The sequence below is a fragment of the Shewanella mangrovi genome (assembly GCF_000753795.1).
GTDB classification, from domain to species: domain Bacteria; phylum Pseudomonadota; class Gammaproteobacteria; order Enterobacterales; family Shewanellaceae; genus Shewanella; species Shewanella mangrovi.
Map to the genome: position 1 here is coordinate 1 of NZ_JPEO01000017.1, position 57671 is coordinate 57671.

Below are 57671 nucleotides of genomic sequence, written 5' to 3' on the forward strand. Positions count from 1 at the left end.
AGAATTTGAAAAGGGGTCGCTTAGCTCAGCTGGGAGAGCACCTCCCTTACAAGGAGGGGGTCACTGGTTCGAACCCAGTAGCGACCACCATTTCAAACTAACTACAAAGAAACAGCTTTCCGAATTACTGTTTTTGCAAAGCAAATTGCGAGAACAACAAAGAATTTGTCTGGTGACAATAGCATTGTGGTCCCACCTGATCCCATCCCGAACTCAGAAGTGAAACACAATCGCGCCGATGGTAGTGTGGGGTTTCCCCATGTGAGAGTAGGTCATCGCCAGACGCCCAATTAGAGAAGGCCACCCAAGCGGGTGGCCTTTTTGCTTTTATATCCAGGGAATTCTGTATTCAGATAAACAATCTTTATCAAATAATGCAGAGTTTCAATGTGTTATTATGACGGCTAGTTATTCGTTTACTGTTAAGGCGATGTATTGTGCTGACCAAATTGTTAGTCACTATTTTAGTGGCAGTTATTGGATGGAAAGTTATAAGTAAACGTCAAGCAACATCAAGAGTAGAGTCAGTTAATGCATTACCTACGATTGGGCGCAAAACAACCGTTGCTGCGGCTATATTGTTATTAGTGGCCGTTGCGGTTATTGGCTGGCAATGGTGGGATGGTTTTCAACAAGTGCAAGTCACGATTGTGTCACCTCAAAATGGTAATGTGGAAACGTATTCGGTGCGTAAGCGCGATATTGGTGAAAACACAATTGTCACCGTAGAGGGTTTGAAAATTCGTTTGTCCAAGGATGAACGAATAGAAATTGCTCCGTAGTTTTGTTTATTGATAGATTAACTTTTCTTTCCGAATTAATCAGTTAAACTAACACCACTTTTCCTTCCTGCCCGTATTAGCTGCCTGAGGAGGTCTAATGATTACCGCTTATATTTATCAACATCAGCAGCTAAAAATCATAGAACTTTCGCCTGAAGATGCTATTCCTGAAGAAACACTATGGCTTGATTTATATCGTCCTGATGATCAGGAGCGTGACTGGCTCGCCAAGTATTCTGTAGAAGAAGTCCCCGATGAAGAAGACATTAACGAAATTGAGGCATCTGCGCGTTTTTACCAGAACAGCGACGGATTACACATCAATTCGTTATTTCCGCAACGCGTAGGGCAAGATGTTCGTGGTGTTAACGTTTCTTTTAACTTGCGGACTAACTTCTTACTGACAATCAGAGAAGAAGACGTTGGCTTGATTCGTTTGTTGCGAAACTACCTGCGGCTAGGACGTATCGACGTCAAAACACCACAAGGGCTTTTTCTCGAGTTATTTAATCTCAAAGTTGAGTATCTTTCAGACTTAATCGAAGACGTCTATACCGTGCTGGAAAACGTCAGCCAACAAGTGTTCGAGAGTGATGAGCTGGATGATATTTTTCGTATGATCACGCTGCAAGAAGACTCGAACGGAAAAATTCGTTTAAGTTTGCTGGATACACAGCGTTCTCTGCGTTACATGCAAAAGTATTATCGCCGTGAGTTGCTTGAAGAAGAGATGAAAGATATGCGTGAGATGCTATCAGACATTGAATCTTTGATGCCTCACAGTCAGTTTATCTTCGATAAGTTAAATTTCTTACTAGACGCAGCAATGGGCTTCAGTGGTCTACAACAGAATAAGATTATCAAGATATTTTCGGTTGCGGCAGTGGTTTTCCTGCCACCGACCTTGATTGCCAGCAGCTATGGTATGAACTTCAAACATATGCCTGAGCTGGATTGGTTTGTTGGCTATCCGTTAGCTATTGTGCTGATGTTAGCCAGCGCTGCCGGCACTTATCTGTTCTTTAGACGTAAAGGTTGGCTGTAATCAGTCAACCTGTTTTGCGTTGTAGAGGAATCACTTCAGCTCGATGACTGCGAAAGTGCTCCGGATCTCTGAGCACATGAGCTAGCGAGCCAAATTTAGCACGCATCATGCAAACAGTTGTAAGACAGCGTTGGTAGGGGTTTGTGCACAGCGCAAGACGGCGAATAAGGTGTTCATTTACCGCCCGCAGTTGACGTTGATTTCCACTTGCGCTGTTAATCAACTCTTCCGACATTGAGGATTGCAGTTGATTTAACGCATCGGGTTGATGTTTGGCCATCCACATCAGCGTATCGAAATCAGGTAAATCAGTCATATTTTCGCTCCTCACCATCCTTGGCAGTCTTAGCTGACAGTGGAGCTGGATTTGCCCCGCTTAGATTAAGCGTAGCGTAAATTTTCCTAAAAGCTTATAAATTAGCTTTTGCTATCATTTCCGAAATAGTAACTGATTCTTTCTCTAGGATTTAAATATTTATAGATATTCTCTGGTAAAGCCGTTGCCGCAATGCAGCGGGCTATCTGTAGTCCTTCAGATTCCAAGTCAATAATAGGGGCTTGGTCTTTAGGTACCATTGGATCGTAAACCAAAATCCGTGGCAATAGCAGTTTGGCCAAGTTGACCGACATTACCAGTCCAAATTGACCTGACGTGAGTTCCACTACAGAGCCAGGAGGATAGATGCCGAGCATCTTGATCATCTTGCCAATAAATTCTTGATTGAGTTTTCCTTTAGAATACTTATATAGATAGCCTAAGGCTGCATACGGCGTTTTGGCCTGTTGTCCATTTGCTGGGTGGCAAAGCATGTCGTATTTGTTTACCACCGCAGCAAGCTGTGCCGGTAATGAGATAGCATCAGCTTTTAAGCTTCTAGGACTGCCGCTGCCGTCAAGATATTCGTGGTGATTTAGGATTACATCTGTTGCCGCCGAAGGAAAGTCGTCCACCAGTTTAATGAGCTCGTTGCCGAGTAACGGATGTTGATTAAAAAGGTTTTGCTCCGGTCCAGTTAAGGCGGTTTGTTTACGTAACACTTGGCTCGGGAGCTTTAACTTACCTACGTCATGGAAGAGTGCACCAAGTCCTAATGATTCGATATCACTGCGGGGCCATTGCAGTTCTTTGGCGATCAGCATCGACAGAACAGCAACGTTGAGTGAGTGGTAATAGATACCGTCATCTTGTTTTTGATCCGCCATTAAATGCAGCACCAAGTTGTCTGACGACAGCAATTCTTCGGCAATATCGGCGATCAGCTCTTTGGCTTCTCCAATGGCATTCAACGGACGAGAACGCAATTTATTAATCAAATTACGCATTCTCGCTAATGAACGGTCAAAGTTTTCTTCTGTTTTACTAAGGTCTCGACGCATTTTCTTGAGAATTTCAATGCGTTCTGCCTTATAGCGTTCCATCTTTTGATGCAATTCGTCGACGTCTTCCGAGAATTCGACCGCATTATTGTCTGTTATCTGCTCCTGCTCTAACGGAGGCGTATCACTCTTGGCGACGTCGACATAAACAGAATCAATGCCCAGTTTTTTAATTAATTCAATTTGTGCTTGTTGTTTAATACGGAAGCTACTGAAAAGAAACGGGTGATCTTTCCAGGACAAAGGTAACCTGACATAGTTGCCAACTTGCAACTGTTGTATGGAAACGAAACGACTTTTACCCATAGGACACTATTTTTGTTTGTTGTATAAATGTTTAGTTGCAATCTGCTACTTTACAGTACGCTGATACAGATGCCAGCATATAGTGACGATGGAATAACAACTAAGCAACATGGATTTTATAGAAGTTTTTCCCAACGCAATCTCCGACGAACTATGTGAACGAATTATCGCCACGTTTAACACACATCCTGCAGTGGATGTCGGGAAAACCGGTCACGGCGTCGATAAAAGTAAAAAATTAAGTTTTGATATTACGATCGATCAGTATAGAGAACTGACTCCGCTACGTGATGAGTTGTTAACTAATATCTTCCCATACGTATGCCGCTACTTTGATAAATACGCTTTGGCCTTGATGGGGGCTGTATCGATGCAAGTAGCTAACGTTGAGAATCAAGTTGTCACCTTATCTCCTGAAAATTATGACACATTAGGGCGGAGTCGGGTTGAGGGATTGGTCAAGTATCTTTATCGAAGTGGTCAGATCAATATACAGAAATACCCTAAACAGCAGGGAGGCTATCCGCATTGGCACTCTGAACAGTATCCGCAACTAGGCCAATATGAAGCGTTGCATCGGGTAGCATTATTTATGGTGTATCTCAATGATGTTGCAGAGGGGGGCGAAACAGAGTTTTATTATCAACAAAGAAAGCTACAACCTCGCAAAGGTTCATTGGTAATTGCTCCCGCTGGTTTTACTCACAGCCATCGTGGCAATACACCTATTAGTGATGATAAGTACATTGCCACGTCGTGGATCATGTTCAATAGAGCGGAACAGCTGTATCGCCGTTAAGCCAAGGGGATCGTGATTCGAAAGCTGGCACCTTCGAGCGCTGACGTCTCGATAGAAAGGGTGCCACCATAGCTGTCGACGATTTCATTACAAACGGCCAAGCCTATCCCTTGACCAGAAGATTGGGTATCAGCACGTACACCACGTTGAATAATCTTTTGCTTTAGCGCATCTTCGACGCCTAAACCATCATCTTCCACCAAGATTTCTAGTTGGTATTTGTTAGCGCTAGCGCTTACTTTCACAGTAGAAATGCACAACCTGAAGGCGTTTTCCATTAGATTGCCGACTAATTCCATTAAGTCACCTTGCTCACCGGGGAACGTTAGGTTTTCGTTAATGGCGGCAGTAAAGTGGACGTTCTTATCGCGATATACTTTAAATAGCATTTGCGCTAACTGATCAACTAACGGAGCGATGTACGTCATCTCCTTTTTAAGTCCCTTACGACCAAGCATGGCGCGTTTTAACTGATACTTGACCAAATGATCCATCTGGCTCACTTGCTCCATCACTTTTTCACATAACTCTTTACGATCAAGTTGTTCATCGTCGGTAATTGCATGTACCGCGGCTAACCGGGTTTTCAGACTGTGTGCTAGGTCGTTCATGGCATTTTGATATCGCTGTTGCTGCTCTCTCGATTGGCGCATCAATTCGTTTAGTGCTTGGGTGATACCTTCCAGCTCTACTGGGTAACCTTTAGAAAGCGAACGACTTTTGCCCTGGATAATGGCTTTCAATTCGTTACGCATTCTTGCTAACGGTTGCATTCCCCAATACGCCGCACTGACTAACAGCAATAGTGCTAGCGCCAATACTAGGGCTAAGCGTAAATAGGTTCTTTTGGCGAACTTAGTCGATTCTTGCTCGATTTTTTCTGCGTCTTTGAGCACCAACAGATTGTAGTGGATGGTGGCGATATCCACTGACAACAGATAGGCAAAGTAGCCGCGATTGTCATTCATGTTGAGATAGTAGGGGGGAACTTCATCGCGGATCTGATTAAAGCGTTCACAGATATCAAATAAGCCGCGGTCTACCGCCAATGCAGAGGTCCAGATCTGTTTAAATGTGTCATCACACGACGCCATGACGTAAGGCTGTTTGGTGCTGTTTTCCTCCAGCCAGGCGCTGGTATCGGGGATAAGGTCGTGTTCACGCAGCTCAGCGGCTACTTGAGGAATTTCAGCAATAAGTTTGGCGGTTTCTTCGTTATAACTGTTTTGGGCGTGCAGAATATTCACCATCCACGCTAAGCCAAAGCCTACTAACGCGATGATCGACAATGATGTCAAAAACATGCGCGTTAACAGGCGCTTTTTCGGTTTTAGGTTTAGTTGCATGGAAGATTAAATTTATAGCCCTGACCACGGATGGTAATAATGGGATTCTCAATACCATCGCGCGTTAGTTTTTTACGCAGGCGACTCACCATTACTTCGATGGTATTGGGATCGCCTTCTTTATCACCATAAATCACATCAAGTAAGCGCTGCTTGGCAACCACTTCATGATTATGACGCATCAAGTATTCGAGGATTTGATATTCAAAGGCGGTGATATCCATCAATTCGCCACTCATGGTTACTTGTTTGGCTGCAAGATCTAATGAGAGCTCACCACTGTTGATGACCGGTTTTACAAAGCCAGCACTGCGGCGGACTAACGCATCCAATCTCGCAACCAGTTCCTCTTTCTGGAACGGCTTCACGAGGTAATCGTCGGCACCTGCATTCAAGCCTTCTACTTTATCTTGCCAGTTAACCCGAGCGGTAAGAATAAGCACAGGCGCTTTTAAGTCTGCCTCTCGCAACTGCTTAATCAATGAAATACCATCTTGATCCGGCAAGCCTAAATCGATAATGGCAATATCGATAGGGTAGTCGGTAGCTTGATAAAATCCCTCTTTGGCAGTTGCGGCAACCTGAACTTGATTACCTAGTTCACTCAACTGAACTTTCAGGTGGTGCGATAAAAGGGGATCGTCCTCAACAACCAGTATTCTCATAATATTTAAGTCCTTTATTGCTGCGGCATCAGTGTATTGTGAAATCAGCAAGATGCCAATGGTCAAAGTTTAAAGCCTATTAACTTAACTGGTGCTGACGTTTTACACAGAAGTTTAACGAAAGGACTATTTCTAAACAGAGCAATACCGGCGACTGTTCAGCATGCCGTTTTGTTGGTATCGTTTACGCAATAGCATTGATTCTAGCGTAAATGCGTCGAAGGTATTCAGGGTGGTGAGCATGATTGCTACCAGCCCGCTAATCAAAGAAGTTTAGATGGAGCCCGCCGTGAAAGGACAAATTTTAGAGCAAATGAAAGTGTTGCAGGCCATTGAGCCTGAGTTTGAAGTACAACGCCGTGTTGCATTTTTAAAGGCAAAGTTGCAGGAAGCTAAAGGACGAGCGTTTGTGTTGGGCATTAGTGGAGGCATCGATTCTGCGCTTGCTGGTCGTTTGTGTCAGTTGGCAGTTGATTCATTGAATGAGGAAACGGGCTCTGATAACTACACATTCGTTGCCATGCGATTGCCATACCTTGAGCAACGCGATGAAGATGAAGCGCAGTTGTCATTAGCGTTTATTAAACCGTCTCGATTGGTGACTGTGAATGTGCATGACGGTGTTGAAGGTGTGCATCATCAGGTACTTTCTGGATTAGAAACGGCTGATATTCTTGAGCCGGATGATGCAAAAGTTGATTTTGTAAAAGGTAACGTTAAAGCAAGAATGCGGATGATTGCGCAGTATGAAGTTGGCGCAATCGTCGGCGGTTTAGTTGTCGGAACTGATCATAGTGCCGAAAACGTGACAGGTTTTTATACCAAATGGGGCGACGGTGCGTGTGATTTGACCCCATTATTTGGGTTGAATAAACGTCAAGTGCGTCAGCTTGCAGCTTATCTTGGCGCGCCGGACGTTCTGGTCAACAAGACCCCAACAGCAGATTTGGAGTCAAATCGTCCAGGCCTTGAAGATGAAGTTGCTCTGGGGTTGACCTATGACCAGATTGATGACTTTTTAGAAGGTAAAGCAGTCCCGGCGGAAGTCGAGGAGCGCATTATCGCCATCTATAAAGCGACTCAACACAAACGCGAACCTATCCCGACAATTTACGATTAATATGTCGCTTGATATAACCGAAGCCGCTCGTTACGAGCGGCTTTTTGCTAAATCAGGCATTGACGGAAGTCAGCAATTAGCTGATTAGGAAACTGTCGATAGTCGAAGTAGGGGAGTTGCCAGCAGTGTTCGCCTAAACGCAAAATTTTGTCGTTCAACACCGATGGATTTGTGTCTGGCAACAATCTCTGTGCTATCTCTTTACCACTGAGCAATATGACGTCGGCAGTTGTATTAAGCTGTTGCTCATCAGTATAAAAGCACACCGAGTGCAGGAGATTTTGCCGTAGGTAACTACGCCATTCATCCGCGTCATCACAAAATATTTTAGCGCTAATGACAAAAATTTTACGCCAATGGTTGGAGTTTACCTCAAGTAAATGCTCCATTGCATTTTGCTGCTTGTATTGCCAGCCATCGGGGATATTTGGACTGTGCGGCAGATACACGCAGCGCTTCGCTGCTGGGTTTCCTATGATCATTTGAAAATCCGCGATAAGTTAGATACGTTTTATAGTAGAGGGGTGAATATTTGTCCTTTGTCACAGATTCTACATAAAATTAGACAACAATAGTGAATGTTGATACTGGCTACTACACTTGATGTTGGTGGGAGCATGAAGTGAATAGGCAGTCGTTGTGCCGATTTAAATGGAGGTTAAATTGGAAAAAAATATTCGTTACGGTCTCATCGCCAAAGGGCAACAGCACCCATTAGGGTTCTTTTTTAATGGTTTTTTCTATGACCAGGCCAAAAGTAGCAGTCGCGCTGAAGGATATGTTGATGAAAGTGGCTTTTTTTATCCATCAGTAAATAAGGCTGATCCTCGTAGTAAGATCCCAACCGCTAAAATTGATGGATTAACCTTCATTAGATTACGTGACATAGCAGAATTTCAATTGGTGCGCTTTGACGCATAGTGATAATGGTTTGATTTTCTTAATAGATCACATAGAAATAAGGCACCCTCGCTAGGTGCCTTATTTTTGTCTTTTTGCCAAATTGAATTATCGATCTGGCAACGTAATGTTCAGTTCCAACACCGACAGATTGTCATCATTTTGATCCATGGCAACAGAGACTTGCTCTTCTTCTACATGGACATATTTACGGATTACTTCAATGATTTCCTGCTTCATCATTGGCAAATAATCAGGATCGCCGCGTTGTGAGCGTTGATGAGCAACAATAATCTGCAAGCGCTCTTTGGCAGTTGCAGCTGTGTTGCTTTTCTTCGAACTTTTAAAATAGTCGAGTAAGGACATAATTTAGCTACCAAATATACGTTTCAGAATACCTTTTTTCTCTTCATTAACGAAGCGCAAGGGCACTTCGTCGCCGAGCAAGCGTGCAACCGCATCAGAATAGGCCTGACCGGCATCACTTTGTTGATCAACAATCACGGGCACGCCAGAGTTAGACGCCTTAAGAACAGACTGTGATTCAGGAATGACCCCAAGCAATGGAATCGCAAGAATTTCCTTCACGTCTTCAACGCTCAGCATTTCGCCAGTTTTAACACGATTAGGTGCATAACGTGTAAGAAGCAAAAACTCCTTCACCGGCTCTAAGCTTTGTTCAGCGCGGCGGCTGCGACTTTGCAACATTCCCAATATACGGTCTGAATCACGTACAGAGCTCACTTCAGGGTTAGTGGTCACGATTGCTGTGTCAGCAAAATACAGCGCCATCATCGCACCGGTTTCAATACCCGCTGGCGAATCACACAAAATATAGTCGAAGTCTTTACTGAGATCTTCGAGTACCTTGCCAACACCTTCTTTGGTTAACGCATCTTTATCGCGCGTTTGTGAAGCTGGCAATACAAAGAGCTTGTCGCAGCGTTTGTCTTTAATCAAAGCTTGGTTCAGATTAGCTTCACCATTGATGACGTTAACAAAGTCATATACAACGCGGCGTTCACAGCCCATGATCAGATCTAGATTACGTAATCCGATATCAAAATCGATAACAACCGTTTTATGTCCCTTGAGTGCGAGACCAGTAGCAATGGCTGCACTGGAAGTCGTTTTACCAACGCCGCCTTTACCTGAAGTGACCACAATAATTTGCGCCATAAATCTCTATCCTTCCTCTCTGCCTTATGTTGGCAGCGATTCGATTATTAATGATTCACCATCCAGACGAACGCACGCGCCTGAACCGTTAGAGTGAGCTTGAATACTATCTGATAACCAGTAATTGCCAGCAATAGATACCAATTCTGCAGACAGGGTATTGGCGATGATAATGGCATTATTATCGCCTTGAGCCCCCGCCATGGCTTTACCGCGCAATGTGCCGTGAATATGAATACTGCCGTCCGCAATAACTTCCGCCCCATTACTTACGGCACCAAATACCACTAAATCAGCGTCCTTTGCATACACTTGCTGCCCAGAACGCACGGTTTGCTTGACGATTTTAGTGGTGCGTGTCGGCGCTTTTGCTGCTGGCTTACTGAACTGTTCTTTACCCGATTTGATTACCGGTAATCCCAGTTCTTGTGCGGTAGCTGCTAGGATGCCTTGCACGCCTGTCACCCCAACCACAAATAATTTTCGTGCAATTAAGGCTTGCTTTAATTGGGCAAGATCTAACGTTTTTTCGTTAACTGCGGCGAGATTTAGCACCAATGGCGCATTTTGAAAAAACTGTGGTGCCTGAGCAAGTTTTTTATCTAATTCCTGTAATAGGACATCGATATTGTCTGCATTGAGGTGAAGTACGGATAGTGTGAAAGATGAACCTTTCAGCTCCAACACGGCTTTGTGCATCCTGGCGAAGTGCTCCGATAATTGAGTTGTGTACTCATTAGCATACTTTTACATAGGCCAAACATGTTATAATGCAGGCATTTCAGTAGCAAGTTTAAACCTTGGGAATTGGTGTAGTTATGATCTGTGCAGTGTATAAAAGTCGACGCAAAGCCGAAACATACCTGTTCATTAAGCAAAAAGGTAATTTTGACGATGTACCAGCAGAGTTAATGCAGGTATTTGGCCAGCCAGAATTAGTCATGTTGTTGCCAATTGAAAAAAGGCAGCAGTTGGGAATCGCAGATATTAATAAGGTGAAAGCTGCATTAAATGAGCAGGGATTTTATCTGCAATTACCGCCACCTCAAGTAAACTTACTCAAAGAGCATCTGCAATCTCAGCCATCCAACAAATCAGCCTAAGCGCTCGGTTATAGGACATCGCATGCTAACACAGCCTCGGCAATGGATATTGAACAGCTTATGTTTATGCGCGTTTCCATATTCTGTTATTGCCGTGGCGCAGGGCTTTGATGAGTTTGTGGCCTCATTAGCCAACCAAGCAAAGGCGCAAGGAGTTAATGCCAATGATGTCGATGCGATTGCGGCGCAGGTTAAGTTGTTTCGTAAAGCCTCTACAGCATCAACGCCTCGCGCAAATTCGTTAGAGATTTATATCCCTTCACAAGTTACTGAACAGAAAGCATCCGCCGCAGAACAGTTTTATCAGCAATATCGGGCACCGTTTAATAAATTATCGCAGCAATATGGGGTGCAGCCACGGTTTATCTTGGCGCAGTGGGCTATGCTTGGCTCGTTCACCGGTGATGATTTAGCGACATACCCGCTGGCATCGGTGACAGCGTCTTACGCTTATCAAGGTGAGAACCAGTTTACTGCCCAGTTTATTGCGGCACTCAGGTTGATAGCCAATGGCGGCTATCCCTTTGATGACTTGGTGTCCAATACCGATGGGACGATGGGACCGATGAGGTTCACCGCAACCATGTTATTGCATTGCGCTGTGGATGGTGACGGTGATGGCAAAATTGATGTTTGGCACAATCCGTTGGATATCTATGCGTCCACCGCTAGTTGTTGGCAACAAAATGGCTGGGATGAATCCCAAACGTGGGGACGTCAAGTTCGTGCCCCTAAAGCGCTTTATCCAACGCGTACGGGAATGACTCATCAGGCAAGTTTTGTGGATTGGCAAGCGGCTGGGGTACGGCGTTACGATGGACGAGATTTGCCAAATCGCCGCGATATGACAGCGTCGTTAATTATGCCGGACGGCGTAAAAGGACGACAGTACATAGTGTACAAAAACTACCGAATTTTATATCAACAACATCCGGATGATTATCTGGTATTGGCGATAGCGCATCTGTCTGAGCGCATAAAAAAACTCGGTGTTGATTAGTTATTTAGTTAGAAGTTAGAAGATCAATGAAACCTTTTTGGGAAACCAAATCTCTCGCAGAAATGACCACTGAAGAGTGGGAGTTATTATGCGATGGCTGCGGCAAGTGCTGCCTGAATAAGCTTATCGATGATGACACTGAGGAGCTGTATTACACCAATGTTGCATGCAAACTATTATCAGCAAAAGATTGTGGCTGCATGCACTATCAGAATCGTTTTCAATTCGTACCACAATGCACCGCGATCACTAAAGATAATATTGCGGAGCTGACGTGGTTGCCTGACAGCTGTGCTTATCGCCGTATTCATGCAGGACGCGGATTAGCGCAATGGCACCCGCTCATCAGCGGTGATAAAAAATTGATGCACCGTAAAGGAATTTCGGTAAAAGGAAAAATTGTCAGCGAAATCAAAGTTCGCGATGTCGAAGATCATATAGTGCTCTGGCCGATGCTAGACGTCGAATAGCGCGAGCGATAACAAAAAGCCTGAGTTTGACTCAGGCTTTTTGTTATTCACCTTAAATCCTCTCCTATCGCGGAGGTGATCGTTTAAGTTGTTGTCATTAGCGACGTGAAAAAATCGATGACAAAAATAGCAGCAGCACGATCACGTAGGCAACGAAAATCACAATCATCCACTGAGCCATGGTGACATTTAAGAATGTCCATGGAATATCGGTACACATACCCGTTGGCATAAACACTGATGGTAACCAATCATGCAATGGCATCCATTTAGGAAAGTCAGGCAAGAACGAACAGGTGGCGAATGGATTTGGATCGGACTGGATTTTATAGAGTTCGTAAGCAAGCTTAACACCCCAAACAGCACTGATCCCCCAAATCGTGGCGGCAATGACTCTTATCAACATCAGTGCTGGCGCAATGAGTCCAATAATGCCAGCTGCCGCAATGCCCAATACTGCAACGCGTTGGTACACACACATCACACATGGATCTAACTTCATGACGTATTGGAAGAAAAGGGCGGCTAATTCGAGAGCTACGCCGCTTAGCAATAAGATTCCCCAGCTAGTACGGGAGCGCACAAATGCAGAAAACATCAATATTATCTCCATAAAAAAGCGCCCTGATTCCGTGGGCGCTTTCGATTTGACCGTTGCTTATACGGTTAGTTCAGCACATAGCGATTAATGGATAACACCACCAGCTGCATTCAAGGCTTCTTTAGCTGAGTGATGCAAAATCACATGACTATCATAGAAATACTGCGTAGCAGATTCCAGCAAGCCAGACTGAATACACAAAATCCCAACAATGGTCAGCACGATGGTATATGGTAATGCCATGATCACCATGCGGCCGTATGACAAACGAATAAGCGGAGCCAGCGCGGAAGTCAACAAGAACAAGAATGCTGCCTGACCGTTTGGTGTCGCCACTGAAGGCAGGTTAGTACCTGTGTTAATCGCCACAGCCAACAGGTCAAATTGGTCGCGGGTAATTTGACCATCAATCAGCGCCGCTTTCACTTCGTTAATGTAAACGGTACCGACAAACACGTTATCGCTCACCATAGACAACAGACCATTGGCGATATAGAAAATCACTAACTGAGTGTTACCTTCGTGCGCCAATGCCCAATGAATGACAGGGGCGAACAGGTGTTGATCAATAATAACCGCTACAACAGAGAAGAAGACTGCTAACAACGCGGTGAATGGTAACGCCTCTTGGAATGCTTTACCCAGCGCATGCTCATCGGTAATACCGTTAACTGAAGTGGTCAGAATAATAACCGTCAGACCAATCAAACCGACAGAGGCTAAGTGCAATGCTAAGCCAACAATCAACCAGACACCCACTAATGCTTGAATAATTAGCTTGATATTATCTTTATTCGTCCGGGCTGCATCTTCGTGGTCTGCGAAATCGACCAAAATTTTGTGTACTGCATCGGGTAGTTTGGCGCCATAACCAAAGATATGGAATTTTTCTACCAATACGCAGGTTAAGATACCGCACAAGAATACCGGGATCGTTACTGGAGACATCCGCACCGCGAATTCAGCAAACTGCCAATTAGATTGCGCAGCAATGATAAGGTTTTGTGGTTCGCCCACCATGGTGCATACGCCACCCAGTGCGGTACCTACACCAGCATGCATTAGCAAGTTACGCAGAAAACCACGAAAATCTTCTAACTCTTCGGCATTGATGCTGTCGTGACCATCATCGTTATGGTCATGGTCATCGCTGAAATCTTTGCCGGATGCAACTTTGTGATAAATCGAGTAGAAACCGACTGCAACGGTAATAATCACCGCAATTACTGTTAGCGCGTCTAAAAAAGCTGACAGGAAAGCAGATGCCAGACAAAACATCAGCGAAACCGCTAATTTGGAGCGAACTTTAGTGATGATTTTGGTAAACACAAAAAGCAGCAACTGCTTCATAAAGTAGATGCCTGCCACCATAAAGATCAGCAGCAGCAATACTTCCAAGTTTGCTTCAATTTCATGTAATACCTGTGACGGACTGGTCATGCCAATCACTACAGCTTCAATCGCCAACAAACCACCAGGTTGCAGCGGATAACATTTTAGTGCCATCGCCAGCGTGAAAATAAATTCAGCGACGAGCAGCCAACCGGCAACAAATGGGTCAATGTTGAAAACGATGGGATTAATGATCAGAAAGCTTAAAATTGCGAGTTTGTACCACTTGGGAGAGTTCCCAAGAAAGTTACTGATAAAAGCCTGACCGAGTGACATCGGCATGTTTCCTCTCCAAATTTGTTTTATATCGTATTTAGTGCTTATTTTTTTAAAATCGGCTCAGTCTAGCGCAATTGACTTCGTACTGTCATCGTCAACCCACGTTAATAGATTAAAAATCGGAATCTCGACTCAAAAATGAGATAAACAGGATTGAATCATCTCCAAATATGTGTAAGGCCATTTTCTCTACTCCCGATAACAGCGTGATTTCAAGTGGTTCCTATTTTTTTTTCCTCTGGTATGATCAGTGCCCAAACTCAATGACTTTGTTGGAAAATCAGGCTGATGATCATTAATGCCAAAGGGCCTGCAAGTTTCGCAGAAAAATATATCGTTCGCTCAATTTGGGAAAATAAGTTCCCACCAGGCTCAATTTTGCCTGCCGAACGAGAACTGTCTGAACTTATTGGTGTAACACGTACCACGTTACGTGAGGTTTTACAGCGTTTGGCGCGTGATGGCTGGTTGACGATTCAGCACGGCAAACCTACGCGAGTAAACAATTTCTGGGAGACCTCAGGCCTCAATATTCTGGAAACCATAGCGGATCTTAATCCTAAGGGTTTTCCTCAGTTAGTGGACCAACTGTTGTCGGCACGCACTAACATCAGCGCAATCTATTTTCGAGGTGCTTTGCGTAATAGCCCCCAAGTCGCCGTTGAAGTATTGGCAGGAATTCATCAATTAGAAGATGATGCTGAAGCCTTTGCAGAATTTGATTATAAATTGCACCACACTCTTGCATTTTCGTCCGGAAATCCTTTGTATGTGTTAATCCTCAATGGCTTTAAAGGATTGTACGCAAAAGTAGGGCGCTACTATTTTGGCAGTGAAGAAGCGCGTCATCTGGCGTTGAGCTTTTATCGTGAGTTAGAGATTTTGGCTAAGCGTGGCGACTACAGTGAAGTGCCTGCGTTAATGCGCACATATGGCAAAGATAGTGGCATCATGTGGCAGAAATTACGTGATGATATGCCGCTCGAAATGGCGCAAGATAATCAATAATTGCACGCCAGCTCATAAATAAAAAAAGACCGCTCCGGCGGTCTTTTTTTGCGCTGAGATTAGGTTGTGGGTGACGGTTCTGGGCACTGTGCAATCACATTGGTTGTACCATCGTCGGTTTGTTGTTCGAGCGTCACTTTAAAGCCCCATAAACGATAGAGATGTTTAATCACTTCGTTCCGACTTGAGGCTAACGGCACACCTCGGCTGGGCACATACCGTAATGTCAGAGACCGATCACCATTTACGTCGACATTGTAAATCTGAATATTGGGTTCGTTGATTGACAGATTGTATTGTGACGAGAGAATTTGCCGAATCTCACGATACCCTTGTTCGTCGTGAATGGCCGAAATGCTCAGATGCTCTTTGCTTTCGTCATCCAAAACGCCAAATAACTTAAATTTCCGAATCATCGCAGGAGATAGGTACTGGCTGATAAAACTCTCGTCCTTAAAATTTTGCATTGCAAAATGTAGTGTATCTAACCAATTACTGCCGGCGATTTCCGGGAACCAATAACGATCTTCATCGGTGGGCTCTTCGCAGATCCTGCGAATATCACAAAACATATTAAACCCAAGTGCATACGGATTAATGCCACTGTAATAGGGGCTATTGTATGCTGGCTGCATCACCACATTGGTATGACTTTGCAAAAACTCCATCATAAAGCGGTCGGTTAACAAGCCCTCGTCATACAGGTGATTAAGAATGGTATAGTGCCAGAAGGTCGCCCAGCCTTCGTTCATTACCTGTGTTTGTCGTTGCGGATAGAAATACTGGCCAAGTTTACGCACGATCCTGACCACTTCTCGTTGCCAAGGCTCCAATAATGGTGCGTTCTTTTCGATGAAATAAAGAATATTCTCCTGAGGCTCTGATGGAAAACGCTTACGTTGCTTTTCCGCTTCAGGAGTGGGTTTACTCGGAATAGTGCGCCATAAATCATTAACTTGCGACTGCAAATACGCCTCGCGTTCCTTTTGTCGAATCTGTTCTTCTTTGAAGGAAATTTCAGTTGGGCGTTTATAACGGTCGACGCCGTAATTCATCAAGGCGTGACAAGAGTCGAGTATTGCTTCAACTTCATTGGTGCCATATTTCTGTTCACATTGGCTAATGTAGTTTTTGGCGAACACTAGATAGTCGATAATCGAGCTGGCATCTGTCCAGGTTTTAAACAGATAGTTACTCTTAAAAAAACTATTGTGGCCATAACATGCATGCGCCATTACCAAGGCTTGCATAGTAATGGTATTTTCTTCCATTAAATACGCGATGCAGGGATCTGAGTTAATCACAATCTCGTACGCTAACCCCATTTGGCCGCGCTTATAGCCCTGTTCGGTTTCAATAAAGCGCTTACCGAAAGACCAGTGCGTGTATCCAATCGGCATTCCCACACTGGCATAGGCATCCATCATCTGCTCGGCAGTAATAATTTCAATTTGGTTCGGGTAATAATCAAGCCGATAGTGATCAGCGACGCGCTCGATCTCTTTTTCGTACTCCTCAAGTAACTCGAAGGTCCATTCTGGTCCGTCACTTAACGGCTGACGCTTTTTGGATTTCGCCATAGTACTTCCCCTTAAACGGCCTGCTTTTTGAAAAGTTCGCGGAAAACCGGATAGATATCTTCAACCTGACGAATATTGCGAACCGCCATGTTGTCGAACTTTTCAGTTAACTGCTCATATTCACGCCACAAGGTCTGATGAGGTCGGTTGGTGATCTCGATATATGAGTAGTAGCGTACTGTTGGCAGAATTTGTTTTTCAAGGATCTGATGACATAACGGTGAGTCATCAGCCCAGTTGTCGCCGTCAGATGCTTGCGCGGCATAAATATTCCATTCATCAGCAGGATAGCGTGCTTGCTGAACTTCATGCATAAGTTTCAGAGCACTGGAAACTATGGTGCCGCCAGTTTCCTGAGAGTAGAAAAACTCATGTTCATCGACTTCTTTTGCTTGTGTATGGTGACGAATATAAACCACTTCTAGGTTTTTGTAGGTTCGGGTCAGAAACAGGTACAGCAAAATATAAAAACGTTTTGCCATGTCTTTTGTTGCCTGATCCATGGAACCTGAGACATCCATTAAGCAAAACATGACCGCTTGGCTGGTGGGGATTTCTCGTTTGGCAAAGTTGTTAAAACGTAAGTCGAAAGTATCGATAAAGGGCACTTTAGCGATTCTTTGTTTAAGGACGTCAATTTCCTCTTGCAGAGCGATGATACGATCAGCACTTGCACCTGCGGTGTTCTGCAGCTCAGCTAACTCCTGTTCCAATTCTCGCAACTGGCGTTTCTTATCCGCCGTCATTGCAGTCCTGCGCGCGAGCGAAGAGCGCAATGAACGCACGATATTGATGTTGGCGGGGACGCCATCATTGGTGAATCCAGCGCGATAAGTTTCGTACTCGACCAATTTATTGAGTCGGTTGCGCTGCAGGTTCGGCAGTTCTAAATCCTCAAACAGCAGCTCTAAATATTCATCCTTAGATATTTGAAAAACAAAATCATCTTGTCCTTCACCACTGTTTGAGGCGTCTCCCTGACCACTGCCACCAGAGCCACCTGCTGGTGGTCTCTCTATTTGATCGCCACGAGTAAATTGGTCATTCCCAGGATGAACGCGCTCACGGATACCACCTTGCCCCTGATGAAATACAGGTTCGCTGATATCGCGAGTCGGAATGCTGATTTTTTCACCCTTGTCGATATCGGTGACGCTACGACGGGTGACCGCATCACTCACGGCCTTTTTGATTTGTTGTTTATAACGGTTGATAAACCGCTGGCGGTTGACCGTACTCTTTCCTTTGGCATTCAACCGTCTGTCGATAAAGTTCGCCATACGCACCTCCCAAAGCAAACAGCGGGTTCGGCGGTAGCCGAACCCTTAGCGGACTACGAGGATTTCCTGACTCGCAGATACCATTCAGAAAGTAGGCGGACCTGTTTCTTGGTGTAGCCTTTTTCCATCATCCGATTGACGAAGTCATCGTGTTTACGTTGATCCTCCGTGGACGTCTTGGTGTTAAACGAAATCACTGGTAGCAGATCTTCAGTGTTGGAGAACATTTTTTTCTCAATCACTGTGCGTAGTTTCTCGTAACTGGTCCAAGTCGGATTATTGCCGTCATTGTTGGCTCGTGCCCGCAAAACAAAGTTCACGATTTCGTTGCGGAAATCCTTTGGATTACTAATGCCGGCGGGCTTTTCAATTTTTTCCAGTTCGGCATTTAGCGCCGCACGGTCAAACAGTTGCCCCGTTTCTGGATCTCGGTACTCCTGATCTTGGATCCAGAAATCGGCATAGGTGACATAACGGTCAAAGATGTTTTGCCCGTATTCTGAGTAACTTTCGAGATAGGCGGTCTGAATTTCCTTACCGATAAACTCGATATATTTAGGGATCAGATAACCTTTCAGATGTTCGAGATAGCGATCGGCAATATCGGTTGGGAACTGCTCTTGTTCAATCTGTTTTTCGAGCACGTAGAACAGATGCACTGGGTTGGCCGCAATTTCCGTCCGGTCAAAGTTAAATACTCGTGACAGGATTTTAAATGCAAACCGCGTTGACAGCCCCTGCATCCCTTCATCAACGCCGGCATAGTCTTTGTATTCTTGGAAAGACTTAGCTTTCGGGTCGGTATCTTTCAGGCTTTCGCCGTCATATACCCGCATTTTGGAGTAGATAGACGAATTGTCAGGATTTTTGATGCGAGACAGCACACTAAACTGTGCCAGAGTTTCGATGGTGCCGGGGGCACAAGGTGCTTCTGCCAGTTCAGAATGGGTGATGAGCTTTTCATAAATCTTCACCTCTTCGGAAACACGTAAACAATAAGGCACTTTAACGATGTAAACCCGGTCAAGAAACGCCTCGTTATTTTTGTTATTGCGGAAGGTACTCCATTCTGACTCGTTGGAGTGGGCCAAAATGATGCCAGAGTAGGGCAGTGCTGACAGACCTTCAGTACCGTTATAATTTCCTTCTTGGGTAGCAGTGAGCAGTGGATGTAGCACTTTGATAGGTGCCTTAAACATTTCCACAAATTCCATCAAGCCTTGGTTGGCCAAACATAATGCACCGGAATAGGAATACGCATCGGCATCGTTCTGGGCAAAGTGCTCAAGTTTGCGAATGTCGACTTTACCTACCAAAGAGGAAATATCCTGATTGTTTTCATCTCCTGGCTCTGTTTTCGCAACGGCGACCTGATCGAGCACTGAAGGATAGATTTTGACAACTTTGAATTTGGAAATATCGCCACCAAACTCATGTAAGCGTTTAATTGCCCATGGAGACATGATGGTTTTCAAATAACGCAGTGGAATTTGATACTCTTGCTGCAGCAGTTTGCCGTCTTCCTCAGGATCAAACAGGCAAAAAGGATGGTCATTCACTGGACTACGTTCACCATTCGCGCTTAGCACATAAATGGGTACGTGCTGCATCAATGCTTTGAGTTTCTCGGCCAGAGAAGATTTACCGCCACCCACTGGCCCCAACAGGTACAGAATCTGCTTCGATTCTTCCAATCCCTGCGCAGAATGCTTCAAGTAAGACACGATTTGCTCTATGGCTTCTTCCATACCATAGAAATCTTTAAAGGCGGGATAACGTGCAATCATCCGGTTTGAAAAAATACGGCTCAGCACCGGGCTCTTGGAGGTGTCAATGATTTCTGGCTCTCCAATTGCGATAAGCAGTCTTTCTGCTGCGGATGCGTAAGCGGTTCGGTCTTTTTTGCATATGTCGAGAAACTCTTGAAGTGAATATTGCTCTTCAAGTTTCTTTTCATAGCGTTGCTGGTAATGCTCAAATATACCCATCTTAAACCCCCTAAAACGCCTAGCTTATCTTTGGAAGGAAACTCATTTTTGTAGTGACCTACACTTAATCTTAGACACTATTTTGTGGTCTTTGTCAAAAAAATGTAGGAAAAACAATAAGAAACCGTTGCAAAGGCAACTGTTGCATTTGAGAGAGTTGCAATTGTTTGATGGGAAATAAGGTTATTAAGGGCAATAAAAAAGGAGCCTAAGTGGCTCCTTTTTCTTCACATATTAGCTTATGCGAAATTTTGGTTCACGAAGTCCCAGTTTACCAGTTCCCAGAAATGGCTCAGGTAGTTAGGACGAGCGTTACGGTAGTCGATGTAGTAGGCGTGTTCCCATACGTCAACAGTCAGCAGCGGCGTTACGTCGTCAGTTAACGGGCAACCTGCGTTAGAGGTGTTGTGGATAGCGACAGTGCCATCAGCCTTTTTTACCAACCAGGTCCAACCAGAACCGAAGTTACCGATTGCGCTCTTAGTGAATTCTTCTTTAAACGCTTCAAATGAACCAAACGCTGCATTGATTGCGTCTGCAATCGCGCCAGTTGCTGCTGCGCCGCCGTTAGGGCTCAGGCAGTTCCAGTAGAAAGTGTGGTTCCAAACTTGAGCTGCATTGTTGAATACGCCACCAGATGAAGCTTTGATGATCTCTTCCAGAGATTTACCTGCGAACTCTGTACCTTCAACCAGCTTGTTCAGGTTTACCACATAAGTGTTGTGGTGCTTACCGTAGTGGTACTCGATGGTTTCTTTAGAAATGTGTGGTTCCAGAGCGTCTTGTGCATAGGGTAATGCGGGTAATTCGAAAGCCATTGTAATCTCTCCATTGACTTGGTTAATCATGCTTGATGTTGCTCACTGCCAACTATTGTACTGATAAAATTTGTGATGTGCATCATTGTTTGTATATAAATTATTGTTGTGTTTAAGTAAAAATATCGATTAATCCGATTAGTGAAGTCGATTAAAACCCTTACAAAAGGTGTGTTTTTGTTGTGAGTGTGACTGACGTACAATATAGTCAAGTCATGATGTCGACTATGATAATTCAGGAAATCAAATGGAAACTGTAGACAAAATTAAACAGCAGATCGCTGAAAACCCAATCATCGTATACATGAAGGGTTCTCCAAAGTTACCAAGCTGTGGTTTCTCTTCACAGGTTGCGCAGATTATGATCAACATGGGTGAGCAATTTGCCTTTGTTGATATTTTGCAGCATCCGGATATTCGTGCTGAACTGCCTAAATATGCAAATTGGCCGACATTCCCGCAATTGTGGGTAGAAGGTGAACTGATTGGCGGTTGTGACATTATCACTGAAATGTATCAGAAAGGTGAGTTACAACCATTAATCAAAGAAACTGCCGCTAAATATAAGAAAGACGCTGAATAACTTTTTGTTATGTGGATAAAAAAGAGCCGATAGAGGCTCTTTTTTTATATGTGTTCTTTTATTGTAGTGGCGACATCTTTCGATAACAAAAGTTCGGGAATAGATACTGTCGAGAAAGTATGCAAAATGAAAAAAATGTAATGGAATTGCGCTAAAAAGGTTGGTTCTTGAGTGTTTTTCCCAAGCAGAAATATAAATATCACTATATTTCAGTGTCTTATTTGTTTGCCTCTTGTGGGTGAGACGCTGCATTATTCAGCAGGGATAGAAAACTTTAGATTAATTTACATATTTTTACAATTGAAGTTTTGCTATGTAAAGGTTAAATACGCAACAAAGCTTAACGCTTAATTTATGAACTTTCCTTGTAACAAAGGCGGATAAATTAAACTAAAAGATAAATTAATAATCCATTTGTTTCCTTTGTTAAACCAATATAAAACATTTGCTCAACAATAGGTAAACGCCATTGGGTTAATGTAAACAATTGTGGCTAATTGACGCAGGCTAAGAGTAACGACAGTATCTTTCCCGAACCGATTTTTGGTTTTGAATAAATATTAGAATTTCATGCGCTCAAGCGTGAAAACTACAAATGAAGTTGGGAGTTTTGGATGCTTAAAGTAAATAAGCTGTCGTCAGCAGTTAAGTGGTCATTGTTTGCCGCTGTTGCTACTGGCAGTGTATCTACAATGTCTGCATACGCTGCAGATGGCGATAAAGTTGAACGTATCGAAGTTACCGGTAGCCGTATTCAACGTCAGGATATGGAAACTGCTTCTCCAGTAACCTCTATCAGCGCTGAAGCAATTACTGCGCAAGGTTACACCTCTGTAGACCAACTGCTGCAAGACCAAACCTCAATGGCTGGTGCGGCTCTGGGCGCTACTTCTAACAATGGTTCAGGCGGTACTGCACAGGTTGACCTGCGTGGTATGGGCGCTCAGCGTACGCTAGTACTGTTGAATGGTCGCCGTATGGTGAGTTCAGGTACTGGTGCTGACAGCGCAGTGGATTTGACCACTATCCCTGTTGCTATGATCCAACGTGTTGAAATCCTGAAAGACGGCGCTTCAGCTGTTTACGGTTCTGACGCGATTGCTGGTGTTGTGAACATCATCACCAAGAAAGACTTTGAAGGCTTCCAACTGGATGCTAAGTCTTCTACTACCGACAAAGGCGACGGCCAGACTTATGAGCTGAGCGGCCTGTACGGTTTCAACACTGATAACGGTGGCAACTACACCATCGGTGCTGCATTCTCTAAGCGTAACGGCGTAATCCAAGGCGATCGTAACTGGGTGACTCCAGGCGCAAGTTCATTCATCCCTGAAGGTACTTTGGGTGGCATGCGTGCCGCTGCTGATGGTACTTGGTATGATCGTGACTACGGTTATGACTATACCCAAGACAGCTACTTCCAAACACCATCTAAGCGTTATAGCTTGTTTGCTAACATGACCCAAGAACTGGGTAATGACATGGTGTTGTCTGGTGAACTGCTGTACACCAAGCGTAAATCAAACCAACAGATGGCAGCTCAACCGGCTAACATCGATTTGGCTGTTTGTACTGACACCCTGACCAGCAACTGCATCACACTTGATTCAGCAATGACTGCCGCTGGTATCACAGCTGATGATGGTGTTGTGAACTATCGTCGTCGTACTAACGAAGTTGGTCCACGTATCTATTCTCAAGATACTGATACCTACCGCGCTTCTGTTGACCTGCAAGGTTATGCAAACGTTGGTAACGGTATGAACTGGGACGTGTCTTACACCTATGGTAAGAACGAAGCAACCAGCGGTACTGCGAACTCTATCAATGCAACTTGGATGGCGAACGCTATCTACGCAAACCAAGATGCATGGTTCTACGGCGGTGCAATCCCTGCTGAAGACGTTGATGCTATCAGCTACATGGAAACCAACAAAGGTGGCAACGAACAACACGACGTTCAAGCTAACCTGAGTGGCGATTTGTTCCAAGTTAGCGGTGGCGCAGTAAGCTTCGCAATCGGTGCTGAGTACCGTTACGAAGAAGGTTACTTCAACCCAGATCCAATCATCGTGGCTGGTGAAAGTACTGCAGCGCAACAAGACCCAACTAAAGGTCACTACGACGTACTGTCTTTCTACCAAGAAGTTAGCGTACCGTTCACTGAAAAGCTGACTGGTGATTTCGCCTTCCGTTACGACGAATACGATACATTCGGTAAAGCAACTACTTGGAAAGTGGGTCTGACTTACCGTGTAACTGATGACCTGATGTTGCGTGGTGTGACTGCAACTGGTTTCCGTGCACCTAACGTAAGCGAACTGTTTGGTGGTAACTCAGGTTCTTACGATTACCTGACAGATCCATGGGGTAACGAGCAAGACGCACAGATCCTGACTAACTACTCTTCAGATCCAGATTTGAAACCAGAAGAGTCAGAATCATTCACGGCTGGTTTGGTTTACTCTCCAAGCTTCTTGGATGGTTTCTCAGCAACTGTCGATTACTGGAAATTCAACATCACTGACGCGATCACGCGCGTTGATGTTCAAGATAACCTGAACGCATGTTTCGGCGGTGATTCAGCAGCTTGTTCAGTGATCAACGTTACTGCTGACGGTGATTTGACTAACCTGACTGCAGCACTGACCAACGTTGGTACTGTGAAAACTAGTGGTGTTGACATCAACGTTAACTACAAGTTTGAAGCCTTGGGTCTGGATTGGGCCATCAACAACGATGCAACTTACCTGATCGGTTATGAGCAAGACGGTGTTGACTACGAAGGTACTGTGGACGGTAACTTTGGTGGTTATGCTAAATGGCGTAACAACCTAAGCATCACTGTTTCACAAGATGACTGGAGCGTTATGTACTACAACCGTTATATCGACTCTATGGACGACGAATATAACGAAGACGGTGTTGATTACGTAGATACTGCAGATAGCGTGTTCTATCACAACATCGTGGGTACTTACCACTTCACTGATAACCTGAGCCTGTCTGCCGGTGTTAAAAACTTCACCGACGAGAAGCCATCATGGGTATCTAACGGTAGCGACGGCGGTACTTCTCCAGAAGTTTACGACGTAGTTGGTCGCCAAATTTACGGTAACGTAACTTACAAGTTCTAATTTGATTTATTAAATTAGTAACACATAAAAATCCCCGGCTTGCCGGGGATTTTTTTATACTCAATAAGCACGTCAGCGATTAACCTAAACCTTGCTCCGCTGAACGCATCTGGATCAGCTCGATTTTATAACCGTCAGGATCTTCCACAAAAGCAATCTCTGTGGTGCCGCCAGCAACAGGGCCGGGCGCTCGGACAACTTTACCGCCAGCCGCCGCAATTGCTTCACAACGGGCGTAGATATCGGCTTCACCAATGGCAATATGACCGAAGGCATTGCCCATATCGTACTGTTCGGTACCCCAGTTATAGGTAAGTTCGATAACGGCCGCACCTGAACTTTCTTCACCATAGCCGACAAATGCCAAACTGTATTTGTACTGTGGATTTTCTGATTGACGTAGTAACTTCATCCCCATCACTTGGGTATAAAATTCGATACTCTTCTCTAAGTTACCTACGCGGATCATGGTGTGTAGTACTTGTGACATTACGAGATTAACTCCTTAAGTTTACCTAACCGCCATTGAAAGAAGAGGGCGGTGCGCTAAGACGGATGATTAGGCATTTGTTCCCTATCGCATTTGACAATAAAAGCATGCTTTGTGGGTCACAAAAATAGCATCGCGTCGTTGAATTTAAATAGTGGTGATTAATAATGATTTTAAACCTAACCTAGCGACAAGCAGGAGACAAGTATGTCATCAGAAATGAAATTAGCTTTAGGCACCACAGTAGGTATCGCACTGGTATTTATCGTGATGATTATTCAAATCTTCTGATCAAGCCAAGTAAAGAAAAATCCGCCTTCTTTGGGCGGATTTCTTTTTGGTAGCCTATCACCTTACTCTTCTGGATAGACCTTCTGTTTGTAGGCACATTATATCCACTAAAAGCAATCTCGCTCAGTGAGTGAGTGAGTAGAATCCTTGATATTGAAGGCTATATCGGTAGATATGGTGATTATAATCCATTACAAAAATTTTGTTTTTTGCAATGATAGCTAATTTTGACGCCAAATAATCGGAAATATCGCCTGATATCCTTTACAAAAAACAAAACAAATAGACCCTATATCTCAACCTAACATTGTATTCCAAAGCTATCAATTAAAAGGCCACAGCGGTGGCCTTTTTGGTACCTAAAACTCAATTCTGCAGGCGTTCAAACAACTCACCCATGAACTCAGAGCAGTATGGCAGTTGAGTTTTGGTGGTTTCACTGGCGAGTAAGCGCTGCGAACTGTCGATATTCAACTTAAACAAGCGGTACATTTCATAGTATTGGCTGGCCAGTCTATGCTCGGCCACGCGCAGCAGCGGGTAAACCTGTTCTATTGAGCGGCGCATCATTTCTACGTGGTGCCACAGCATCGATAGCTGATACAGCTCTAACTAACACCGATTGACATAAAACACCCCAAGAAAGGCCAGTTATGTATCTGAATATCGATACGCGAAATAACTTTATGTATCTATATAAGGATACAATACCACAATTAACGTATCTCAATATGAATACACTTATTCAATAGGCTTAAATGCACTGGCTTATTGCTGCGGTATTCCTTCGGCCAGTGCCCTCTTGTACTGGCTGACTGGCCAAGGCGCAGGGTAAACATCTGGTCAAAATCGACCGATGGTTTGCTAGCTCCAAGACCTGCTCCTGCTGCGACCATAAGGTAGATTCTCTTCCTCTAGCGATACGTTTCTGGACATGCGCGTTCTATCATACGGAACATGACCGTTACATCAATGCTGCGATTAATACTGGTCAACTGGCTACTATAAAAATACGAGCCGAAGGACTGTCGGTTTCTGCCAATGGAGGCTTGCGTAAGCCAAGCCAATTCACGTACTGGCAGCTGCCTAAGAAGTTGGAAGCCTCCCCGTCAGGGGGGGGAGTTGTCACCGCTGTTGTGCGTTAAAAATTTGCAACGACACCTTCTAGGCTGACCATTTGGTTTTAAATAATTGCCCACTTGGTTTTCGGTGTGCAATAATTAACATGTTAGACCATGTGGAGGGAGCGTAATGACCGGTACATTTCGCGAATTTAATTTGCCAGCCAAAGCACCTTTGAGCATTTGGCAGAAGATTGGCTTACCTGCTGGGGAAGGGTCAAAGCTTAATGACGCGATCCGTAAAGGTTTCGGCATGGGCGTTGTGGCGTCTCTGGCTAAAGAGATTGATTGGCCTATTACCAACCTCATCAATGTGGTCGGCGTAAGCCAAACTACGTTCAACCGCCAGGTTAAAGCGCGCAATCGTTTAGGGGCACCGCAAAGTGAAGCTTTGGCTCGACTCGTGCGCGTGATTGAAGCGGTTACTACGATGATGGAAGGTGAACGGGAGCAAGCCATTCAATGGCTGAATGAACCTGCGGTCGCGCTTGGCAATAAAAAGCCGATGGAAATGCTTTCTTCGGAATCGGGTACCGTTGACGTAATCAAACTCATCCATCGTTTAATGCATGGTGTGTACTTTTGATTGCGTACCGCATTACTCATAAACGCTATTTCGCGTCTGCGTGGGACGGGCAGAGTACATCTCTCAATGGTGGCCGCTGGAACTCAGTGGGTACCCCGATGGTGTACACCTCTCCCTCGTTGTCGCTGGCATTGCTTGAAATTATGGTGCATCTGCATTTTCCGCGCAATTTTGACCATTTTGCGGTGCTTCAACTTACGCTGGATGACAGTGAGATCATGACGTTGCCTGCGGCAAGTCTGACGGGTGACTGGATTGCCGATCAATCACACACTCGCAGCATCGGGGATGCGTTTATTGCTTTAAACGCTGCCGCAGGCCTGTTGGTACCGTCAGGTATTGTCGGCACCGAGCAAAACCTTCTTATCAACCCCAATCATTCCGTTGTCTTAAACGCGCTGCCGGATGCAAAGCTTGTAGATTTCAGGTTAGATCCACGCCTAAGTTAATCACTTCTCAGAATAGCCAGCTGCTCGCCGTCACCCATACAAAGCGGAAAAGTAAGGTTGGATTAACGTCGAAGTGTTGAGACAACTTCGCAATGTGTTCTCTGGTCTGGTTCTTTTTGCCAGCTAACACCTGTGACACCATGCTTTTATTGCCGATTTCATTCTCAAAATGAGTGGTATTTAAGCCGTACTGAACCATCAGCACGTTTAACATGGCGACCGCTGGATCAATCTCGTCCTATATAAATTGTCATATTTCCGCATTTGAAAGGTGTCGTATTTTTGCTTACATATATAGAATGTTCTAAGGAGGTGCTAGATGACGATACGAGACAGAATTCAGACAAGAGTGAAACGCTCAAAGCGTTGCGTTTTTCTGCGCTCTGACTTTAAAGACATTGCAGACTATGACCAAGTCGGCCGAGGACTTAAAAAACTTACCAGTGACGGTTTATTGATGAAAATTGGCTATGGTCTTTATGTCAGAACGAGGGTGAATAGTCTTACAGGGAAGCTGATGCCGGATAATGACACAGGCGCTGATGGAGTGCTGATTGAAGCGTTGGAACGACTGGGTGTTGATTACACATTTGATAACCTATCTAGCATGTACTTTTCTGGTAAGAGTACTCAAATTCCTGCGAATATTAAGATTACTCCCAAAAGTCCCCGTTTCACTCGTAAAATTTCTATAGGGAAACAACGTGTCAACGAAGTTTGATAGTGCCTGAAACTCTTATTCGAAATTCACCTGATACAGTCGACGTTCTAACACGCTTTTGGCCACCGACTAGTCGGAAACCTGTATAGCACGTTTCTGCCCCGTTGTGAGCTAGCGAAGATCTTGGTCTCCATAGAATCCATTCGCAAGTTAGCCAAATTTTTGTAATGCGATTAAGTTAAGTTTATTTCGTTCGATAAGAGCTAAAGAGGTTTATGTCAATTTATGAATGTGAATGCATGGAGCCCAGACTTTGGGATTGCGAAGACAAAGGCACGTACTTAGGTCTTGATATGACGGATAGTCGTTACGGCGACGTCTGGCTTTACCAATGCCCAAATTGTGCCAAACACTGGCTGTTCTACCGAATTGAATATCCTTCATTTTCAAAATCTGGTCGTTGGTTTAGAACGGTTTTATCGGAAAATAATAGTGATAATATAAAGCCAGAGGATGCAGAATCACTAATGAATGCATCGTCATATCGCATTGTTGGCGGCAGTTATTATGAATCACCGGGAATAATTCTTACAGGAACATCCAAGTTGCCTTTTGACTAATTTGTCCCATTCGTGGTTATGAGCTCGGCTATCTGTCTCCAGAAGACCGCATCTATTGACCGAATTTTAATTATGCTACAGAGTAACGACTCTAACGATAGCGATTGACTAGTCAAATGAAAGGTGAAGGCATGGAAGATAACCACAACATAAATACACTTACACGCGGTGAAACAGGACTTATTGCTGGTGTTTGCTCCGGAATGGCGGATTACTATGGTATACGCAAAAATGGACTTCGTTTAGCATTCCTAATTACCAGTTTTTTCTTTGGTATTCCTATTGTTGCCTATATTGTTTTATGGCTTATTTTACCAAAATATCCATCTAGCCAGGCTATGGCTCGCCAACTAAGACGTAAAGCTGAACAACGGCGCGGAATTTAGCTAACGAATCTAGTCCGCAGGACTGCTAAGAAGCAGGTTCCCCTCACTTCGTTTCGTATTATAGCATTTGGTAGTTGCCTTCTCGTGAGGTGTATGTATTTGTCAGGAAAACCAATAAATAAGGGATTTTATTAATGAATTTAAATGCGACTCTTTGGGGACAAATCTTCTGTGTTCTTGCCATAATAGTCATATTCTTCACAGTAAAATTTGCGAGAAGAAAGACAAATAACATATCGCTGGTAGGCATCTATGCAATTCTGCTTAATTTCTTATTTCCTCCTGGTGGCTGGATTTATTGCGGTTATTGGTATTTCAAAAAGAGCGGCGTAGTAGGTATTTGATACATAGGGGGATTAGCATTTAGCAGCGTGCACATCACAAATAAGGATAGGCCGCGGCGAAGCCGCACAGGGACGAAAATACTGTGAGTAGCTTCGTCATTATAGTACCGTACCAGCCCTGTTATTGGGGCTTTAGGTTTAAAAAAGGAATTTGTTATGGATAACACAACTCAAATTTTAATATCTTGGTTTCCTTTACTCCTTGTTTTGCTATTTTGTTGGCTAATACCTATCACAATAATTTCTAGGTCACAAAATGTTGGACGCCAAGAAAAGCTAGCATGGATAGTGGCGACTCTGTTTATTAGCTGGATTTGTTTAATATTATTTATGTTAATCGCACCGTTGAAGCCTAACGACAAGTAAGATTACGCATAATATGTGAAGCGTTAAACATAGGAAGTTTTATCTGGACTCTCATGTTATAGCCGATGAACTAACATACTTTTGTCTCCTGAAAATTCCGTGGGACCTAACTGTTGGTTTCTACGCCACTTGATAAGCCAAACTTAATGTTGACCAATAACATCTGAGAGGAGGTCAACATGAGGAAATTATCATCCGCAAAATGCACTGGCATCAAAAGACCATTCAAATTAGAAGAAATTTGGCGAATCAGGACTAGGTTAGAGATAGAAAAAGACTTGATGCAACTCGCCCTGTTGAATCTAGCTATTGATAGCAAATTAAGGGCGAGCGATTTTTTAAGACTGCATGTTTACGACGTGTCTTCCCAGGGAGTCATTCATGGAAGGGTTCAGTGTATTCAGAAAAAAACGGGTACCGAAGTGCACTATGAAATTACGCCTAGAACGCAGCAAAGTATAAGTAGATGGGTCCATTCAGCACACTTAGAGGCAAGCAGTTTCTTGTTTCCAAGCAATCGCCGAAAAGGGCAAGCCATCAGCTATTCTTTCTATCGTATGATTATCAGGAATTGGGCTACAAAGCTTGGTTTGAATGCTGATTGCTATGGTACGCATTCTATGCGTCGTACCAAAGCTACGTTGATCTATGCCAAAACTAAAAACATTAGGGCGGTACAGATTTTACTAGGGCACTCGAAGCTTGATAACACTATTCGTTACCTTGGTGTCGAACTAGAAGATGCTTTAACGCTCTCGGAACAAACAGATTGTTGAGGGCTGTATACAGGCTTTTCCTCGCTCAGAAAAGCCTGTGCCCCATTGTGAGTTACGCTCGCCCAAAAGCACTTAGCCATTAGAAATGATGTTGACCTAATTTGGCTAATGTCGTAAATGAGTGTTCTGCTCATGCTTCATATCGAAGCATATCTAATAAGGCCATAAACGCTGGGGAATCTTGCCGTCTGTATGGGTAGTAAAGGTAATACCCTTCAAAATATGGGCACCAGTCGAGCATGAGCGTGACAAGCTGCTCCTGCTTTAGATATTCCTCAACATAGTATTCTGGTAGGTAAGCGATACCCATTCCATCTAGCACTGCGTTTAGCACGTGTGAGTTGGTATTAGCGGTAAACTGTCCTTTAACTTTGAGATTGAGTTTCTTGTCACCTTTCTCAAATTCCCAGGCATATAAGCCGCTTTTTTCTGAATAACGTATATTTATGCAGTTGTGCTTTAACAAATCTTCAGGGATTTTCGGTACGGAATGCTTACGTAAATACTGGGGTGAGGCAACAACCACTTGACGCCAGTTTGGGCTAACTTTTACGGCAATCATGTCATTATTGAGGTCTTCACCTAGACGAATGCCTGCGTCAAAGCGTTCTTTGACGATATCGGTAAAACCATAGTCAATGCTTACCTCAACACTAATATCAGGATATCGACTGAGAAATCGAGGTAGTACCGGTCGCAAAATATACTCAATTGCATCGTCAGCACCTGTGATACGAAGATGACCAGCTGGCTTATCTCTCAGCTCCCCCAATCTTTGAATTGCATCATCAACCTGCTCAAATAAGGGCGCTAAATCGTTAATTAGTCGCTGACCTGCGTCAGTTGGGGCAATACTTCGCGTTGTCCTAGCGAATAGCCGAACACCTAATTTTTTCTCAAGAGATTTGATCAGGTGACTTAATGCTGAAGGGGAAACACCCAACTCTGCTGCGGCTTTAGTAAAGCTGTTGAGCCTAGCTATGACGAGAAATGCTTTAAGGTCGTCCACTTTATCTCTCCCTCAATTTTTTACTGACTATAGCATTCAATGCCTACCTCTTGGGCATCTCACTTGTGAATAAAACTCACAAATAAATGAAATTATTCGGTATTAATCAACGAAGCATCACTTGTTAGATTGCAGCTTACATAATCAATATCTAACTCAAGTCGGTTGATATTTGAACATCCACAAAATGAGTTATTCACATTATTACGAGGGTACGGCGTGGCAGCTATTTATATTCCTCCTCAAGTTTGGTCTGCTCTAGTTGAGGAAAAGCACCAAGAAATCGCGGGTAATAGACCGACTGCTGGCGCGAGATATGATGAGAGCTTGCCAGTAGGAAACCACAAACTCCAACTCTATTCTCTAGCAACACCCAACGGGCAGAAAGTGGCCATCATGCTGGAAGAGTTGCTGGCATTAGGCGTGCGAGAAGCTGAATATGATGCCTTTCTAATCAAAATAGGCAAAGGTGAACAATTTAGCTCTGGGTTTGTCGATGTAAACCCAAATTCAAAAATACCGGCATTGGTAGATTATTCACATGCTGAGCCCATCAAAGTCTTCGAGTCTGGCAATATTTTGCTCTATCTGGCCGATAAATTTGGCCAGCTCTTACCTCGTGACCACGCTAAACGAACAGAAGTACTCAATTGGTTGTTCTGGCTTCAAGGTTCAGCGCCTTATTTGGGGGGAGGCTTCGGCCATTTCTATGTCTTTGCAATACAGAAATTTGAATACCCCATTAACCGATTCGCGATGGAAGTCAAAAGGCAATTAGATGTGCTTAATAGGCAGTTGGCTAACAGGACATTTATTGCTGGTGACGAGTACAGCATTGCTGATATCGCTATTTGGCCTTGGTACGGCAATCTCGTGCTAGGACATTTATACGACGCTGCGGAGTTTCTCGACGTACAAAGCTATCAACATGTGCAGCGCTGGGCGCGATTAATTGCAGAGCGTCCAGCGGTGAAACGCGGTCGAATTGTCAATCGGTTGATGGGGGCGGAATGGGAACGGCTGGCAGAACGCCACTGCGCGGCGGATATCGATGCGGTGTTAGCAAAAGCACCCAAATAAGCTATCCAAAAGTCCGGCTTATAAAAGCCGCTGTATCAACAAGAGCGGTATTCATCGCTAAATCATCAATGTGAACACAGTCAGTATGGAGAAATATTATGAGTGACGATACCGATCAACTCAGAAGAAAGGTAGTTAAGATGACTGGTGCAGTTGGCATGAGTGCGCTGCTATCAGGACCTATTAATGTATTTGCCAGTGAATCAAATGCAAAAATCCAATCCCGTGGATATGCCGCATTTGATGAATCTGGCATCCTCAAACCATGGAAATTTGAACGTCGCGCTGTGGGTGATAGTGATATTCTCATCGATATCAAATACGCCAGCATTTGCCATTCAGATATCCACCAAGAAAAAGGTCATTGGGGCAAACAACAATACCCGCAAGTGCCAGGTCATGAAATGGTGGGCATTGTCGCTGCCGTTGGTAAGAACGTGACTAAATTTAAAGTGGGAGACCGTGCTGGCGTGGGTTGTATGGTGGGTAATCATCATCACCATCATGATCACGACGAAGAACAATACAATGCAGATACCATCTTCACGTATGGCTTTCCAGACGATCGTTCTCCGACGGGCATCTCTCAGGGCGGTTACTCAAATAACATTGTCGTAGAAGACCATTTTGCGGTGCATATCCCTGATAATGTCAGTTTCCAAGAGGCAGTGCCGTTACTGTGTGCAGGAATTACCACTTACTCACCACTCATGCGAGCTGACATCAAACCCGGCATGAAAGTGGGCATTGCCGGAATCGGTGGATTAGGTCATCTGGCGGTGAAAATCGCAGTTTCAAAAGGTGCTGAGGTCTACGCGTTCACAACCTCACCATCTAAAGTGAAAGATATTCTAGCCTTTGGCGCGAAAGAAGCCATTGTGGTTGATGATCTTGCCAAGCTTAATCAATATCGAGGCCAGTTAGATTACCTGCTTTCAACTATTCCGTATGACTACAATGTCGCTGCCTACGCCGCTGTCGTTAAGCCATATGGAACCTTCACGCAGGTAGGGATGCCTATCAATTCTGAAGTGACGGTGAGCGCATTAAATCTGGCGTTTGCTCGAGTGAACTTCAACGCATCATTGATTGGCGGCATGAAAGAAACGCAAGAAGTCGTCAATTATTGTGCTGATAACAAAGTGTTGCCACAGATCCAGATGATCAAAGCCGAGCAGATTAATGATGCATGGGAAAATGTTGTCAATAAAAAGGCCCGCTATCGGTATGTGATTGACGCGAGCACTTTCTAAATCGATATGTTTTTACCCGCTAAGAGGATGCCGAAGTGTATCCTCTTTTTTTACTAGACGATGCTTTTTAAAGTGTCGTCGTTTTAGCTGATACCAAGCAGTGATTTTAAATAATATTTAAAATCAATTACCTAGCTAAGATTGATTACGTTAGCAACACTGACGAGAAATTTTGTCCGCCTTTTTATTTGTGAATTTTCTTCAGCAATAAATGAAATATTCGCTTATTAATTACTACGGTATTACTTGTTAAATTATCGCCATCGAACAACTCAATGTTGTTTCTAGCACGACCACATAGAGGCGTGGTCGTCAATAATTCTGAGGGTAATACGATGGAAAATTTCACATTTCATAATCCAGTAAAAGTGCTTTTTGGTAAAAACCAGATTGCTCAAATTAATCAGGAAATTCCAAAAGATAAACGCGTTTTAATCGTTTACGGCGGTGGCAGTGTTGTCAAAACAGGTGTATTGCAACGGGTAAAAGATGCGCTGGAAAACGAGGTGGTTTTTGAGTTCGGCGGTGTTGAAGCTAACCCTCATTACGAAACGCTGATGAGAGCGGTTGAGATTGTTAAATCGGAAAAAATCGACTTTCTACTCGCCGTGGGTGGTGGTTCCGTTATTGACGGTACAAAGTTTATTGCCGCAGCTGCGATGTATGAAGGCGATACGTGGGAAATCGTTAAAAGCTACGGGAGCGTGGTGAAAGCAGCACTGCCTATCGGCTGTGTTCTCACCATCGCCGCCACTGGCTCAGAGATGAACAACGTTTCTGTTGTCACCAAGGCTGAAACTAAAGATAAACTGTTTTTTGGATCGCCGTTCGTGTTACCTAAATTCTCTGTGCTAGAGCCTGAAATTACCTTCACCTTGCCGCAAAACCAAACAGCGAATGGTGTGGTTGATGCGTTCATTCACATTCTAGAACAGTACGTTACTTATCCTGTTAATGCGAAGATCCCAGATCGCTTTGCAGAAGCGTTGCTGAAAACCTTGAAGGAAGAAGGCCCTAAAGCGCTGGTTACGCCAGATGACTATGATGCACGAGCCAATATCATGTGGTCAGCCACCATGGCACTTAACGGCATTCTAGCAACAGGCACACCTGCTGATTGGGCAACTCACATGATTGGCCAAGAAATCACCGGCTTGTATGGGTTAGACCATGCGCAAACGCTAGCGATTGTCTTGCCAGCACTTTGGAAATTCTGCAAAGCAGATAAGTCAGCTAAACTGGCTCAGTATGCTGCAAATGTGTGGGATATCCCATCAGCAGAGGAAGATGTTATGGCAGATAAAGCGATTGAAATCACCGTAGACTTCTTCGAATCCATGGGGTTAAAAACGCATCTTGCCGACTACGGTTTAGGCGAAGAGATCATTCCTCACGTTGTTGAGAAACTTAGAGCGCACGGCCACGTCAACATCGGTGAAAAACAAAAAATCACTGCTGAAAGTGCCGCAGAAATTCTGAAACTAGCACTTTAAATTACCAGCTTGTCGCTCAGTGCTGTCCTATAGATAGCACTGTCGATAAACGCTTATCCATATCGATAATCTTTGAACTTGAGGAGAACTTAACAACGATGGCTCGCATATTTGTTACCGGTTCGACCGATGGCCTAGGCTTAGCGACTGCAACCAGCCTACTTGAAAAAGGGCATGAGATTATTGTTCATAGTCGCAACCATCAACGACTAACTGCTGTGCAGCACTTGATTGATAGAGGTGCCAAACCAGTGATAGGTGATCTTGCGATATTTGAGCAGCAATGCGCGATTGCGGTGCAAGTTAATCAGTATGGACAAATGGATGCGGTGATCCACAACGCTGGGATGTTATCCGGCAAAGAGATGTTGGCCGTCAATGTATTAGCGCCGTATGTCTTAACAGCACTGATCACCAAACCTTCGCGGCTCATCTATCTCAGTAGCAGTATGCACTTTAATGGCAATGCCGTTCTGTCAGATATCAAATGGTATGGCAGTTCGCGCAGCTATTCAGACAGCAAGCTGCTTGTCACAACGATGGCGAATGCGATAGAAAGGCAGTGGCACGATGTATCCTGTTTCACGGTTGACCCTGGCTGGGTTCCAACAAAAATGGGCGGCAAAGATGCGACTGATGACTTCGTTGAAGGATATCAAACGCAAGAGTGGTTGGCCGAAGCGGAGCTAGCATCATCACTTGAAAGCGGAACCTATTGGCATCACAAACAAACCCAAGCGCCACACAAAGCTGCCCAAGACGAGGCGTTCCAACAAGCGCTATTAACCACATTAACACACGTTACCGGTGTTTCACTGCCATAGCGCTAGTAAAACCTCACCAGTTAACACTTTTCAAATGAAAAATCGCAGCAACTAACCGCAGGGGAGCATGAGTATTCATGCTTTCTAGCAAGCTATTTTTTCACAGAGATAACGATGACACATCAACACAAACCAATGCCCTATATGGCGTTGTTGGCATTTGCTATGACTGGGTTTATCTGCATTATGACAGAAACAATACCAGCGGGCTTATTGCCGGAGATCAGCCATGATATGGCAATCCCACTATCAACCGCCGGACAGTGGGTGACGGCTTATGCACTAGGATCGTTGTTTGCGGCAATACCACTAACGATTGCCACGCGGACTTGGTCAAGACGGAGTGTACTCGTCACAACGGTGTTGGGATTTATTCTTTTCAACACCTTAACTGCGCTGTCGTCAGACTTGTTATTGACCTTTACCGCTCGCTTTCTGGCGGGAGCGAGTGCGGGGTTGGCATGGAGTTTACTCGCTGGTTACGCACGACGCATTGTTGAACCTGCTCAACAAGGTAAAGCAATGGCGATTGCCATGGTCGGGACTCCAATAGCATTGTCTGCCGGCGTACCGCTAGGCACTTGGTTAGGTCAGGTGTTGGGGTGGCGTTTAACATTTGGCGTAATGTCCGTGCTATCTGTGGTACTGATTGCGTGGATCATGTTGTGTGTGCCAAATGTCGCGGGTCAGTCAAAACAGGTTAATCTGCAATTTGGCAAGGTACTCAATATTAAAGGCGTAAAGCCCGTACTTGCCGTTGTGCTGACGTGGATGTTGGCACACAACATTCTCTATATCTACATTGCACCATTCGTTGAACCAGCAAACTTGGGTAACAAAGTGGATGTCATTCTGATGGTCTTCGGATTGGCGTCTTTGGTGGGGATTTTTATCACCGGAAAGCTCATCGACAAACATTTACGCGTAACGGTGCTGCTGTCGTTATTTGCATTTTGTGTTGTGTCATTAATTCTCGGGATATTTATTACCAGCCCTAGTGTGATTGTTATTGGCACCGCAATTTGGGGACTGACCTTCGGCGGCGCGGCAACGTTACTCAACACTGCGCTTGCGGACGCTGCTGGCGAATGGGCGGATATCGCCATTTCGTTGACCGTTGTCAGTTGGAACAGCGCTATTTCTCTTGGAGGCATAGTTGGAGGTCTGTTACTCCATCTGAGCGGCGTGTCCTCACTTCCTTATATGTTGGTTGGCCTATTGTTTACCAGTTTCCTGATAGTAAAGCTCAACGCCAGTTATGCCTTTCCGCGAAGCCGAGAACAAGCCCACTAACCACGTGAAATACCAAGTGGGTCAATGATGACGTTCACCATTGGCTCTCTTAATCTCCCTAATCGGGCAGAACAAACGACACTCATTATTAACAACAGCAGAGGTACATATGCAAAATATCAAAGATAAGGTTGTAGTCATCACTGGTGCCAGCTCAGGCCTTGGTGAAGCGACGGCAAGATTACTTGCTTCTGAGGGCGCAAAAGTTGTATTGGGTGCACGCCGCGCAGAAAAACTGGATGTAATTGTCAGTGAGATTGTTAAAGCTGGCGGTGTTGCCACCTCGATAAAAACCGATGTAAAAAGCCGCAATGATGTTAAACGACTTGTGGATACCGCCGTTGAAAAATACGGTCGAGTTGACGTACTACTTAACAACGCAGGCCTGATGCCATTAGCACCATTCGACCGTTTGCAGATTGATGAATGGGACGAAACCATCGATATCAATATCAAGGGTGTACTGCATGGTATTGCTGCGGCGCTGCCGCATATGCAGGCACAAAAGTCTGGGCATATTATCAACGTGTCTTCAGTCTATGGCCACATTGTCGCTAAAGGCGCTGGGGTTTACTGCGGCACGAAATGGGCTGTTCGAGCAATTTCGGAAGGACTACGCCAAGAGGTTAAGCCGTATAACTTACGCACGACCATCATCTCTCCGGGAGCGGTCAACACAGAGTTGCTTGAGCACATCAGCCAAAAAGATATTCAAGAGACTGTGAAAAAGATTGTGGGTGAGTTTGGATTATCCCCTGATGCATTCGCTCGTATGGTGGCCTTTGCGATTTCGCAACCAGAAGAAGTCGACGTATCGGAAATTCTGTTCCGTCCGACAGCGCAGCCAGAGTAATTTCTATCTAAGCTCATATCGTCATCTTTTGATAAAAATTGACTGAAACTTCATGGGTATCACCGAACCGGCGATACCCATTTTTCAATGTATCACCCTAAATGTTACTGCTGCGATATGTCTTCGAGGGCATGTGTGCGTTTAAACGACACGATGCGTGGAAGCAGTAAACCCAAAATCACCACAACGATACCAATAATCTGTAACTCCGTGACAGCTTGTCCTAGCAGGGAAGATGTTAACATTGCGTAAATAGGTACCAAGTTGAAAAATACAGACGCCTTAGCTGAGCCAAGATGATTCACGCCATCTAACCACAGAAGATAACCAGCAACCGTGCCAAATATGGCGATATACAGTATCTCGACTAAGTATTTAGCCTGACTGGTCAATAGCTCAGATACAGGATGAATTGAGGGGGTTAGCAAACACACAAGACCCACTAACAAGGTGCCACTTAACATGCCCACGCAAGTGTACGGTATTACTGGCATCCAACGGCTAATCCCTTGGCTGAAATAGGTGTAAGCACTCCACGCCAACATGCCGCAAAAAATTAACTGGTCACCATAATTTATCTCCATGGAGAACAAGGTTTCAAAATGACCATTGGTAATAACCAACAACACTCCGACAAAACTCACTAGCAAGCTACAGCATTGAGTTATAGAGGGGCGCGAACGTAACATGACACAGCCAATGAGCGAGGTTGTTAGAGGGCTCAACGCCATGATTAATGCACCATTGGTCGCATTGGTGTAAGACAATCCAGTGAAGACAATCAAATTAAATCCGCCCACACCTAACGCGCTAATAGCTATGACCAGAAGCCATCTTGATGTGGGTAAACGAGGCAAAGATATTCGCGAGACTAAGAGATATATTGCTAAACAGCTAGAAGCGATCAAAAAGCGCCAGAACACTAAGCTCAGCGCATTCATTTCATGTAATGCATCTTTACTGATGGGATAGCCGCTTCCCCAAAAAAAGGTGCAAATTATCAGTAGTAGCACGGCCTTTATCATAGGCTTAGTCGTCATTAACACTCTCATTTACCAGTAAATAGGATGCCTAATCGGCATTTAAGAAAATTAAGGGAATTGGTTTAACGTGAAATGGATGGATTGGTGAATCAGGGACAGATGATCCATTGGTTGGAAAAGCAATCCCTGTTATCACTTTGTCTTGGGCAACAAGGCCCCGGTAAACCGTGATTTCATCGTCTACTTGGGGCTAACTAAATATTGGACACTAAACCATATGCAAGGCCATTAGCGTCCCTGATTAATTAAATCGGCCAGCTTATTGATTTGCTGACCTGCACCGTCAAAGTTATCCGTTGAAAGCCAAGTTTGATAGGCCGATTTAAGCTGGGCATATTCATGGTCAAGCATCGAATACCATGCGGTATCGCGGTTGCGGCCTTGAGTCACTTGTAACTGACGGAATATCCCTTCAAAGGTAAATCCAAAGCGTTCCGCAGCCGCTCTTGATGGGCCATTTAACGCATCACATTTCCATTCCAAGCGACGATAGCCAAGCTCTTCAAATACATACTGTTGAAGCAAAGCCATTACTTCTGTTGACAACGGGGTACGCTGCATTTGGGGTGAATAAACCACATGTCCCACTTCAATGACACCATTGGCAACATCAATGCGCATCAACGAAATGGTACCAATAGCTTTACCTGTCGACGGTTCGACTACTGCGTAATGAAATGGATCATTGAGTTCTGCCATACCAGTTAAAAATGCGCGATATTCATCAGCTGTTTCAAAGGGGCCGTAAGGCAGATAAGTCCAATGGCGAGCATCAGGACTTTCAGCAAACGCTTGATACAAATTATCGGCGTGCGTTGCGACATCTAGGCGCTCTAATCGGCAAAGGCGTCCACTCAAGCAACGTTTTGAAGGTTGTTTAGCTGGAGTCCAATCTGCTAAGGCGTATCCAATCGGTTGTTGAAATTCATTAAGTCGAGTGTGCATGTTATTTACGATTTCTGTTATCAATGACACCAACGTAAAATAACTGTGGTATGGTGAAAAGTACCACATAAATGATCTTTTTTAGTACCACCAAAATGATTGATATTGTTGGCTTACTTGATCCGCAAGCGAAAACGTCCACAGGGAAAAAGCTTTCGTTACATCGACAGTTGGTTGAACGGCTTAGCAATGCCATTTTATCTGGACGATTACCCTCGAACACGGTACTAACACCTTCTCGAACGTTTGCTGTGCAGCTAGGTGTTTCGCGCAATACCGTCGTACTTGCATATGAACAATTAGCGGCGGAAGGTTATATCATCGCTGATCAACACGGGACTCGTGTTGCAGAACTCCGCCTTCATAAATCTTCATTGAACCAATCTGCCATGCTTGCTGAAACCAAGTTAGCTGAGCGGTGGAACGATGATAAGGCCATTATTCAAACGCAACCAAGGGGGACAACTGGCTTATTAGCACCTGGGGTTCCCTCATTAAAAGATTTTCCCTTAGCTAAGTGGAAAAGGACGTTGGAACGAGCGGTAAAGCTGCTCCATCCGTTTGCATTAGTTACGAAAGATCCGCTGGGCGAGTTTTCGCTAAGGCAAGCGATTGCCACGCATTTGCATATTGCACGTGGGGTTCAATGCGAGGCAGAGCAAATTGTCATTACTGAAGGTGCTCAGCACGCGCTAACACTTTGTGCACGCTTACTCGCGAATCCAAATGATACAGTATGGGTGGAAGACCCCTGTTATTCAGGAGCAAAATCAGCCTTTAGTGACGAGCAATTATCTATAATTCCTATCCCTGTTGATAATGAAGGATTGGCTGCTACAACTGAGCATTGGTTCAACCAACGGCCTAAGCTTATTTTTACCTCTCCAGCCCACCAATACCCAACCGGAGCAGTGCTCTCTGTTGCGCGGCGACTTGCGCTTATCGAAGCAGCAAAAAATGTAGGGACATGGATCATTGAAGATGATTACGATGGTGATTTCAGGCATACCGGTACACCCATTTCCAGTATGCAGGGATTAGCTGAACATTCACCTGTGATTTATATCGGTTCGTTTAGTAAGACGATGTTCCCTACTATAAGAATAGGCTTTATGGTTGTTCCCAAAACACTCGTGAGCCAAGTAACACGGGTCGTGCCACAGATTTTGCAAGTAAGTAATCAACTGCAACAAATCGCACTAGCGGAATTTATGACAAGTGGTGAATTTGGCCGACATCTTGGACGAATGCGGCGTATCTATCGAGAGCGGCAAAAGATACTAAAAACGGAACTAACGCGATATTTCCCTGACGATTGGGTTCTTGGTGGCACTGCTGGTATGCATTTAACACTGCGCTTGCCAAGCGGTGTAGATGATAGAAGTGTTGCTCAACAAGCACTAAGCCAAGGAATTAGCATAGATCCATTATCTTCATTCTATGAACAACCGACTGCGAACAATTGCGGTCTAGTCATTGGCTATGGCAATACGCCCAGAGCAAGAATCCCCTCTGCCGTGGGGATTCTTGTGGAAATAATAAAAAGAGAAAACGACAGTTGGTTTGGCTTATCAGCGTGCGCTATCGATAAGTAGTCCACCATCAGGCGTCATACTGTAGCCGGTGATGTACTGCGAATCGTCGCTTGCGAGAAACAGTACAACGGGAGCAATATCTTGCTCCGGTGACCCGTAACGCCCCAATGGGCATGCTGGCGGCGGAATTTCAACATCATCGCCCCATGTTTTGGCAACCGGTAGCATGTTATTTACGGTGATATTATGTTCAGCCCACTCTCTGGCGGCAGTTCTTGTGAGCGCTCTAACAGCCTCTTTCGCCATGTTGTAAGGTGCGTAGCCAACAAGACCACTCACGCCAGCCATCGAGCCGAAGTTAATTACACGTCCCGAAGTACTTTGTTTAAGATAAGGAAATGCGGCTTGCATCCAACGTAAGTAAGCAATGGGCCCGATTTCAAAATTACGTTGCAGTTGTTCGACAGAAAGATCGATGACTGAAGAAAATGGTGCGGTAGGATCAAAAGCATTATTTACCAGAATATCAATGCCACCAAATGTCTCAACAACTTTTTTTATTGCTGCATCAGTTTGTTTTACATCACAGATATCACATGCGATAGCAATAGCTTTGCCGCCGTCAGCGTTGATTTCAGCAACTACCTCATCGACACTCTGTTGAGTTCTTGAAACTACGGCGACTACTGCACCTTCAGCAGCAAAGAGTTTCGCAGTAGCTCGGCCAATGCCACGACTACCGCCAGTAACAATAGCGATTTTACCTTCAAGTCTATTCATGATTCATACCTTTGATGGTCAGAAATGCCAGCTCTGAAAAAAGAGCAGGCGGTGAAATACTGGCGTCGACGTTGAAGTAATAATGTTGTCTAATATTAAAATTAACAAGTAGGATGAATTTTGATTGGTTAGTATGGTTAATAAGACTATTGAGCAAGAAAGTATCAATATGCATGAGGAAATGCGTCGGGCATTTTCCTTATTATCAGGTAAGTGGAAGCTCGAAATCATGTGGTTGCTGAACCAACGTATCTACCGATTTGGGGAGCTTCGCAAAGCCATTCCTGGCGTTACTCAGCATATGCTGACCACTCAACTTAGAGAGTTAGAGGCAGACGGTTTAGTCTCGCGAACTATTTACCCAGAAGTTCCTCCTCGAGTGGAATATGCGATCACAGAAAAAGCTCGAGGACTTGGGCCGACCATGGAAGCCCTTACACTTTGGTGGCAACAATATGGGCATACATTGCCAGAGAGAAAAATAGGAAGAGGGCGTAATTCAATTAAAGTATGACTTGTACATTGCGATGTTGGTTCTAAGTTGGAACTGCCCCATTCCGTTTTTCGCACCTTCAAGACGGAACTAAGCATGGGGCGAAACTAGCCCTAATTTTTGTAATGGCGGTTTAGTTGACAAGTGTTCATCTTTCCCACGTTTTAGCGTCAGTTCTTAAGATATCAATCAACTCTTTCCAGCTAGGCGGTATTTGTCTACAGCCCGGATAATAGAGATAAAACGGCTCTTCTACTGGTGTCCAATCGGGCAATACAACTTGTAGAGTGCTACTCTCCAAAAAAGGTCCAATGCGTTCTTCCAAAAGTACCTAATACCTCTGCCAGCAAGCGCCATATCATACCTATAGCCGTTTCATTTACGCATAACTGACCTGGTACATCGATGGCGCATCTTATTGCCATTTTTCAAAGTTCCACTGGTATATAACACCAAAGCCGGTACGTAGCTGGATGCAGTTATGCTGCTTCAGATCCTTGACTCATCGATTTCTGGAGCGTGGCTGAGGTATTTGGGTGCGGCAACCGCTACCCATCTGAGTCTATCACTGACGCGCAGGGTAATGAGAGATTGGCCCGCTTTACGACTATTATTTGGTGTTGTACATCCGTTGGTCTTTTTTATCTGAATCAGACCAGAAGTTGATATTAAACTGAGCGTTATCGCTTAGTTCAATACAATGCCAGTATTGTGGCGGACTAGTAGCGAAACTACCTGCAGGAATAACGATCTTAATTTCAGGCTCAGTTGCGTTTTCATCAGCAAACCCGTAGTAGGTTACAACACCTTCCATCACGCAGAGTTGGCCAAAAACACCTGCTGCTGTGTTATGGTGAGAAAGCAGTGCTGTGGGTACATTATCATTAGTAAAAAATGGTGTTGAGCGTTGAATGGTCCAGTTCTTTGGAATTCGTTGGTGACTCATAATCTTTCTTCTCTATAAATATCCGCTTCGCGGTTGAATAAACACTTAATCGCTGTATAACAAGCAGGCATAGCAAAAGTAGGAATCGGCTACTAATTTAACGTGAAGGTTAAAATATAGTGTTCTGGACATCCCGCCACATCAAAATCCACCACTTCAAATCCAGCTCTTTGAACTTCATCAATCGCTAGTTGTGGTGATACGCGTGCGTTACTGCCTCTAAAATCGACGATGACAAACTTGGTCTTCCGACTCGTCTGTTCTCGCATCTTATTCAGAAACGCATCGCGGTTCTGGATAAAACGGTAGGTATTAGCGATAAACACGGTATCGACCCTAGGGGGAATGGATGGGTCGTCCGGTTGCGACAAGATGACCTTTATATTGTTGAACGCTTCACTAGAAAATCTATTTCGCATATAGGCCACCATATTGGGCTCACAATCTATTGAATAGATTTTCCCTTCCTTGATTGTATGCGAGAAAATTTCGGAAAAATAACCGGTGCCGGCGCCTATGTCGGCAATAATTTCATTTTCTTTCAGCGCAAGGCTGCGAATGATATGGCTGGTTTTTTGCCACTCTTCTCGGTTCTCGCTATCAAAAATTGCTTTTAGCCTTTCGGGCTCTGAGAAGCTGATATTCATCATGCTTATCTACTCACTATGTATGGATTGATTTAACCGGACGACAATAATCAATTCGCTTAGTTAGCAGCCTGAAGCTCTCGTAGCAGCGGGAAAGCTTGGCTTATATTGTCTTTAGTAACGACGAAACCGGTCAGGTGCTGGCTATGATTGTAGGCTCTGGCCAGAATGCCGTGCTCGTTGATATTCACCTGCCAACTCGCTGCGGAGTCACAGTTACCACCAGACTGGATCGGATAGCGAGGAGTTTTCACTTTAGTCATCATGGCTGGAAGGCTTAGCTCTCCTGTACTGGAAAGTAACTGACTGGCCAGCACATTTGCACTGAGTACAATAGGTTGCATACATGCCATCACCTTGCCGTTAATTTCGGCGCAATCCCCAAGGGCGTAGATATTGTCAACCGAAGTTCGCAGTGTCTTATCAACAACAATGCCTCGTTGCACCGTTAACCCGGCTTTTTTTGCAAGTTCTGTGTTGGGTACCAGTCCTGCGGCAGAGATTATGCAGTCAGTTTTGTAGCGTAAGCCGTTTCTGGTCGTGGCAACTAGACAGCTTTGGTCATATTCAACACTGATGACATGGTCCAGACAGTCAATCTGGACCCCATCGTTCCGTAACTGCTGTTCAAGGGCTGTAGCGACAAAGTCAGGTATCATGCTGGCCATAAGATGGGGGCTCGGATCCAGTATCTGTACTTTCTTACCTGCGGAACAAAGATCCATCGCCAGTTCAGTACCAATAAGACCGCCGCCCATGATTAAGATTCGTTGTGCCTGTGTAACACGTTGTTCAGAAACACGATATTCTTCTAGGCTATTGAGCGTAATAACTTCTGCAGTCGCATCACCAGTCAATATAGGAATAAAGGTTTTGGCGCCGGTTGCTAAAACAAGCCTGGAGTAGTGATAACAGATGCCATTAGCGGTAATGGTGTGATTGTCGGTATCAATCTTATCTACTCTGGTATTGGCAAAGATCTCAATTTTTTGCTGGGTAGCAAATGCTTTTCCCGTCATAGTGATAAGGTCACTAGCTCTTTGCTGGCGGGTAAACACGTGGCTCAGATCCGGTTTGTTGTACTCGTCCCCGTTATCAGCGGTAAATAACTGGATAGGCATATCGCTATTTTTACGACGAAGTGTTTTTATCAGTTGGTAAGCGGCAAAGCCGCTCCCAATAATAATCAGAGGAGGATACATCAGGCTGCCTCCTGGTCATTGTTCGCATGTTTCGCAAAGACTTCCTTACCCAGATTGCACTCTGGACAAAGGAAATAGTCTGGTACGTTGTCCCACTGTGTACCAGGTTCAACGCCCTGATTGGGTTCGCCAATTGCAGGGTCGTAAATCCAATTACACACAGTACAAATCATGCACTGGCAATTTGTCGGGTGTACCTTACTGTCAGAAGGTTCTGCCAATTCACTTGGTGCAGGTTTTGTCTCTATCAGTGTTTCGTTATTCAGTGCCCACTGCTTCGCAAGCTGACGGCCGTGTTCACGACATTCACGCATAGCTTTTCCATCTGGGCGCCATTTGGTTTTCAGGCTTAAGGCTGTTTCAAATCCTGCATCGGTCAAGCGGGCATGAATGCGGTCAACGGCACCTCCGTTCCAGCCATAACTGCCGAATGCAGCTGCTTTCTTGTTTTTGAAGCGCAGGCCTGTGATCTCTTCCAGCATACCGGCAATTTTGGGCATCATTACATTGTTCATGGTGGATGAGCCAACGAATATTCCTTTGGAGCGGAACACATTTGCCAGAATTTCGTTTTTATCGTGTTTAGATACGTTAAATACTTTTACCGCCACTTGCGGGTCAATATCATGAATTCCCTGAGCAATTGCATCGGCCATCATGCGGGTGTTGTTAGACATTGAGTCGTAGAAAATGGTGATCCGCTCTTCCTGATAGTTGTCTGCCCATTCAAGGTACTGATGAACAATTTGAGTCGGGTTATCACGCCACACGATACCGTGGGAGGTGGCGATCATATCCACAGGTACATTAAGGCTTAGAACTTCTTTGATTTTCGCTGTCACTAGGTTGCTGAATGGCGTCAGGATATTGGAGTAGTAACGAAGGCACTGATCCATCAATTCGTTTTGATCTACCTCATCGTTAAACAGGTGCTCATCGCAGTAATGCTGGCCGAAAGCATCATTACTGAATAGGACCGCATCGTCTGTCATATAGGTCATCATACTGTCAGGCCAGTGCAACATTGGGGCTTCAATGAAGATAAGTTGTTTTCCGTTACCGATATCAACACTGTCGCCAGTTTTGACGGTTTTGAAATTCCACTCTGGATGGTGGTGATGTCCGACAATAGAGTCGATTGCTGCTTCAGTACAATAGATGGGAGTTCCCGGTATTTTTTCCATCAGTGCAGATAGAGCACCTGAGTGATCTTCCTCTGCATGGTTTACCACGATAAAGTCGATATCATTCAGATCTATCTCCATCTCTAGGTTCTGTAGGAACTGGTAGCTAAAACGGTGATCAACCGTATCGATCAGTACGGTTTTCTCTTCACGGATCAGGTAACTGTTGTAGCTGGTTCCTTTTGTCATTTTATATTCTGTACCATGGAAATTCTGAACTTCCCAGTCACGTTGTCCAACCCAGTGAATATTGTTTTTTACATGAATCGTCATCTTTTTACCCTAAATCAGTTGTGAAGGTTTGTCTTATAAGGGCATGAAGCGTGCCAAAAAATTATCCCTTTCATATCATCAAGATAACTTTATCAGCTTATTCTTTTTGTCATTTTGATATTTTATTGCAGTTATCAATATGATAATAATATTGTCGTTTAGATAATTTTTAAGGGTGAGGATATAGTCATGGAACAGCTTGGTAACGCATGGGTACAGGTTGCGCTGGACATAACTTCCGGTATTTCTGATCAGGATAGGTTTGACCGACTACTTTCTACTATCCGCCATACTCTGAAATGTGATGCTTCAGCCTTGTTACTATTCCGCAATCAGCAGTTTGTACCTTTGGCGATTAATGGACTAAGTGAGGATGTACTTGGGCGCAGGTTTGATATTGAGAAGCATCCCCGCCTTGAGGCCATAGCTAGGGCTGGAGATATTGTGCGTTTTCCCCCCGATAGTGATCTGCCCGATCCCTATGACGGCCTGATACCCAATCATGAGGAGGAGCTCAAGGTTCACTCCTGTATCGGTCTGCCGCTAATGCTGGACGATCGTTTAATTGGTGCTGTTACCATCGACGCTTTTGATCCGGCTCAATTTGATTATTTTAACAATGATGATCTTCGGATTGTGAGTGCCTTGGCTGCCAGCAGCCTGAATACGGCCTTATTGATGGAGCAATTGGAACGGACTGCTGGGGTTGGAGCTGCATCCCCAAAGCGGTCAAGAAAACTAAATTACCCTGAAGAGATTATTGGCCAGTCTTCACCAATGCTGGAGCTTAAATCTCAAATTGATGCAGTGGCAGATACTGATCTCTCGGTACTGATCATGGGGGAAACGGGCGTAGGTAAGGAACTGGTAGCAAATGCGCTTCATAGCCAATCCCGTCGCTCGGACAATGCCTTGGTATACCTGAACTGCGCGGCGCTCCCGGAATCTGTGGCCGAAAGTGAGTTGTTTGGGCATGTAAAGGGGGCTTTTACTGGAGCCATTAGTAACCGTAAGGGTAAATTTGAACTGGCAGATAATGGCACCCTTTTTCTGGACGAAGTTGGTGAACTATCTCTTTCACTGCAGGCCAAACTACTCCGCGCTCTTCAGTATGGTGATATACAGCGAGTCGGCGATGACCGGAATATCAAGGTAAATGTCCGAATTATTGCTGCCACTAACCGGGTAATGCATGAAGAAGTGAAGCAAGGTAATTTCAGAGCAGATCTGTACCATCGACTGGGTGTCTTTCCTGTTTTTGTGCCTCCCTTACGAGAACGTGATAAAGACGTTGTATTGCTTGCTGGCTTCTTCGCGGAGCGATGCGCACATAAGTTAGGTGTCGCCAATATCAGCCTAGATGCGGCAACCCTGACCGTTATTCAGAATTACAGCTGGCCCGGTAATGTCCGTGAACTGGAACATGCGATAAACAGAGCGTCAGTGATTGCAAAGTCTAATACCCAATCTGAGCAGATAATTCTGCTTCCGCACCATTTTAACTTTTCTATTGAGATGACAAACCAGCACGTTATTGACTCCCTGCCGGTTGACGGTGGGTGGGTAACTAATACAACTGAGTATCTGCACCTAGGATTAAAAGAGGCCATTGATCTATTTCAGACACAGCTTGTGCAGAGTGCTTATCTGGAGAATGATAAGAAGCTAAGTGCTACTGCAGAGCAGTTGAAAGTCAATCCGGGTAATTTGCACCGGTTAATGAAACGTCTCAACTTAAAATAACGATTTTGTAACCATTTGACACTAATTGAATTGGTCTACAATTTCGTATCATTCAAGTTCCTCGTGACGTAATTGGAATTTTCCACAGCTAAGTTTAATACATTAAACCAGTGTTCTTTCTGCTCTCCTTGATCTAGCTGGCTGTTGGCCCTTAGACGACTCGCTAGTTCTTGGAACGTCGGAATATCAAAGGACGATGCTCATGGACAGAGTATTTGGAACGAAAACCTTCGTAATGGAAATCTATTGGCAGCACCAAGCCTATGCTATCTACCAACGCCGTAATAGCGATGGCATTTATGTCCCTAACTCCGTTTGGTAAGGCCTGAGATTACTCAAATATTCATGCAATCAAGAGATGTCTTAATAACATGCAGATTTTGTTGTGCTACAAAAAATGCCGCAACGCATCATTACTTCAGTGAATCCCACCGTCACCTGATGAGAAGCCGTGGCAAGCCTGTTCGACTCGAATACAACAAGACGCCCAACTAATTTAGTTAAGCGTCTTGTTATGTTTGAGCTGCTTTATAATGTTAAAAAGGGACTGCTCATGCTCCCTTTAGCTAAATGGTTTATACGCCGCCAGAACCAAAAGCTTCCGCGAAAATTTGCGTTTCTGGTACACCGTGGGCTTTTAACTCTGAAAGATAATGACGCATAAACGCAGCAGGACCGCACAGGTAATACTCTGCATCATGTGGTGCTTCAGGTAGGACATCGGTTAACGCAAATGGTGCGGGGCTGACATGTTGATCCTGTGCGTCAGTTTGATCATAGAAGTAATGTACTTTTGCCCCTTTTTCGGCCAATGAATCGCTGACGTCTCTAAACGCATGTACGTGACGGTTACGCGCTGAATGTACGAAATGGATATCACGTTTACCTTGTTGTGCCAACGTACGAGCAATAGCAATCATTGGTGTAATACCGACACCTCCGCTAAGCAATACTACTGGACGTTCGGAAGATTGTTGTAGGACGAATTCGCCAGCTGGCGCAGATAACTCAACAATCTGACCCACATCATATTGGCTGTGAAGCAGGTTGGAAACTTTGCCTTCGGGTGAAGTTTCTCCGGCACCTTGGCGTTTAACTGAAATACGCAATGCACTACCACCGGCAATATCTGACAAGCTGTATTGGCGAGGTTGGAAAATCCCTAACTCTTCAACATATACTCGGACGCTAATATACTGGCCGGGTTGATAGTTCGGCAGACGGCCTCCATCAATAGGTTGCAGATAGAAAGATGTTATTTCGTCACTTTCAGGCTGTTTGCGCACGATACGGAAGGGTTTCCAGCCACTCCAACCTCCAGTGTTATCAACACTTTGCTGATAAAGCGTATTTTCCAACCCAATAAACAATTGTGCTAATTCGCCATAGGCTGCCGCCCAAGCATCAATCAATTCGGCGGAGGCCGCGTCGCCGAGGACTTCTTGAATACTGGTCAATAAATGTTTGCCAACAATCGCATAGTGCTCGGCGCGAATACCTAAGCTCACATGTTTATGGGCAATACGTTCGACCACAGGGAGTAATACTGAGGGATCATCGATATTTTGAGCGTAGGCAAGTACGGCACCTGCCAGTGCTTGTTGTTGACGACCGGCGCCCTGATGCCCCTGATTGAAGATGTGTTTTAGTTCGGGATTATGGCTTAGCATCCGCTGATAGAAATGGCTAGTTAAGGCGACACCGCTGCTTTGTAATACTGGTATAGTCGCGCGAACCAAAGCTTTTTGCTGTTCATTCATAAACTTCAACTCCTGAAAATGAAAATGCAATCACCGAGATGTGATGCCAAAGCAGTGACGTCATTACGGGTTAATTCATACTGAGGCGTTCACTGTTCTGCTTGGTCTATATCAAACGACGTGCCAAGTGTTAATTAGTTGAAATATATAGAAATGAATATTTTTATATGGTGAATTTCACCCTATAATTATAGGTATAATTTACCATTAGGGTAAAATGAACCATGTTATTCCCATTAGATTTTCGTGACTTAAAGCTCGAGTTGTCACCGCCGGTTCGTTTACAGCGTTTCGTTGATCAGGTTCAACAGTTGTTAGACTGTAACGCAGTCGGACTGCTACAACTTGATGGCGACATTCTGAAACCTGTGGCTCTCGCAGGTTTAGTGACTACAACCAGTGGACGCCGTTTTGCAGTGGCTCATCATCCACGGTTGTCGGCTATTTTATCGCAACGCAAACTAGTACATTTTGCTCCCGACAGTGCTCTACCAGATCCCTATGATGGATTGTTAGCTACACAGCAAGGAGTGCCGCTGCCGGTACATGACTGTATGGGCATTAGTTTATGGCCCGATGGTAAATGTTGGGGGGTGTTAACGCTTGACTCCCTGTATAAAGGCCATTTTAGCGCCGAGCAGATAGCGTTCATACCGCAACTTGCGGTGTATTGTGAAACCATCCTAAGAGTTAATCGACTTGAAAGTGAAATGCGGGCATTACGACAGTTTGATGAGCAACTGAAACAGGACAATGGTAGCATTTCCGCTAGTCAAGAGCTGATTGGGCAGCATCCACAGGTACAAAACTTATTGAAAGAGCTAGATGTTGTGGCGACTTCAGATCTACCTGTATTACTCCAAGGGGAAACGGGCGTTGGTAAAGAGCTATTTGCCTGGCGCTTACATCAGCGTTCCCAGCGTAAAGTTGCTCCAATGATCCACGTCAATTGTGCTGCTCTGCCGGAAACATTGGTTGAAAGTGAGTTGTTCGGCCATGTCAAAGGTGCATTTTCTGGGGCCGCATCAGAACGTGCTGGTCGCGTGGAATCTGCCGATGGTGGCACGTTGTTTCTTGATGAAATAGGTGAGCTGCCGTTGACCGTTCAAGCCAAGCTATTGAGAACACTACAAAACGGTGAAATCCAGCGCTTAGGCGCAGATAAACCAATAAAAGTAGATGTGCGTATTGTTGCCGCCACGAACCGGGACTTGGCAGAGATGGTCAAACGAGGAGATTTTCGTGCCGATTTATACCATCGCCTGTCCGTGTATCCGGTGGTCATTCCGCCACTAAGAGAACGCGGAGATGATATCCTGTTATTAGCGGGTTATTTTGTGGAATTGAATCGTAGTCGCTTCAGTTTTTGCAGTTTACGTTTGGCACCTGCGACGGAGCAGTTGTTGCAGCGCTATCCATGGCCTGGGAATGTACGTGAGCTAGAACATGTTATCAGCCGAGCAGCTTTGCGTACAGTAAGTCAAGGTGCCAATAAGACCGAAATTGTGACCATTGAACCGCGTCATTTGGATCAAGAATTGCTTACGTATCCTCGTGATTTTAGTCAAGCTCTCGATAGCACGTCGCCTGAACCGTCAGTGCTCTCTGGACGTTCATTAAAGGACAGTATCGAAGATTTCCAACGTCAGTTTATCCAACAGACTTTGGCAGCAACACAAGATAATTGGGCGGAAGCAGCCCGTTTATTAAAGCTTGACCCTAGCAATTTACATAAGCTCGCGAGGCGGCTTGGGCTGAAATGACATTTTTAAACATAATCAGTGTTAAAAAGTTGCAGAGGCATGAAGAAAATCCAGCTTATTCCCCATCCCTAAATATCAGGATGGGGAATATCATGCAGTTAGTTAGTAACCGCGCTGGGCAACCGGATCCCAGTGCTTATTGATTTCTTCCTCAATGAACGCCTTTTTCTCAAGGACTAATTCTGCTTCATCTATCCCCACGGCTTGTTGGGCTTTGGCTTTGCTACTGATGTCGGGATAATAGACATGCTCGACTTTGAGTTGCTTCAATATTTTTGACAAAGAGCTACGTGCGCTCTTTGCCTGTTCGATAGCTTTATTGAGCAGCTGTCTACCTTCCTCTGGGTTATGAGCGTAAATTCCGTGTGATGACATGGCAAAATCCCAGCGCCATTGGCTGTGACGAATGTCCATTATGGCGTCATTCATCTGTTCCCAATTCGCGCCGGCGACCCATGCGGCTTTGGCCTCATAGTGCGCCTTAACCAGTAGTTCTTCTACGTCTTTTGCCTTAGCATTTATCTCGTGCTTCAAGTTCGTAAGGCGTTGCTTCATTTTTTCTTGGCTGCTATGACAGCCTTTGCAACTGCTCTTAAAGTAGGGCATGGCCTTATCAACTTTATGGTTAGTAAATGCTTTACCATTTTCATCGATTGCTTCAGGCATGTGACAGGTGACGCAGGTTACACCAAGTTCCGCATGTTTACTGCGATTCCAGTGTTCATACTCTGGATGACGAGCTTTAAGCATTGGCGTTTTTGAAATCGGATGGATCCACTCATAGAATCGACGAGTGTCGTAATATTTTTCTATGTCATCAGCGGAATTACCAAAGATCCAAGGGATGTTAACAACATTGCTCTTTTCTGGGCGAAAATAATAAGTAACGTGGCATTGCCCGCAGACTTGAGCACCTTGAACTGTGGCACTTTGCTGTTCAAAGGGTTGATGGATTTTGGCCATCGCGTCACGGGCGTGAGGGCGCGGCAACGTTAGCTTTTCTGAGCCCGATTCATGACAGTCACTGCAATACACCACATTTTTTATTTCAGAGCCTAAATCGGTAAAGTTTTTCGCTGCATAACCTTCAAAGCCAAGTTCGCCTATCAGGCGTGGCGCATCCGGAGTTTTACATGTCCAGCAACTCGCAGATAGCCCTTTCTCTCCTGCCTTTGGCGCAACGCCGGTTCGGAGTGTATGACTCACGTCGGCTACAGCAAATTGATGGCCACGAGGTGTGTGGTATTCCTTGGCGTACGAAGACCCTGCCCAAAGAATGACATTTCGCGGGTTGTTTGCTAGTACATCTTCTCGCTCTGATTGCTCCTGCGTTGCTTCCCACGTTTTGTACTGCTTTGGGTAGGATTTAGCTATATCAGTTGTTCCATCGGTTGCAACAGCATTGCCGGAGGCACCAAGCAAAATGAATAACCACAGTTTTAGGTTCAGAGGCGACATTATTTTCATAGATGGTCTCACGTTCAATTTATCCAAAGTGTTTTGCATCATCCTGGACGTCCATCAACTCTTGGACGCGTTAAAATCTTGGTGTAGTGGTACACAAAAATGGCAAATGAACCAAACCAGAACACTGCTGCAAACCATAGCCAAAGGTGGGTTTGGCTGGGAAAGTAAATCGGCATGATGGCTCTAAAAATTGCAGCCAAAGGCAGACAGATAAATGCGATTCGCATGTTGGGTCCTTGGTAGATATTCCGCCCAGTGTGGCCGAGTGAAACTCGCGAAATCATTGATAGGCAAAGCATTGCCATGCCGCCAATTGCGAATAAGTGTAGCAGACAGCGATAAGCAAATTCGTCGTTAAAATACCAGCTCATCATCAGTAAGCTTATTGGCAACGTAAAATAAGCAATGTGTAAGGACCAAAGCAGTGGTTCCCTGAAAGATTTTAGCGGCATCCAGCGAGAAGCTCTGATCAGGTGGAGTACACCCGCAATGAATAGCAGCACTTGGATAAATGCACTTGGTAATAGCTCGAATAATGCTTGTAAAACCAGCGTGAGCATGATCAGTAATAACGGATATTCTACCCAAGGTAATGCGGGTTGCTTGATTGCATTCAATCTCATTGCAGTAAAGAAGCCAATCACTCGACCGCCAACAATCGTGATCAGTAACGAAAGCCACCAAAGCATAGACTGCCAAATTTGGTGTGCCAGAATAAAATCACGGACATACAATGAATAGTAACTGAGAATATTGATACATAATGCGACAATAATCATCAGTGGAAATCCAATATTGCGCCACTGTTTTACCTTATAAATACTCCTCCATAAGGTGGAGCCAACTATTCCTAAAAATAGTATGTCGAATACGGCGGGCAGAATAATGGGGAGCGGTGTAGGGATGAGCAAGCTCAAGCGTGCCAACGCCCAACAAGAAAATGTTAGCGCTAATGGCCAATTTTTAAGAGATGGCTGATTTGTCCAGTTTTGTACTGCTGTCAGCAAAAATCCTGACACAATTGCCATGGCAAATCCGAATAGTAATTCGTGGGGGTGCCACCACAACGGTAGGATTGGCGACCAGAATGTATCTTCAAATAAGGAGTATGATGGTAAGAGCCAAGTTATCACCCACAAAGGAATGTAGAGAGCAGCAATAATCGCCCCACCAAGAAAAAAGGGCCGAAAACCTAAGCGCCAAATGGCCGGTGTTTTAGCAACTTTGCTTGGATCATCAATATTCAACATGTTCAGTTACTGCCAAAACCAAAGGTGTATATATTATGCAGCTTATTGTTTTGGCATCACCATACCAAATCTAGGTTCCAATTTTGGTATCAACATCTCACTTTGATACGACCATTGAGATTTGGGATATTTCTATCGATCCGGTGAATACTCCAGATGACCTTTGGCTCTCAGGGAATAACTTGTACTACTCAAAATACTCTCGTCAATTAATTATGTTTGTGTTTAGCCAAGGAAAATGTTCGCGAAATATCATTAGCTCGCTTTGGATAATTTCTTTTTCAACTTTGATTTCAAGTTGTCCGAGTTCATAAACGTAGCTGTTGGAGTGCCATGTGCGGACGTAGTCGAAAAGTGTATCCATACAAACTGGTGCTTCCTGCGGAATAGTTAACGCTAATGTCTTCATAACGTTTTCTCCGTCACGGAAATATCACAAATTTTTAAGGTTTTGTATCGTAAATGTAAAGATTGTGTGTTTTTGATACAAGATTTTTTTGGCTTTAATAAGTAAATTTATCTCTTTGTGGGTACAGCGTAAGGACTACAAAGTGGTGCGTTTTAAACAGCATAATTTCAAGAGCTACAAGTCGCCACTTGATATGAGACGGCGGTTACTCATTCTGACCAAGTTGTACTAATGCTACAAAGTGACCAAATGTAGGGTGTGGAAATGCAGAGTGCCCGTTTAACGGGGTTTCATCGCTGTACAGAAGTTAGTGGCCTTGAACAGTTTTGGGTACATCCGTTGCCCTTAGATTGTCTGCATTGACATTCACGACAGGGAGCGTCAGTAATAGGCTAAAATGCCAAATCGGATAATCAACAATGTGGTCGATATTTAAAAGCTTTTTCTTTCTTGGCTGGATTAGCTTTGGTGGACCGGCAGCTCATATTGGCTACTTCAGACAGTATTTTGTGGAAAAACACAAATGGTTGGAAGATAGTGAGTATGCTCAAATCGTTGCGCTCAGTCAGTTCTTACCGGGACCAGGCTCTAGTCAGGTCGGCTTTGCACTTGGCTATAAAAAAGGTGGTTTATCCGGAGCAATAGCTGCATTTTTAGGCTTTACCTTACCGTCTGTCACTATCATGTTGCTATTGGCAATGCTCAGTCGTCATTTTCTTGATTCAGAAGTATATGAGAGTGTCGTTCATAGCCTCAAATTGTTAGCGGTTGTAGTGGTTGCTGATGCCGTTTGGGGGATGTATAGCAATTTCTGCAAAAGCCGACTTACTGTTGGCATTTGCATTGTTACTGCTAGCGTCCTGCTACTTGTACCGCAAATCAGCACTCAAATGATATTGCTGATGATTGCTGGATTGATTGGCAGTCGCTATCTGGTTGCTTCTGCTACTGCGGTAAGTGGATCATTTAAACCGTCAGTAATGCCACTGCTTCTATTTTTGCTCCTGCTTTTTTGCTTGCCGCTAACAACGCGATTTCACTCGCTTTTAGCGATATTTAGCAACTTCTTTTGGGCTGGTAGCCTCGTTTTTGGCGGTGGTCATGTCGTTCTTCCACTTCTCCAGGGATTGGTTGGTGAGCAGGTTTCTCAGGATGCCTTTATGACGGGCTATGCCGCAGCACAAGTTGTACCAGGGCCGATGTTCACAATGGCAACTTATATCGGTTATGTGATGTCTTCAGGCTCTATTATCGGAGCTCTGGTAGCAACTATTGGTATATTTATGCCGGGATTTCTGCTGCTGTTAGGCGTGTTGAGGAATTGGCAACTACTTGCAAGTAAACCAAGAATCGCGGGAGCAATTAAAGGGGTAAACGCCGCTGTAGTTGGACTTTTGCTTGCTGCACTATATCAACCAGTTTTTAGCAGTGCCGTTGGCACATTGACCGATGTTGCGTTGATCCTTGCTGGATTTTACATATACAAGAAGTTCAACTTATCACTACTTTGGACAATACTGTTTTTTGTTATGGCAGGTTCTCTGGTTTCATGATGAATAAAACACTAACGAAAGATGG

At 44.6% G+C, this 57671-nt stretch carries 57 protein-coding genes, 1 tRNA gene and 1 rRNA gene; 31 read left to right on the forward strand and 28 right to left on the reverse strand.

The annotated features are described in order from the left end of the window. Positions 1-14: 14 nt before the first annotated feature. The 4 genes from HR45_RS15455 to corA all read left to right on the forward strand — a co-directional run bounded on the left by HR45_RS15455 (position 15) and on the right by corA (position 1827). A tRNA-Val gene (locus HR45_RS15455) sits at positions 15-90 on the forward strand. Positions 91-168: 78 nt separating this feature from the next. Continuing rightward, positions 169-284 (forward strand): 5S ribosomal RNA (gene rrf / locus HR45_RS15460). Positions 285-437: 153 nt separating this feature from the next. Beyond that, positions 438-782 (forward strand): hypothetical protein, encoded by a 345-nt coding sequence (locus tag HR45_RS19120; protein ID WP_052074791.1) that lies wholly within the window; start codon positions 438-440, stop codon positions 780-782. A gap of 97 nt (positions 783-879) precedes the next feature. Then, positions 880-1827 carry a magnesium/cobalt transporter CorA gene (gene corA, locus HR45_RS15470; protein WP_037444745.1) on the forward strand — a complete coding sequence of 316 codons (948 nt, stop codon included), beginning with the start codon at positions 880-882 and terminating at the stop codon, positions 1825-1827. 4 nt (positions 1828-1831) lie between these two features. Here the strand turns inward: corA and HR45_RS15475 are convergent, their stop codons facing one another. Next, a complete protein-coding gene (locus tag HR45_RS15475; protein ID WP_037444747.1) occupies positions 1832-2143 on the reverse strand; it encodes a DUF3135 domain-containing protein in 312 nt (103 codons plus the stop codon). A gap of 101 nt (positions 2144-2244) precedes the next feature. Then, positions 2245-3510, reverse strand: a complete 1266-nt coding sequence (locus tag HR45_RS15480) for a cyclic di-GMP phosphodiesterase (RefSeq protein WP_037444750.1) — start codon at positions 3508-3510, stop codon at positions 2245-2247. A gap of 109 nt (positions 3511-3619) precedes the next feature. On the opposite strand from HR45_RS15480, the gene HR45_RS15485 reads away from it, so the two are divergent. Further along, positions 3620-4309: a 2OG-Fe(II) oxygenase gene (locus tag HR45_RS15485; RefSeq protein ID WP_037444752.1), complete on the forward strand. Its 690-nt coding sequence runs from the start codon at positions 3620-3622 to the stop codon at positions 4307-4309. Here HR45_RS15485 and HR45_RS15490 read toward each other — a convergent pair. Further along, the gene (locus HR45_RS15490) at positions 4306-5655 is read right to left on the reverse strand and encodes an ATP-binding protein (protein WP_037444754.1); all 1350 of its coding nucleotides are present in this window, start codon (positions 5653-5655) and stop codon (positions 4306-4308) included. The two genes, HR45_RS15485 and HR45_RS15490, sit on opposite strands and share 4 nt — an antisense overlap. Next, positions 5646-6320, reverse strand: coding sequence for a response regulator (locus tag HR45_RS15495; protein ID WP_037444904.1), 675 nt, complete (start codon positions 6318-6320; stop codon positions 5646-5648). Before HR45_RS15495 ends, HR45_RS15490 begins: the two co-directional genes overlap by 10 nt. A 289-nt stretch (positions 6321-6609) precedes the next feature. Between HR45_RS15495 and nadE the strand changes: the two genes are divergently transcribed. Beyond that, on the forward strand, positions 6610-7440 hold the full coding sequence (gene nadE / locus HR45_RS15500; protein ID WP_037444906.1) for an NAD(+) synthase: 831 nt from the start codon (positions 6610-6612) through the stop codon (positions 7438-7440). Between the two features lie 47 nt (positions 7441-7487). Here nadE and HR45_RS15505 read toward each other — a convergent pair whose 3' ends face one another. Then, positions 7488-7922 carry a DUF6942 family protein gene (locus HR45_RS15505; RefSeq protein WP_037444756.1) on the reverse strand — a complete coding sequence of 145 codons (435 nt, stop codon included), beginning with the start codon at positions 7920-7922 and terminating at the stop codon, positions 7488-7490. A gap of 181 nt (positions 7923-8103) precedes the next feature. On the opposite strand from HR45_RS15505, the gene HR45_RS15510 reads away from it, so the two are divergent. Further along, positions 8104-8361: a hypothetical protein gene (locus HR45_RS15510; RefSeq protein ID WP_037444758.1), complete on the forward strand. Its 258-nt coding sequence runs from the start codon at positions 8104-8106 to the stop codon at positions 8359-8361. 87 nt (positions 8362-8448) lie between these two features. Here the strand turns inward: HR45_RS15510 and minE are convergent, their stop codons facing one another. The 3 genes from minE to minC are packed head-to-tail and all read right to left on the reverse strand — an operon-like array spanning position 8449 to position 10218. Further along, positions 8449-8706, reverse strand: coding sequence for a cell division topological specificity factor MinE (gene minE / locus HR45_RS15515; RefSeq protein ID WP_037444760.1), 258 nt, complete (start codon positions 8704-8706; stop codon positions 8449-8451). A 3-nt stretch (positions 8707-8709) separates the two neighbouring features. After that, on the reverse strand, positions 8710-9519 hold the full coding sequence (gene minD, locus HR45_RS15520) for a septum site-determining protein MinD (protein ID WP_037444763.1): 810 nt from the start codon (positions 9517-9519) through the stop codon (positions 8710-8712). Between the two features lie 24 nt (positions 9520-9543). After that, entirely contained in the window at positions 9544-10218 is a 675-nt protein-coding gene (minC, locus tag HR45_RS15525) for a septum site-determining protein MinC (RefSeq protein ID WP_037444766.1), read from the reverse strand. A gap of 119 nt (positions 10219-10337) precedes the next feature. Between minC and HR45_RS15530 the strand changes: the two genes are divergently transcribed. From HR45_RS15530 to HR45_RS15540, 3 genes are read left to right on the forward strand one after another with little or no spacing between them, the layout of a single operon-like run. After that, positions 10338-10622 (forward strand): YcgL domain-containing protein, encoded by a 285-nt coding sequence (locus tag HR45_RS15530; RefSeq protein ID WP_037444773.1) that lies wholly within the window; start codon positions 10338-10340, stop codon positions 10620-10622. Positions 10623-10644: 22 nt separating this feature from the next. Next, positions 10645-11622, forward strand: coding sequence for a lytic murein transglycosylase (locus HR45_RS15535; protein WP_052074792.1), 978 nt, complete (start codon positions 10645-10647; stop codon positions 11620-11622). A 26-nt stretch (positions 11623-11648) separates the two neighbouring features. Beyond that, positions 11649-12092 carry a YcgN family cysteine cluster protein gene (locus HR45_RS15540; protein ID WP_037444775.1) on the forward strand — a complete coding sequence of 148 codons (444 nt, stop codon included), beginning with the start codon at positions 11649-11651 and terminating at the stop codon, positions 12090-12092. 97 nt (positions 12093-12189) lie between these two features. On the opposite strand, the gene dsbB is transcribed toward HR45_RS15540, so the two are convergent. Continuing rightward, positions 12190-12696: a disulfide bond formation protein DsbB gene (gene dsbB, locus HR45_RS15545; protein WP_187327387.1), complete on the reverse strand. Its 507-nt coding sequence runs from the start codon at positions 12694-12696 to the stop codon at positions 12190-12192. A gap of 81 nt (positions 12697-12777) precedes the next feature. Beyond that, entirely contained in the window at positions 12778-14367 is a 1590-nt protein-coding gene (nhaB, locus tag HR45_RS15550) for a sodium/proton antiporter NhaB (RefSeq protein ID WP_037444777.1), read from the reverse strand. A 285-nt stretch (positions 14368-14652) separates the two neighbouring features. Between nhaB and fadR the strand changes: the two genes are divergently transcribed. Continuing rightward, positions 14653-15372 carry a fatty acid metabolism transcriptional regulator FadR gene (gene fadR / locus HR45_RS15555; RefSeq protein WP_037444779.1) on the forward strand — a complete coding sequence of 240 codons (720 nt, stop codon included), beginning with the start codon at positions 14653-14655 and terminating at the stop codon, positions 15370-15372. A gap of 59 nt (positions 15373-15431) precedes the next feature. Here the strand turns inward: fadR and HR45_RS15560 are convergent, their stop codons facing one another. From HR45_RS15560 to sodB, 4 genes are all read right to left on the reverse strand, one after another. Then, positions 15432-16952, reverse strand: a complete 1521-nt coding sequence (locus HR45_RS15560) for a SpoVR family protein (protein WP_037444781.1) — start codon at positions 16950-16952, stop codon at positions 15432-15434. Positions 16953-16963: 11 nt separating this feature from the next. Then, positions 16964-18232 (reverse strand): YeaH/YhbH family protein, encoded by a 1269-nt coding sequence (locus tag HR45_RS15565; protein WP_037444784.1) that lies wholly within the window; start codon positions 18230-18232, stop codon positions 16964-16966. Positions 18233-18285: 53 nt separating this feature from the next. Next, positions 18286-20220 carry a PrkA family serine protein kinase gene (locus HR45_RS15570; protein WP_037444786.1) on the reverse strand — a complete coding sequence of 645 codons (1935 nt, stop codon included), beginning with the start codon at positions 20218-20220 and terminating at the stop codon, positions 18286-18288. A 239-nt stretch (positions 20221-20459) separates the two neighbouring features. After that, positions 20460-21038 carry a superoxide dismutase [Fe] gene (sodB, locus tag HR45_RS15575; RefSeq protein WP_037444787.1) on the reverse strand — a complete coding sequence of 193 codons (579 nt, stop codon included), beginning with the start codon at positions 21036-21038 and terminating at the stop codon, positions 20460-20462. 247 nt (positions 21039-21285) lie between these two features. On the opposite strand from sodB, the gene HR45_RS15580 reads away from it, so the two are divergent. Both HR45_RS15580 and HR45_RS15585 read left to right on the forward strand, forming a co-directional pair. After that, on the forward strand, positions 21286-21621 hold the full coding sequence (locus HR45_RS15580; protein WP_037444789.1) for a Grx4 family monothiol glutaredoxin: 336 nt from the start codon (positions 21286-21288) through the stop codon (positions 21619-21621). Between the two features lie 614 nt (positions 21622-22235). Beyond that, positions 22236-24758 carry a TonB-dependent receptor plug domain-containing protein gene (locus HR45_RS15585; RefSeq protein ID WP_037444791.1) on the forward strand — a complete coding sequence of 841 codons (2523 nt, stop codon included), beginning with the start codon at positions 22236-22238 and terminating at the stop codon, positions 24756-24758. A gap of 79 nt (positions 24759-24837) precedes the next feature. On the opposite strand, the gene gloA is transcribed toward HR45_RS15585, so the two are convergent. Together gloA and HR45_RS15595 are read right to left on the reverse strand one after the other, a co-directional pair. Next, complete coding sequence (gene gloA / locus HR45_RS15590; RefSeq protein WP_037444793.1) at positions 24838-25248, reverse strand: lactoylglutathione lyase; 411 nt, start codon at positions 25246-25248, stop codon at positions 24838-24840. A gap of 657 nt (positions 25249-25905) precedes the next feature. Then, entirely contained in the window at positions 25906-26145 is a 240-nt protein-coding gene (locus HR45_RS15595; RefSeq protein ID WP_277619586.1) for a P22AR C-terminal domain-containing protein, read from the reverse strand. A 209-nt stretch (positions 26146-26354) separates the two neighbouring features. On the opposite strand from HR45_RS15595, the gene HR45_RS19275 reads away from it, so the two are divergent. The 7 genes from HR45_RS19275 to HR45_RS15635 all read left to right on the forward strand — a co-directional run bounded on the left by HR45_RS19275 (position 26355) and on the right by HR45_RS15635 (position 30848). Next, on the forward strand, positions 26355-26684 hold the full coding sequence (locus HR45_RS19275; RefSeq protein ID WP_081933510.1) for a zinc ribbon domain-containing protein: 330 nt from the start codon (positions 26355-26357) through the stop codon (positions 26682-26684). A gap of 106 nt (positions 26685-26790) precedes the next feature. Then, the gene (gene parS, locus HR45_RS15600) at positions 26791-27246 is read left to right on the forward strand and encodes a type II RES/Xre toxin-antitoxin system antitoxin (RefSeq protein ID WP_037444797.1); all 456 of its coding nucleotides are present in this window, start codon (positions 26791-26793) and stop codon (positions 27244-27246) included. Beyond that, on the forward strand, positions 27243-27695 hold the full coding sequence (locus HR45_RS15605; RefSeq protein ID WP_037444799.1) for an RES family NAD+ phosphorylase: 453 nt from the start codon (positions 27243-27245) through the stop codon (positions 27693-27695). The genes parS and HR45_RS15605 overlap by 4 nt, the downstream gene beginning before the upstream one ends. Before the next feature lie 319 nt (positions 27696-28014). After that, positions 28015-28416, forward strand: coding sequence for a DUF6088 family protein (locus HR45_RS15615; RefSeq protein ID WP_037444801.1), 402 nt, complete (start codon positions 28015-28017; stop codon positions 28414-28416). 215 nt (positions 28417-28631) lie between these two features. Beyond that, a complete protein-coding gene (locus HR45_RS19465) occupies positions 28632-28976 on the forward strand; it encodes a hypothetical protein (protein WP_156104089.1) in 345 nt (114 codons plus the stop codon). A gap of 131 nt (positions 28977-29107) precedes the next feature. Next, on the forward strand, positions 29108-29362 hold the full coding sequence (locus HR45_RS15620) for a PspC domain-containing protein (protein WP_037444802.1): 255 nt from the start codon (positions 29108-29110) through the stop codon (positions 29360-29362). A gap of 889 nt (positions 29363-30251) precedes the next feature. Further along, positions 30252-30848, forward strand: coding sequence for a tyrosine-type recombinase/integrase (locus HR45_RS15635; RefSeq protein ID WP_037444806.1), 597 nt, complete (start codon positions 30252-30254; stop codon positions 30846-30848). Positions 30849-30978: 130 nt separating this feature from the next. Here HR45_RS15635 and HR45_RS15640 read toward each other — a convergent pair whose 3' ends face one another. After that, on the reverse strand, positions 30979-31857 hold the full coding sequence (locus HR45_RS15640; RefSeq protein ID WP_037444807.1) for a LysR family transcriptional regulator: 879 nt from the start codon (positions 31855-31857) through the stop codon (positions 30979-30981). A gap of 219 nt (positions 31858-32076) precedes the next feature. Between HR45_RS15640 and yghU the strand changes: the two genes are divergently transcribed. The 6 genes from yghU to HR45_RS15670 all read left to right on the forward strand — a co-directional run bounded on the left by yghU (position 32077) and on the right by HR45_RS15670 (position 38653). Further along, positions 32077-32937 (forward strand): glutathione-dependent disulfide-bond oxidoreductase, encoded by an 861-nt coding sequence (gene yghU, locus HR45_RS15645; RefSeq protein ID WP_037444810.1) that lies wholly within the window; start codon positions 32077-32079, stop codon positions 32935-32937. Positions 32938-33035: 98 nt separating this feature from the next. Beyond that, positions 33036-34190: an NAD(P)-dependent alcohol dehydrogenase gene (locus tag HR45_RS15650; protein ID WP_037444813.1), complete on the forward strand. Its 1155-nt coding sequence runs from the start codon at positions 33036-33038 to the stop codon at positions 34188-34190. Between the two features lie 335 nt (positions 34191-34525). Continuing rightward, complete coding sequence (locus HR45_RS15655; RefSeq protein WP_037444815.1) at positions 34526-35683, forward strand: iron-containing alcohol dehydrogenase; 1158 nt, start codon at positions 34526-34528, stop codon at positions 35681-35683. A 98-nt stretch (positions 35684-35781) separates the two neighbouring features. Beyond that, complete coding sequence (locus HR45_RS15660) at positions 35782-36507, forward strand: SDR family NAD(P)-dependent oxidoreductase (protein WP_037444818.1); 726 nt, start codon at positions 35782-35784, stop codon at positions 36505-36507. A gap of 114 nt (positions 36508-36621) precedes the next feature. Further along, the gene (locus tag HR45_RS15665; protein WP_037444821.1) at positions 36622-37800 is read left to right on the forward strand and encodes an MFS transporter; all 1179 of its coding nucleotides are present in this window, start codon (positions 36622-36624) and stop codon (positions 37798-37800) included. Between the two features lie 109 nt (positions 37801-37909). After that, positions 37910-38653, forward strand: coding sequence for an SDR family oxidoreductase (locus tag HR45_RS15670; protein ID WP_037444822.1), 744 nt, complete (start codon positions 37910-37912; stop codon positions 38651-38653). A 104-nt stretch (positions 38654-38757) separates the two neighbouring features. Here HR45_RS15670 and HR45_RS19750 read toward each other — a convergent pair whose 3' ends face one another. Both HR45_RS19750 and HR45_RS15680 read right to left on the reverse strand, forming a co-directional pair. Next, positions 38758-39705 carry a DMT family transporter gene (locus HR45_RS19750; protein ID WP_347360079.1) on the reverse strand — a complete coding sequence of 316 codons (948 nt, stop codon included), beginning with the start codon at positions 39703-39705 and terminating at the stop codon, positions 38758-38760. Between the two features lie 219 nt (positions 39706-39924). After that, the gene (locus HR45_RS15680) at positions 39925-40641 is read right to left on the reverse strand and encodes a GNAT family N-acetyltransferase (protein WP_037444910.1); all 717 of its coding nucleotides are present in this window, start codon (positions 40639-40641) and stop codon (positions 39925-39927) included. 95 nt (positions 40642-40736) lie between these two features. On the opposite strand from HR45_RS15680, the gene pdxR reads away from it, so the two are divergent. Then, a complete protein-coding gene (gene pdxR, locus HR45_RS15685) occupies positions 40737-42236 on the forward strand; it encodes a MocR-like pyridoxine biosynthesis transcription factor PdxR (protein ID WP_052074797.1) in 1500 nt (499 codons plus the stop codon). Here the strand turns inward: pdxR and HR45_RS15690 are convergent. Further along, a complete protein-coding gene (locus HR45_RS15690; protein ID WP_037444824.1) occupies positions 42213-42956 on the reverse strand; it encodes an SDR family NAD(P)-dependent oxidoreductase in 744 nt (247 codons plus the stop codon). The two genes, pdxR and HR45_RS15690, sit on opposite strands and share 24 nt — an antisense overlap. Positions 42957-43089: 133 nt before the next feature. Between HR45_RS15690 and HR45_RS15695 the strand changes: the two genes are divergently transcribed. After that, positions 43090-43470, forward strand: coding sequence for a winged helix-turn-helix transcriptional regulator (locus tag HR45_RS15695; RefSeq protein ID WP_037444826.1), 381 nt, complete (start codon positions 43090-43092; stop codon positions 43468-43470). Between the two features lie 589 nt (positions 43471-44059). On the opposite strand, the gene HR45_RS15700 is transcribed toward HR45_RS15695, so the two are convergent. The 4 genes from HR45_RS15700 to norV all read right to left on the reverse strand — a co-directional run bounded on the left by HR45_RS15700 (position 44060) and on the right by norV (position 47701). Continuing rightward, a complete protein-coding gene (locus tag HR45_RS15700; RefSeq protein ID WP_037444828.1) occupies positions 44060-44395 on the reverse strand; it encodes a TehB family protein in 336 nt (111 codons plus the stop codon). Positions 44396-44487: 92 nt separating this feature from the next. Continuing rightward, positions 44488-45045 carry a class I SAM-dependent methyltransferase gene (locus HR45_RS15705; RefSeq protein WP_037444830.1) on the reverse strand — a complete coding sequence of 186 codons (558 nt, stop codon included), beginning with the start codon at positions 45043-45045 and terminating at the stop codon, positions 44488-44490. Positions 45046-45101: 56 nt separating this feature from the next. After that, positions 45102-46244 (reverse strand): NADH:flavorubredoxin reductase NorW, encoded by a 1143-nt coding sequence (norW, locus tag HR45_RS15710; protein ID WP_037444834.1) that lies wholly within the window; start codon positions 46242-46244, stop codon positions 45102-45104. Next, positions 46244-47701: an anaerobic nitric oxide reductase flavorubredoxin gene (gene norV / locus HR45_RS15715; protein WP_037444836.1), complete on the reverse strand. Its 1458-nt coding sequence runs from the start codon at positions 47699-47701 to the stop codon at positions 46244-46246. Before norV ends, norW begins: the two co-directional genes overlap by 1 nt. A gap of 189 nt (positions 47702-47890) precedes the next feature. Between norV and norR (HR45_RS15720) the strand changes: the two genes are divergently transcribed. Next, entirely contained in the window at positions 47891-49444 is a 1554-nt protein-coding gene (gene norR / locus HR45_RS15720; protein WP_037444839.1) for a nitric oxide reductase transcriptional regulator NorR, read from the forward strand. A gap of 575 nt (positions 49445-50019) precedes the next feature. Here norR (HR45_RS15720) and hmpA read toward each other — a convergent pair. After that, on the reverse strand, positions 50020-51204 hold the full coding sequence (gene hmpA / locus HR45_RS15725) for an NO-inducible flavohemoprotein (RefSeq protein ID WP_037444842.1): 1185 nt from the start codon (positions 51202-51204) through the stop codon (positions 50020-50022). A gap of 224 nt (positions 51205-51428) precedes the next feature. Here hmpA and norR (HR45_RS15730) point away from each other — a divergent pair, with 224 nt between their 5' ends. After that, positions 51429-52967 carry a nitric oxide reductase transcriptional regulator NorR gene (gene norR, locus HR45_RS15730; protein ID WP_037444845.1) on the forward strand — a complete coding sequence of 513 codons (1539 nt, stop codon included), beginning with the start codon at positions 51429-51431 and terminating at the stop codon, positions 52965-52967. Between the two features lie 102 nt (positions 52968-53069). On the opposite strand, the gene HR45_RS15735 is transcribed toward norR (HR45_RS15730), so the two are convergent. The 3 genes from HR45_RS15735 to HR45_RS15745 all read right to left on the reverse strand — a co-directional run bounded on the left by HR45_RS15735 (position 53070) and on the right by HR45_RS15745 (position 56093). Next, a complete protein-coding gene (locus HR45_RS15735; protein WP_407695807.1) occupies positions 53070-54425 on the reverse strand; it encodes an ammonia-forming cytochrome c nitrite reductase subunit c552 in 1356 nt (451 codons plus the stop codon). Between the two features lie 47 nt (positions 54426-54472). Then, complete coding sequence (locus tag HR45_RS15740; RefSeq protein WP_037444848.1) at positions 54473-55684, reverse strand: NnrS family protein; 1212 nt, start codon at positions 55682-55684, stop codon at positions 54473-54475. 205 nt (positions 55685-55889) lie between these two features. Then, the gene (locus tag HR45_RS15745) at positions 55890-56093 is read right to left on the reverse strand and encodes a hypothetical protein (RefSeq protein WP_037444851.1); all 204 of its coding nucleotides are present in this window, start codon (positions 56091-56093) and stop codon (positions 55890-55892) included. Positions 56094-56512: 419 nt separating this feature from the next. Here HR45_RS15745 and chrA point away from each other — a divergent pair, with 419 nt between their 5' ends. Then, positions 56513-57646, forward strand: a complete 1134-nt coding sequence (chrA, locus tag HR45_RS15750) for a chromate efflux transporter (RefSeq protein ID WP_037444854.1) — start codon at positions 56513-56515, stop codon at positions 57644-57646. The last annotated feature ends 25 nt before the right edge of the window (positions 57647-57671 follow it).

Bases quoted from the DNA above. Each gene is read 5' to 3' on its own strand.
- HR45_RS15480 (WP_037444750.1), bottom strand. From the start codon at position 3,510: ATGGGTAAAAGTCGTTTCGTTTCCATACAACAGTTGCAAGTTGGCAAC.
- HR45_RS15655 (WP_037444815.1), top strand. From the start codon at position 34,526: ATGGAAAATTTCACATTTCATAATCCAGTAAAAGTGCTTTTTGGTAAA.
- HR45_RS15490 (WP_037444754.1), bottom strand. From the start codon at position 5,655: ATGCAACTAAACCTAAAACCGAAAAAGCGCCTGTTAACGCGCATGTTT.
- HR45_RS15475 (WP_037444747.1), bottom strand. From the start codon at position 2,143: ATGACTGATTTACCTGATTTCGATACGCTGATGTGGATGGCCAAACAT.
- HR45_RS15620 (WP_037444802.1), top strand. From the start codon at position 29,108: ATGGAAGATAACCACAACATAAATACACTTACACGCGGTGAAACAGGA.
- HR45_RS15670 (WP_037444822.1), top strand. From the start codon at position 37,910: ATGCAAAATATCAAAGATAAGGTTGTAGTCATCACTGGTGCCAGCTCA.
- norW (WP_037444834.1), bottom strand. From the start codon at position 46,244: ATGTATCCTCCTCTGATTATTATTGGGAGCGGCTTTGCCGCTTACCAA.
- gloA (WP_037444793.1), bottom strand. From the start codon at position 25,248: ATGTCACAAGTACTACACACCATGATCCGCGTAGGTAACTTAGAGAAG.
- HR45_RS15735 (WP_407695807.1), bottom strand. From the start codon at position 54,425: ATGTCGCCTCTGAACCTAAAACTGTGGTTATTCATTTTGCTTGGTGCC.
- sodB (WP_037444787.1), bottom strand. From the start codon at position 21,038: ATGGCTTTCGAATTACCCGCATTACCCTATGCACAAGACGCTCTGGAA.
- norV (WP_037444836.1), bottom strand. From the start codon at position 47,701: ATGACGATTCATGTAAAAAACAATATTCACTGGGTTGGACAACGTGAC.
- HR45_RS15705 (WP_037444830.1), bottom strand. From the start codon at position 45,045: ATGATGAATATCAGCTTCTCAGAGCCCGAAAGGCTAAAAGCAATTTTT.
- HR45_RS15635 (WP_037444806.1), top strand. From the start codon at position 30,252: ATGAGGAAATTATCATCCGCAAAATGCACTGGCATCAAAAGACCATTC.
- HR45_RS15535 (WP_052074792.1), top strand. From the start codon at position 10,645: ATGCTAACACAGCCTCGGCAATGGATATTGAACAGCTTATGTTTATGC.
- HR45_RS15530 (WP_037444773.1), top strand. From the start codon at position 10,338: ATGATCTGTGCAGTGTATAAAAGTCGACGCAAAGCCGAAACATACCTG.
- HR45_RS15690 (WP_037444824.1), bottom strand. From the start codon at position 42,956: ATGAATAGACTTGAAGGTAAAATCGCTATTGTTACTGGCGGTAGTCGT.
- HR45_RS15560 (WP_037444781.1), bottom strand. From the start codon at position 16,952: ATGGCGAAATCCAAAAAGCGTCAGCCGTTAAGTGACGGACCAGAATGG.
- nhaB (WP_037444777.1), bottom strand. From the start codon at position 14,367: ATGCCGATGTCACTCGGTCAGGCTTTTATCAGTAACTTTCTTGGGAAC.
- HR45_RS15485 (WP_037444752.1), top strand. From the start codon at position 3,620: ATGGATTTTATAGAAGTTTTTCCCAACGCAATCTCCGACGAACTATGT.
- HR45_RS15505 (WP_037444756.1), bottom strand. From the start codon at position 7,922: ATGATCATAGGAAACCCAGCAGCGAAGCGCTGCGTGTATCTGCCGCAC.
- parS (WP_037444797.1), top strand. From the start codon at position 26,791: ATGACCGGTACATTTCGCGAATTTAATTTGCCAGCCAAAGCACCTTTG.
- HR45_RS15740 (WP_037444848.1), bottom strand. From the start codon at position 55,684: ATGTTGAATATTGATGATCCAAGCAAAGTTGCTAAAACACCGGCCATT.
- HR45_RS15680 (WP_037444910.1), bottom strand. From the start codon at position 40,641: ATGCACACTCGACTTAATGAATTTCAACAACCGATTGGATACGCCTTA.
- norR (WP_037444845.1), top strand. From the start codon at position 51,429: ATGTTATTCCCATTAGATTTTCGTGACTTAAAGCTCGAGTTGTCACCG.
- HR45_RS15495 (WP_037444904.1), bottom strand. From the start codon at position 6,320: ATGAGAATACTGGTTGTTGAGGACGATCCCCTTTTATCGCACCACCTG.
- HR45_RS15570 (WP_037444786.1), bottom strand. From the start codon at position 20,220: ATGGGTATATTTGAGCATTACCAGCAACGCTATGAAAAGAAACTTGAA.
- minC (WP_037444766.1), bottom strand. From the start codon at position 10,218: ATGCACAAAGCCGTGTTGGAGCTGAAAGGTTCATCTTTCACACTATCC.
- pdxR (WP_052074797.1), top strand. From the start codon at position 40,737: ATGATTGATATTGTTGGCTTACTTGATCCGCAAGCGAAAACGTCCACA.
- HR45_RS15665 (WP_037444821.1), top strand. From the start codon at position 36,622: ATGACACATCAACACAAACCAATGCCCTATATGGCGTTGTTGGCATTT.
- chrA (WP_037444854.1), top strand. From the start codon at position 56,513: ATGTGGTCGATATTTAAAAGCTTTTTCTTTCTTGGCTGGATTAGCTTT.
- HR45_RS15695 (WP_037444826.1), top strand. From the start codon at position 43,090: ATGGTTAATAAGACTATTGAGCAAGAAAGTATCAATATGCATGAGGAA.
- HR45_RS15585 (WP_037444791.1), top strand. From the start codon at position 22,236: ATGCTTAAAGTAAATAAGCTGTCGTCAGCAGTTAAGTGGTCATTGTTT.
- HR45_RS15615 (WP_037444801.1), top strand. From the start codon at position 28,015: ATGACGATACGAGACAGAATTCAGACAAGAGTGAAACGCTCAAAGCGT.
- HR45_RS19750 (WP_347360079.1), bottom strand. From the start codon at position 39,705: ATGAGAGTGTTAATGACGACTAAGCCTATGATAAAGGCCGTGCTACTA.
- HR45_RS15540 (WP_037444775.1), top strand. From the start codon at position 11,649: ATGAAACCTTTTTGGGAAACCAAATCTCTCGCAGAAATGACCACTGAA.
- minE (WP_037444760.1), bottom strand. From the start codon at position 8,706: ATGTCCTTACTCGACTATTTTAAAAGTTCGAAGAAAAGCAACACAGCT.
- HR45_RS19465 (WP_156104089.1), top strand. From the start codon at position 28,632: ATGTCAATTTATGAATGTGAATGCATGGAGCCCAGACTTTGGGATTGC.
- HR45_RS15745 (WP_037444851.1), bottom strand. From the start codon at position 56,093: ATGAAGACATTAGCGTTAACTATTCCGCAGGAAGCACCAGTTTGTATG.
- fadR (WP_037444779.1), top strand. From the start codon at position 14,653: ATGATCATTAATGCCAAAGGGCCTGCAAGTTTCGCAGAAAAATATATC.
- HR45_RS15660 (WP_037444818.1), top strand. From the start codon at position 35,782: ATGGCTCGCATATTTGTTACCGGTTCGACCGATGGCCTAGGCTTAGCG.
- corA (WP_037444745.1), top strand. From the start codon at position 880: ATGATTACCGCTTATATTTATCAACATCAGCAGCTAAAAATCATAGAA.
- HR45_RS15580 (WP_037444789.1), top strand. From the start codon at position 21,286: ATGGAAACTGTAGACAAAATTAAACAGCAGATCGCTGAAAACCCAATC.
- HR45_RS15700 (WP_037444828.1), bottom strand. From the start codon at position 44,395: ATGAGTCACCAACGAATTCCAAAGAACTGGACCATTCAACGCTCAACA.
- HR45_RS15565 (WP_037444784.1), bottom strand. From the start codon at position 18,232: ATGGCGAACTTTATCGACAGACGGTTGAATGCCAAAGGAAAGAGTACG.
- minD (WP_037444763.1), bottom strand. From the start codon at position 9,519: ATGGCGCAAATTATTGTGGTCACTTCAGGTAAAGGCGGCGTTGGTAAA.
- norR (WP_037444839.1), top strand. From the start codon at position 47,891: ATGGAACAGCTTGGTAACGCATGGGTACAGGTTGCGCTGGACATAACT.
- HR45_RS15650 (WP_037444813.1), top strand. From the start codon at position 33,036: ATGAGTGACGATACCGATCAACTCAGAAGAAAGGTAGTTAAGATGACT.
- hmpA (WP_037444842.1), bottom strand. From the start codon at position 51,204: ATGAATGAACAGCAAAAAGCTTTGGTTCGCGCGACTATACCAGTATTA.